Origin of the sequence: Acinetobacter calcoaceticus (assembly GCF_051947995.1) — a bacterium.
In the GTDB taxonomy this organism is placed as follows: domain Bacteria; phylum Pseudomonadota; class Gammaproteobacteria; order Pseudomonadales; family Moraxellaceae; genus Acinetobacter.
This window is the reverse complement of sequence record NZ_JBLVVH010000013.1, coordinates 1-57,671: the sequence shown is the minus strand read 5'-3', so window position 1 is coordinate 57,671 and position 57,671 is coordinate 1. Positions and strand designations below refer to the sequence as shown.

Sequence of the window (57,671 nt, the reverse complement as noted above, 5' to 3'; positions counted from 1 at the left end):
TTAATCTGGCGGGGAAACAGTTCCTGATAGGCATTAGGACTCAACCATTTTTGTAAGGGTTGAGAGGATTGTGTATAAAAACGATAGGTTGTGGTAAAGCGCATGGCTTCACGTCCATGGGTATAGGGTACGCTAGTGGGCGCATGCAGAAAGCTCACCGGCTGCTGGGCATTCTGGCTCAGTTGCGCGATTTTTAGCAATTGTGCGCGATTCAGTTGCGGGCTGGGAATTTGTCCGGCATTCAGGGCGATTATATTTTGCTGATTAAAGCGGTTTCTGAGCGCCTCCATTACAAAAGCATTGGTACCACTGGGGATGCCCAGCTTGACTTCAGGAATGGCATTCAGAATTTTCTTAAAAATAAATCCTTTGGGTTGGTTCAGATCTCCCCATTGGGTTAAGGTGATTAAGGTGTGATGTTCGTCCAGAGCAAACCATTCAAATTTACCTATGCCATAAGGAATGGGCGCATCAATCACCAGACTGGAAATACTATTGGGGTTAATCTGGTGCTGTATGGTGACATCTTCATTGAAGTTCAGCACAGGAATAGGTGTCGGAATCGAGACCCGATATTTCATCTGTACAATATTGCCTGAGTGTTCCAGGGCTTTGGCGGATTTCAAGGTCGGGAATAAACCGACATATTGATTAAAATCAGTTAAGGTTTTGCCCACCTGCTGGGCGTTGACGGGTACAATCATCGCAGCCGAATTGAAACTCACGCTGGGTTGAGGGTTGGTTTTTAAGGTGGGGAGTGCTGTTTTTGTGACAGGATGCCCATAGATAAAAATCGTGTTTTGGGTATAACTTGCCAGTATTTTGGGGTTGTTTTGAAATGGCTGTAAGGCACTGGGGATATTGTCATTCCACGACAATAGTTGAGCAAAACAACTTTGTGTTGTGCCTAGGAAAATACAAGAGATAAGTAGTCCATTCAAATAACGCATCACATTCCTTTGATTCTTATTCGTGATTTGGCGGGCATTAACACTCTGTGCTTGAGTGTATTCACGCCCATTATTAATAAGATTTTTTAGCGTTAAAAAATAGTCGTGTTGTGTAAAACTTCACCAGAAACTTGATTTGATTGGTTGAGCATATAAATATATATGCAGGCGATTTAAGAACAAAAGGCGATATTTTGCAGGACTTTAAAATCAAAGCGTCGGGATAAATTGATATAAAAAAGAATCATCAAGTCAGCTTAAATCTCAGATTTAAATTTTGTATCAAAACGCCAGAAAGGTGATTTACCTGTGAAGCATTTATGTTCTAATAGGTCAGTTTTTTTCAAATGTTAGAAATCAAAATGTCTGAACAACGTCCAACGGTCTCTGTGCGCTATTATCTGAATCTGGAAGAATCACAAGATGGTTTTGCTCTGGTCACTTTTGGTAAAAAGACTTTCAGCCGTTTTCTAACACCCGTGATTAGTATCGCGATTATCCTGTGGGGGATTTATTTAGGCTTCTCTGGAGTCGGGCGCTATTATGTGGCGTTGGGTGCGTTCTTTCTGCTGATGCAGGGCGTAATGCGCTACTGGTTATTGCCGATGTTATTCAAGCGCCAGTTTGTTCGTTACCAGTTCGGTAAAAGTGAGCAGGGGATTGATTTATATCAGGATTATTTTGAACTGTACGCAACAGGCAAAACCCAGAGAACTCAGTATACCGAGGTGCAATCTTTTGCAATTGGCAAACTGACCTATATGCTGGAACTGAAAAATCATACCGTGATTATTGTACCGAAACGTGCATTTGCAAATACTTCAGATCAAACCAAATTTGAAAATAGCTTTAAAAAGTAAATTTATCAGCGGTTCAAAGAACAAGGAACATTCATGAGTACACGTCCTTCAAAAATTGTGTGTGTCGGCCGAAATTATGCAGAACATGCCAAAGAGTTAGGCAACCCTATTCCTGATCGTGCGATCTTATTCATCAAGCCGCCGAGCAGTCTGAGTCCTTTATCAGAAGGAATCAGCTGGAATCAGGCTTTAGGTGAGTGTCACTATGAATGTGAAATCTGTTTGAAAATCACCCATCCTCTATCTCGGGAAACGGATCCGGTCAAAGCTTTGGAAGCCGTTGGTGCTGTGACCTTGGGGCTGGACTTAACCTTGCGTGATTTGCAAGGGGATTTAAAAGCCAAAGGCGAGCCATGGGAACGTGCCAAAGCCTTTGACGGAGCCTGTCTTCTGGCGGACTGGATCGAAGCGGATGAAATTGGCGACTTGCAGGAGCTGGAACTCATTTTCACCATTAATGGGGTTGAGCGTCAGCATGGATTTAGCAAAGACATGATTCGGGACATTGGTGCGTTACTGGTTGAGATCAATCAATGTTTTAGCCTGGAAGCAGGTGATGTCATCATGACCGGTACACCAGCAGGTGTCGGCGCTTTACGTGCCAATGATCAGTTGACTATGAAACTGATTACCCAGTCTGGTGAATATGACTGGGATAGCTTTGTGAAAGCACAATAAAAACAGCAAGATAAAAAGCGCTGCTCGATAAATAGCAGCGTTTTTTTATTGCAAGGCCTGATCTTTATACGCTATCCAAGCAAAGCTTAACTGCCTTGATAGAGCTTGCGGAACTGGTCAGGGGTGAAATGCATCCAGCGTTTAAACATATAAATAAAAGCGGAGGAGCTGGCATAACCCAAATCCAGCGCAATACTTTCAATGGTCTTACCCTGATTGAGCATCGACATGGCTTTCATGACTTTTAATCGCTGCCGCCATTCATGTAATGACATGCCCAATTCTTTCTGGCTATAGCGGGCCAATGTACGTTCGGTCATGTTGATCATGTGGGCGAGCTGTTCAAGGGTGCTGTTGTCTGCAGGAAACTCATGTAAATGGCTCAGAACCTTAGCCAGTGCCGGATGTTGCGTGGTGGGCAAATAGCTGCCGACCAGTTCAGCATGGGTCAGTGCGTCCAGTAAAACCTGAAGTAGGCGGATATATTCAGGATCGTGTTCTGAAAATGCGGTGTGACGAAGATGTTCCAGCAGTGCGGAAACCAGTGGTGCGGACAGTAAAATCCCGGCCTGTTGTGGCATGCGTTGACATAATGACTCATGGATATAAAGCGTACAATAGGTCACATCATTCCGGTTAATTCCGCTATGTTGCAGATGCGGCGGCAGCCAGATGCCATAAGGCGGCGGGGTAAGGTAATTGATCTGCTCAATATTGACTTCAAGCACCCCGTCAAAGGCATAAATAAACTCTCCCCAGGCATGCGCATGTTTAGGATAAAAAGTCTCTGCAGGCGCATCCCGAACCCGTAACCATAAAGGTGCCGGAATATCATTGTAGGTTGGAATGGCCTGAAAATCCTGAATCCGTTGTGCTGACTTTTTCATAAGATGAGAATTGCCCGAAAACACGCATGTCTTGTCAGATTTTCACTATATCATGAAAATCTGACAGCCTTATATTGGTGCTCAAATAATAGAATCGGGAGTGTGCGATGGATGAGCGCAAAGCATTAGATGCAACTGCATCGGGCCTGATGGTCGTACTGTGTATGATCTGGGGCTTACAACAAGTCATTTTAAAAATGGCAGCTCCCGATATTTCGCCCTTAATGCAGATTGCATTGCGGTCAGGTATGGCTGCAATTTTGTTATTGCCGTTGCTGTATCTGGATAAAGCCAGTCAGTTATTCAACCGCCAGAATCTCAAGGCAGGGGCACTGGTCGCTTTTTTATTTTCTTTGGAGTTCTTTCTGCTGGCGCAGGCCTTGCAATGGACGTCTGCATCTCATGCGGTAGTGCTGTTGTATACCGCTCCCATTTTTGTGGCTTTGGGGCTGCACTGGAAGCTGCCTTCCGAGCGTTTAAGTGTGTTGCAGTGGAGTGGTATTGCCCTTGCTTTTTTAGGAATCGTGGTCACTTTTATGAGAGCAAATCAGGGTGCTACCCAGCTAGAACAGCAGATGCTATGGGGTGACTTACTGGCTTTGGCAGGGGGGATTGCCTGGGCGGCAACCACGGTGACAGTGCGTTTATCTTCGTTGGCACAGGCTGCCGTTACCCAAACCCTGTTTTATCAACTGGCAGGCAGTTTTGTATTGCTGTTCGGTTTGGCGTTTTTTCTCGGACAAGCCACCATTCATTTTACCCCGCTGGTAATCGGCAGTCTGGCCTTTCATACCTTGATTGTATCCTTTGCCAGTTTCCTGGCCTGGTTCTGGTTATTACGCAATTATCTGGCCTCGCGACTGGGCGTGTTTTCCTTCCTTACGCCGTTATTTGGCATGGTCTTTGGCGTCTGCTTGCTGGGCGAAAAAATTGAACTGAATTTTGTGATGGGCTCAGCCTTGGTATTACTTGGCATTGTGGTGGTCAGTCTGCAAGGCTGGATCAGAAAATAAAAAAGGCCTCGAAAGAGGCCTTTGGATTATTTCTGTTCAAAGATGGTGGACAGCGGAATGGATAGCTTGGCAGCTAAATAATCATTACTTTCAATCAGGGATGGGCCGAGCCGTTCCATCCATTCATCATCCTGATGGATATGTTCGACATCGGGACGTAACGGTAATGGATAAGGCAGGGCGGTGAAGAAACTCCAGAAATCGACCTGCGCTAAATTACGTACCAGTACATATTCATCTTTATCCGTGCGCATAATCAGGTTCTGCTGTTCCAGTTGCAGGATATAAGCCGGTAGTCGACCTAATTCGCCACGTCCAATAATATTCAATAGCTCTTTCTCACTGACACTTTGTCCAATCTGCTGCTTCTTGTAAAACAGTTCCAGAATGTCGAGTAGCATCAGGATTGGATGGCGTTTCTGTTCTTTGCCAGAGTGAAAGGCGGTGAGGGCATAGCTGATTTCAACACCTAATAAAATGATATTCCAGGACAGATAAATCCAGAGCAGGAAGATCGGCACTGCGGCAAACGCACCATAGACGATTTCATAACTGGTGAAGTTACTCATCACCCAGCCAAAGAAACGTTTTAGGACTTCAAACACGGTTGCACTAAAACAGGCAGCAATAAAGGCCGAAAAGACCGGGACAATACGGTTCGGGATAGTCCAGTATAAAATGAAGAAGCCAACAATGGTCAGTAAAAACGAGATCAGCCAGAGCAGGAAGGCGCCATCCAGCTGATAGCCTGCAAAATTATTGCTGAGAATACTCATCGAAGCGACGGTTGAAGACAATACAAAAGCACTGCCTAACACAATTGGGCCCAGTGAAATAATGGTCCAGTAACGCATAAAACCGACCAGACCCGTACGAGTTTCCTTAACGCGCCAGATGCGGTTAAACACATTCTCGATCGAAGTCAGCATCAGCACGGTGGTAACAAACAGGAACAGCACACCTATGACGGTAAGATTGCTGGACTTCTCGGTAAATGCATTTAATGCCTTGTCAAAGGCAATGGTACTTTTGGGTAAAAAGTTACTGTAAATCAGTTGTTGTAACTGTTGCCGCGCAGGTTCTAAGGCTTTAATGGAGGAGATAATCACCAGAAAAACAGTCAACATGGGAACAACTGCAAATAGAGTGGTATAGGTTAAACCACCTGCTTGTTCCCGACAGCGATCCGCTTCAAAACGCCGTAACACAAACACAATAAATTGAAACCATGTTTTTTCTAAAAAAGGCAGTTTTTTTAGATAACGATGTAAGTTCATGGGTTCTATCCTAATTATTTTTAATAAAAATCCTGTGAAAACACAGGACTTGCAACAGCTTAAAATGTATAAAATGTCTTATAGTGTCCTTTTTAACAAAATTCTTGAAAGTGATGCAACCTTACGTTCTTGTTCTTTATTACAGTAAATATGGTTCAACCAAGCAAATGGCGCATCTGATTGCCGATGGCATTGAAGCTGCAGGTGTGACAGCGCGCATTCGAACCGTGCCGAATTTAGCCACCGTCGTCACTGAAGCGGCGCCTAGTATTCCAGCAGATGGCGACCTTTATTGCACTTTAGAAGATCTCAGCCATTGCTCCGGTTTGGCCTTGGGGTCACCAACGCGTTTTGGCAATATGGCCAGTGAGATGAAGTACTTTTGGGATCAAACCACCAGTTTATGGCTGAATGGCGCTTTGCATGATAAACCCGCCTGTGTCTTCACCTCTTCAGGTTCCATGCATGGCGGGCAGGAAAGTACGTTATTGACCATGCTGCCGCCATTATTTCATCATGGCATGATGATCTTGGGCTTGCCCAACTCAATTCCAGCCCTGTCGAATACCAAAACTGGTGGAACACCGTATGGCGCCAGCCATGTCAGCGGGCCTCGCCATGATCAAAGCCTGAGCCAAGATGAAAAGGTTTTGTGTGAAGCACAAGGCAAGCGTTTGGGCGAAGTCGTTAAGGCGTTGGCTGGAAAATTTTAAGTCTGGGACAGTCGATATTGTTGTCCGACTCGAACCAACTGCCAGAATTGTAGAGGATCGATTGGATAGGCAATCACGCTCTGATGTTCACTAAGGAGCGATATTTTATCGAGATTGCCTTGTGCTGATATCAACATGGCATAGACATAATCAAGCAGATCGATAGCACTGAAAACCTGTTTATAGGCATCTTGCAGTTCAGCATTTTGATTGGCAAAACACACCCGATGCGGCTCATCTTCATTAAGGAATGAAAGGCCAAGTGTTTTTTCTATTGCTGTCACAATCTCCCGATTTAATTGTAGAGGGGAGAGCGATAGAACGAGTTGGTGGGGTTTAAAACCTGCACGGTGATCTGGCATCACTTTGACCTGTTGCGATAGGGATAGCTTATAAAATCACTATACGCTTTTTATGGATGATGAATACAGCGTAAAAAAATGGGAGCTTTTGCTCCCATTTTTTTATTTCTTTAACTGCCAGTCATAGATGTTTCGACGATAGGCGTACCAGATCATCCACAGACCAATGATGATCATTGGGAAACTGAGGAGCTGGCCTTTGGTCATCCAGCCAAACAGGATAAAGCCCTGGTCTGCATCGGGTTGACGGAAGAATTCCATAAAGAAGCGGGCAACACCATATCCGGCCAGGAACAGTGCAGAAACAGCCATACGTGGACGTGGCTTGGAACTAAACCACCACAGCACGATAAACAGGATCAGTCCTTCACACATGGCTTGATAGATTTGTGAAGGATGGCGGACCAGACCTAATGGATCAGTTGGAAAAATCATCCCGAACGGATAGTTTGGATCTTGTACCTGACGACCGTAGAGTTCCCCGCCAATAAAGTTACCAAAACGTCCGAACATAAGGCCTGTCGGTACACATGGTGCAATAAAATCCAGGGTTTGAAACCAGGTTTTCTGGTACTTTTTGCACCAGAACAACATGGCAATCATGACACCTAGGAAACCGCCGTGGAAGCTCATGCCGCCAGTCCAGACCTGAAATAACCACAGTGGATTTTCCAGAAACTTACCGAATTCGTAAAACAGCACATAGCCGACACGTCCACCCAGCACAACACCCAGTGCACCGTAAAAGACCAGATCTGAAACCATATCGGCAGTCCAGCCATCACGTTGTTTAGCGCGGTACGATGCCAAACCCCAGGCACATAGAAAAGCCAAGAGATACATGAGTCCATACCAGTGCACCTTGACTGGTCCTAAGCTCAGCGCAACTGGATCAATATTTGGATAGGTCAGCATTGCTGTTCCTCAATTTAGAATTTGAAATTAAGTTTTGATCAGATTGTAGCGGAATGATGTGAAAAATGTTGTACATTCAATGTGTAAAGATGTGAGAACCAAATCAATGTGTATTGTCGCTTTCGCATGGCATGTACTGGATGAGATGCCATTATGTCTACTTTCAAATCGTGATGAATTCTATCATCGCCCTAGTGCAGCTTTACATCAGTGGCCCCTGAGTCCGATTGTGGCCGGGCAGGACTTACAGTCAGGTGGGACCTGGATGGGCGTGACTGCATCGGGTCGATGGGCCATCCTCACCAATTTCCGTAATGGCCGGGATCAGCAATCCTACACCACTTCACGTGGCCATCTGATCCAGTCTTTTCTGGAAAGTGAGCTGGCACCGATTCGTTTTGCACAGCAACTAGAACAGCAACAGCAGGATTATGCAGGCTTTAATCTGTTTGTTGGCGATCGGGAACAGGCCGTTTACATGAGTAACCGGGGTGAAGCGCCTCAGGTGCTGGCAAATGGGGTATATGTGGTATCGAATGGTTTAATGTCCGAAGATTGGCAAAAGACCCGACATTTACGCAAGCGCTTTACCCAGGAGTTTTTACCGATGCTGCAACAAGCACAAATGTCTGAGGCCGAGCTCAGACATGCGGCCTGGGATATTCTGGAGGATGAGCGCAAGGTCATTCCGGACCTGTTACCTGACACCGGCATCAGCAATGAGATGGAAGCCTTATTGTCTTCGACCTTTATCCAGAGTCCGGTATATGGTACACGCTGCTCAAACTTTTTAAGACTCAACTCAACACAATGGCAATGGCTGGAAAAATCCCAGCAAGGGCAACAGCAGGGACAGATTGTTGCATTGGAACTCGAGTTGCACCCATAAAAAATGCCGACATGAGGTCGGCATTTTCTTTTTGCAATGAAAGCTTGGATTTAAGCTTTTTTCTCAATTGATGGCGCAACTGGATCAGCAGTGATGTAGCCGACACTGGCACTATAGCCACCATTGTAGTTGGCTAAAACGGTTACTTTTAAGTCAGCAGGCAGTTTTGAGCTATCGCCTGCATGCTGGAAATTGCTCATGATATAGGTCCAGCCATTGACTGAATCAACCGCATGTAAACCGGTTGATTCTGCACCTGCTGGTGTCGAAAGAATTCGGTCTAAAGACTTGGTATCCACGTTATATGCCCACAGGAAGTTATTGGTATGGTTACCGCTATCTTCACCGATGAACAGGGTGCGTAAGGTCTCAGAGAATTTTAGGTTATCTGGACTGGCGATATTGTTTGGATCAGCCGTATTGCCCAGACTATCCACAGGAATATCCTTGCCCATCAATAGCATATGACTTTGATAAGGGGTCCATTCACTGTTGATGACACCATTTAAGTGGTCAACTTGGCTGCCTTTAAGGTCATGTGCAAGTACACCGCCTGCTTTCAGGGTGTTTTTAAATTTCACATTATGTTCAGCCACCCAGCCTGATTTGCCTTCAATCATGGAGTCCTGGATATTGGCCAGCGCAGAATAAGCCACTTTATCCTTGATGTTTACCGTGGTGCCTTCCATTTTGGTGAAGGCCATACTGCCGCCTTTGAGCGCCGCATAACGGTGTGTTTCAAGGAACGCTGCCGCCAGTTCGATTTCGGCTTTGCTGAAACCGTTATTGGCTTCTTTTAACTTGACCCACAAGGTTTTCTTATCTAATACAATCTGGGTATAACCGGTCAAATCTGCCGGGGCAGTGCTTAAGCTCTCCATAATATTTTCGGCTTTAATGCCACGAACATTGACCAGATCTTCAATGGTTTTACTGTTGGTATGACCCAGTTTGATCCATTTAATCGGTGCTGTAGAGGTTTCATTCAATTCAGCTGTGTATTTCGCAACGTATAGGCTGCCTGCAGAAAGATCTTTCTCTTTATCTGCAACAAACATAAAGAAACCGCCGTTGGTATAGTCATCGCCCATGATCACGGTGCGGTTATCTGGCATCACCTGAATCAGCTCGTGTGAAATACGGCCTAGGCAATAATGTTTAACTGCAGTACCGCGACCTTTACCATCCAGAATGATTTCCGGTAAATGGCCGTAGTTATAGACATTCGCCGTATTTTCATTGCCATACAGATTTTTACTATAGGCTTTCAAAGTTGCGAGACTGCTACCGATCTGATCAAAAGCATCCGGTTCATATTCTTCACTAGAAAGATGGGTATTCCAAGGTGAAAGGCTCGCACCACAGGTAATCCATAGACCGTGCACTTTGGACATATCGACATTGAAGTACTTTTTCAATGCCAGATGACCTGTTTTCTGATCCTGATCCAAAGTCAGTACCGCAATTGGAGAAGGTAATTGCCCATACATACTTTGTTGAGCCAGGTTTTGTGTGGTGTATTCGAACTGCACCACATGGAAGACAGGATTGTTGACGCCCGGTACTTGTGCGTCTTTCAGATGAATCATTGATGAACCATCTGGACAGTCAGAGAAGAATTGACGTTCCTGACCTGCCACCGAGGTATCCCGGATCGGTTTATTGTTGATGTCGTAATAACTACCGGCAATAATTTTTCCACCATCGATATTGTCGACTTGCATACCTGTGCGGAAAAACTCTTGATAACCCAGTTTATATTCGGTGGTGGTATTGTCTTCCCAAGTCACGGTCAGGCTAGACTTGACTGAAGTAGTGGCCATTTCTGCTGTGGTTGAGGGCGCTGCCATGGGGGTAAATTTGGCATTTTTAAACTTAACCAGTTTTGCTGGTGGCGTGACAACATTGTTATCGTTGTCATCATTACAACCCGTTAAAGCTGCAGCTGTACCCATTGCCCCCAATGGTAAAAATGGAACGCCAGCGAACCATTTTAAAATATCACGACGACTTGGCTGATTAGTATTGGCTGTCATAATAATTCCGTATCTATAATATAGGGTAAATAAATCCTGATCGATTCTATGAAGTGGAGATGACAGTTTTTTGACAGTTTGAAGGCAGTTTCAAGACAATTTAATTTTTATAAATAGCTAAAAAATATAAATTAAAAACAAAAAATCCCTGAAGCATGCTCAGGGATCTGATTCGGTTCACTTAAGCGGATGCTTTACGTTTTTCGAGTATTTTTCCAAACAATAAACCCAGTTCGAATAACATCCACATCGGTACCGCCAGCATAATCATCGACAAGGCGTCAGGTGGTGTTACAAACATGGCAACAAAGAAACAGCCGACCACAATGAAACGGCGTTTTTCAATCAGGCTCTGGGTACTCACCACACCAATTAAAATCAGAACCAGCGTAATGATGGGAATTTCGAAGGTAAAACCAAACACTAGAAACAGTTTTAAACAGAAACTTAGATAACTGTTGATATCGGTCATTGGGGCAACGGTTTCAGGTGAAACACTGATAAAGAAATGTAAAATTGCCGGCAAGGTAATAAAATAGGCAAAGGCCACACCCAGATAAAACAGCACGATACTGCCCAATAGCAGCGGAATAGCCAGATGGCGTTCCTTTTCATACAGGGCCGGTTTGATAAATGACCAGATCTGATAAATGATATAAGGCATGGCCAGCATGAATGCCACAAACAGATTCAGCTTGAATGGCGCCATGAATGTGGCGGTGACATCAGTCGCAATCATGGTTGAGCTGGCTGGTAGCTGTTGTCTTAACGGTTCTGAAAGCCATTGATAGGTCGTGTTTCTAAACGGCAATAAACAGAAGAACAGCAGAATCGTTACCCCAACAATCTTGAACAGATATTGACGGAGTACAATCAAATGCTGCATCACTGGCATTTGTTGCAGGGTTTCTTCAGGATTTACTGAGGTCGAAGGTAACTGGCTCATACGGCAATCTTTAATTCTGTATCAAACGGTTGAGTCGACAGACTCGGCTCAGGTTTGAAAGGTAATTGCTTGTGATATTCAAGACTGAACGGCAGTATCGCTTGCCGCGGACTCAACTTATAGATGATAGACGCTTTAGTCTCAGCTTTGACTTGTTCAGTCTCGGAAGGCGTTTGTGTATTTTTAAGCGCATCTAGCTGTTGTTGCATCCTGCGTTCAAGTTCTGTGATTTTATCAATTTCTTTTTGCATTTCTTCGCGGAACTCGGAAAGGCGAAGTTCGCGGTCAATTTCGTTCTGAATATTGTTGATAAACTTTTTAATTTTTCCATACCATTTGGCTACGAACCGGGCAGCTTCTGGTAATTTATCAGGACCGAGCACCAGCAATGCAATCACTGCAAAGCAAAAGATTTCGGTCATTCCCAAATTCAGCATAGTCGTGCTCGCTTAACTTTTTACCGAGCTTTCAGTATTTTTAACTTGAGCATCAATAGTGCGAGGTTCATTTAAAGAGGTCGCGGTTTCGTCTTCTTTCATGGATTTTTTGAAGTCTTTCACTGCGCCACCGACATCTTTACCCAGATTTTTAAGCTTTGATGTACCGAAAAGTAAAATCACCACGATTGCAAAAATCAGTACATGCCAAATTGATAAACCCGCCATAATTCTATTCCTGTAAAACTTTGGGTATATCTCAACAGTTTGGCATGACAGAGATGTGACATTTATATTGCAGTTTTAAGACAGTGCATTTATCCCATGCTAAATAGTGCTAGCATAAGCAGCCTATCAAGACATGATAAAAATAGATCGACATGACCTTCATTCTTCCAGTAAGTGCCTTTATGTTTGGGCTGTTGCTTGCTCAATTCAAAGTCGCAGAACAGGCGAAGAAAGTCCTATCTTCCTTATTGGCACGGCTTTTTATCCCGGCGGTGATCATCTACAACATGGTGTTTTATCAGGCAGGTAGCTTGGTCTTAATGGGATTTAGTTTTATTACATCGATTATTTTATTTTATGGTTTTTTCCATTTTTCGAAGGATCGCTTACAGGCGCTTTGTGTGAGTTATAGCAACATCGGCTGGTTGGGTTTTCCATTTGCTATCGCCTTATTTGGAGAGCAGGTTAGCGCAGCCATGATTGTGTTATATATTGGTGGTTCACTGTTTGGCAATATCTGGGCGGTGGCTGCGGTTTCAGACGGGCCGACGGATTACCTTGCAACATTGCAAAAAGTACTGAAATCACCCCCTGTATTGGCTTTACTGGCAGCCTTGGTTTTATGGCTGTTGGGAGGGCATCATTTGCAAGGCAATGCGCTGGTAGAAGGGGCGTATGAGATTGCCAAGTTTGGGATGAGCTTTGCCGGCATGTGCATTCTGGGAATGTGGCTGAGACATACTCGTGTACACGTGGCTGATTTGCTGCTGAGTACTCGAATCTTAATGTTCAAGCTATTCTGTGGCGTCATCATATGTACCATGACTTATTATTTTATCGCCATGCCGCAGATTGAATTTTTGATTCCAGTTCTGTTTTTCTTATTCTGTCTACCGCCCGCTGCCAATATTGTGGCATTGGAGACGCATTACCAGGGTACGGGCGTTTCAGCTCGCTATATTGCTGCAGGAACCATCGTCAGTTGTATTGTGATTGTGATCTATGGTCTATTGCTACATATTAAAAGTGCCCTCATATAGGAGAGCACTTTAGGGTTTTAAACCAGACTGGCTTTAAATAGCTGCATGGCTTGACCACGATGGCTGATCTTGTTTTTCTCAGCTTTACTGAGTTCAGCACTCGACACATTGAGTTCAGGTAGCCAAAATAAAGGGTCATAACCAAAGCCATTTTCGCCACGCGCTGCTGTTAGAATCTCACCTTTCCAGATACCTTGGAAAATTTGTGGCAGCGGGTCTTCTGCATGCGTGACCAGTGCGAGTACACACACAAACATCCCTTCAATCACTTCGCCGTCTTTACGAAAAGGTGCAAGATCAGCCAGCAACTTTTGATTGTTGGCAGCATCGTTACCATGTTCGCCTGCGTAGCGCGCAGAGTAGATGCCAGGCGCACCACCTAAAATCGGAACGCATAGCCCTGAGTCATCTGCTAGCGCAGGTTTACCCGAAAGCTTAGACGCATGACGTGCCTTGATAATGGCATTTTCAACAAAGCTGAGACCATCTTCGATGGCATCTTCAATATCCAGTTTGCCTTGAGGAATAATTTCAACAGGAAGGTTAAGCTGTTGAAAAAGATGCTCAAATTCGACTACTTTGCCTTTGTTGTTACTTGCAAGGACAAGGCTGCCTTGGTTGAGCCAGGATTGGGTAGACATATCCGTTTTCAGATCAGAAAAAATTAAAGAGGATTTTAGGCAAATTTTATGAAAATAGATACTTGATACATACAGGTATGTCTATTTTGTGAAATTTGTTATGCTTAGACTCGAAAGAATAAGAATAGAGGGTAAATGATGAGTCCGACCTTTTTACATGAATTGGCTATAGAGCAATTGCAGCAAATGTCTCAGGAAGATATTGAGCAGACTTTAAGGGCTGAACAACTCTATTGGGAGAATAAGCCACAGGCGCTTCATTATCTTGCTGTAAATGGTGCTAAAACAAAAAATGGTGGTTTAGTTAGTGCTTCTTATCATCATTATAAAATTGCAGAGATGTCGATTGCTCGTGTGGGCGATGACGTTATTTATAAGGATGGTACAACTTCTAAAATCATTTCAGGTGCAGGTCAAGCATGCGTACTTGATGGCGTGCCAGTTGCTTTGGTGGGGAGCCCTTTAGAAAATGGTGATGAGATTATTGATAGTCCAAATACATCCGTTGCGATACGTATTTTTAAAGATCAGCCAAAAATTGATCAATTTCTAAGTTCTGATACCTCTCTAAAGGACTAAATTATGGCAAAAGGTTTTGCAATTCATAATGCATTTACAGATCACGGTGGCATGATTCCAGCAACCCAAATGATGAGTTCTCAGCAGGGAAATTTATTTGTAAGGGCGGGAGATGGGCATTTTTGCCCTAAATGTAGATGCTGGTCTACAGTAATAAAAAGCCATGATCATGTCATTTTTGATGGTAAACCTGTCGCTTACGTTGGTGATAAGCTAACGTGTGGTGCAACCATCATGCCTCAACAAACACATGTTGTTGGGAGTAGTGGTCATTCTTATACGCAATCACAAGAAAAAACAAATGAAAATAAATTCATTTCTTCAACTCAAAAAGAAATAAAAGAAATTTTTTGGAGTTATGGGGATGATTTCATAAAATTGGAGACAGAGTCTCGACATTTTGTAGATATGAATTTGCATGTCAAAACGATAAATTACTCTGAGGGAGAGATCGTTGAAATTACTTTAAAGTACGATGATGGAGATTTTATTTTTGATAACTTAAAAGAAATGAAAGTTCAGGGACCAGTAAATGCTAATGGTGAGGTTGTTCTGAAAAACGTATTCAAAAATAAGAAATTAAATTTAAAATAGGATAATAGTGTATGGCTCAGTTAACCGCCTCTGCAGGAAATAGCGCTTCAAAAATTAAAGTAAATAGGCCGGCATGGAATGATATGTTTTCTAGCTATCCTAAAGAAAATATAACCAGTAGTAATTTCTATCCTATGGTATCTCAAAGATTTGCTCAATTAGCAAGAGAGAATCCTAGGGACTGGGAAAATACATGTGCTGCTCGTATGTCTTACGCATTAAATCGATCTGGTATCCGTTTGCCTCAAGCACCAGCAGGAGGAAATTTAGTTGGAGAGGACAAATTTAATTATTGGTTAAGAGTTAAAGATTTAAAGACATTCATGTTTAACAGATTTAAAAGCCCAGATATATCTTATACTCCTATAAAGGTTAATGCTATCCAATCGGCTCAAGCTAAAGAGCGAATTACTGGTGTTCAAACTAATATTTTACAAAAAATCAAAGGTAAAAAGGGAATTGTTGTGTTCGATGTAACGGGTTGGGGTAATGCATCAGGGCATTTTACGCTTTGGGATGGTAGAAATTTACTGTATGTGGGGCCTAGTGATCATAATGTTCCATCTTCTATGGAATATTATTTTTGGTTTATGAGGGAAATGCCTTATTTTGATAAGGGGTTTAAGGTAAAGGTAGTTCAAACGACGAAAATATCATTTTGGGAGTTAAAGTAAATGAAAGTAATAAGTCTTCTGTTGATTGTATTTTTGAGTTCTTTTTTTAAAGTAGAGGCGAACTCAGTTCAACTAAACCCAAATGATTTTGCTTTGAAAGTTTGTCTAGATGATAATTATGAGAAAATTAAAGCCTATCAAAGAGAAAATTTAAGGGACTATTCTTCATTTAATGTGGGGACACCTGAACAACAACTTGCTCTTTCAGACTTTGTTAAATCGAATACAAAATATTTTTATAAAGAAAATTTACCAATTTATGTTGAGTCTAGCTCAGAAAAAAGTAATGCTATTTTCCAAAAGTGTATGGAGTTTTATAAATCTGATAAATTAAAAAGATTTATAAAGATAAATTATAAATTAAATTAGTTAAGTTTTTGATTTTAATATGGATATAGTTGATTTTGGTATCTATGATGAATGCTATTTGGAATTTTATCTTCACATCTAAACAATAAATTTTTGTGTATACAACTATGAAGATAATTTTTTTTGTATTTTGCATTGCAGGGCTGATTGCTTGTACACCTAAAAACTATTATTTAAAACCAGAGGTTTATGGGCAAGTTTTTGATATTAAAACAAAAAATCCCATTTCTAGTAGAGAAGGATATATCGGGTATAGCCTTAACGATGATACAAGTATTAAAACAGATGAGCATGGTCGATTTAAGATTACCCCTAAGGCCGAGTCTTATTATTTTTTTAGGCCGAAACTAAAAAAAATGTCCGCTAGCGCCCCACAAATTTATGTTTTTTTTGAAGATTATGAGCCTAGAATAGTGGATTATTCAAATGGAAAATCTCTTGAAGATATTAAAGAGAATCCTGGGGCGAGAATTTTGGAAAAGGTAGATGTTGGTATTATCTATTTAGAACCAGAAAAGTAAAAGAACTTTGATCGAAGCGTTTAACAGGCAACTAAAAATTAGATCTAAATAAAAAACCGACTCTTATAAGTCGGTTTTTATATCACTCAATCGATCTAAACAAGATTATTGCGCTTGAATCCATTTATCAGCACGGTCACGTGCAGTACGAATCTGGTCTTGGGTCAAGTTTGCAGCCAACGCCGTTTTCTTACCTTCAGAAAGTTTGATCACTTTGGTATCGAGCATGCCATCACGGGTTGAAAGCTCATACCACTGATAAGCACCCATATAGTTTTTCTTTTGCTCTTCCATCATGGCAAGATTAAAGCTGGCACGATTATCGCCATTGCTGGCTGCTTTCTCAAAATATTTACGAGCCAAAGCTTCGTCTTTCTTGGTGCCGATACCATCGGCATACATACGGCCCACATTCAATTGTGCTGCAGATAAACCTTGGTCCGCAGCAGCCTTGAATAAGGTAAATGCCTGTTTCTCATCTTTAGCCACGTCTTTACCATACTGGTAACGGGTCGCTAAATAAAATTGTGCCCCCGCCTGACCAGATTTGGCTGCGCTTTGTAATCCACCGATGTCCATCACTGAATAACGCGCTGCCTGTGTTGCGACCGATTGTGGTTGGGCAACATAGTCAGCGTGCGCTTGTATACTGATCAGACCAAATAAAAATGTGCTGATTAATGTCTTTTTCATAGAGCGCTCACTCGATAAATTGCGACTTCACCAAATAGGTTCGGCATATGCTTGCTGAGCATACTACCTTGTTGGTCACCATTAACGGCAAGTCGATTAATAATTTTAATCCGGTTCTCGGCACATAAGGCTTCAAAGTCACGGAAAGTACATAAATGAATATTCGGGGTGTTATACCACATATAAGGTAAAGCTTCCGAAACAGGCATTTTCCCTTTTAATGCAAGAAAAGAACGCGTCTTCCAATGCGCAAAGTTTGGAAAAGTAATAATTGCCTGTTTGCCGACACGCACCATATCACGGAGTAATACATCGGGTGCATCTACAGCTTGCAAAGCTTGTGCCATAACCACAGAGTCAAAAGACTGGTCGGCAAAGCGGCTTAAACCGAGGTTCAAGTCCTGTTGGATAATATTTAACCCCCGACTGATGGCAATTGCAATCTTTTCTTGATCAATTTCTAACCCATAGGCACGAATATTATGCTGTTTGCTCATGTGAGCCAGCAATTCACCATCACCACAGCCTAAGTCTAACACGCTAGAGTTCGGGTTAATCCATTTTTCGGCAAGTTGTTGATCTATACGCATCAGTGCTGCTCCTGTCGTGTCGATTGCAACTGTTGTTCTCCACCTAAAAATGCCCGTAGTGTTTTTACATAGAGGGGAATAGGGAACAAGAATGAGTCGTGACCTTGCTCGGCATCAATATCTAGGTAGCTGACAGGCTTATGATTATCAATCAAGGCATCCACCAGTTCCTGTGAACGGCTCGGACTAAAACGCCAGTCCGTGGTAAATGAAATCACCAGAAACTGGCATTTTGGCTTACTCATGGCCTTTGTTAAAGAGTGCTCATATTCACGGGAAGGGTCAAAATAATCCAGTGCCTTGGTCATAATCAAGTAAGTATTTGCATCGAAATTACGACTAAATTGTTCGCCTTGGTAACGCAAATAGCTTTCAACCTGAAATTCGACATCGAAACCATACATAAATTTGCCTGACTTGAGGTCACGGCCAAATTTCTGCTTCATGGCTTCTTCAGATAAGTAGGTAATATGCCCAACCATACGTGCCAGAATCAGGCCGCGTTTCGGATAGCTGTCATTTTCCAGATAGCGGCCATGATGGAAGTCTGGATCAGACAGAATTGATTGGCGTGCCACCTCGTTAAAGGCAATATTTTGAGCCGAGAGTTTAGGGGCGCTGGCTATCACGGCACATTTTTTGAGGCGATCCGGATAATCTAGAGACCATTGCAAGGCTTGCATGCCGCCTAAAGATCCACCAATAATGGAATACCAGACGTCGACACCAAGTCGGTCGGACAGCATCGCTTGGGTTTTGACCCAGTCCCGTACGGTGACCAGTGGAAAGTCTGGACCATAAGGGCGATTTTCATTTTCTGGATTCGGTGAGGTTGGGCCGGTAGAGCCGCTACAGCCCCCGATATTATTTAATGAAACAACAAAGAAATGATCGGTATCAATTGCTTTTCCTGGTCCAATACAGCTGTCCCACCAACCTGCTTTTTTATCATCCTCATGATGATAGCCGGCAGCGTGATGATGTCCTGAGAGTGCATGACAAATCAGAATGGCATTGGATTTATCTGCATTGAGTGTTCCATAGGTTTCAACCATTAAATCAAAACGTGGCAATATGCGACCACATTCAAGCTCTAGCGGTTGTTCAAATTGAAACTTTTGTGGAGTGACTAAACCCACTGAATCCGATGGAAAAGACACTGGAATGATTCGCCCTATAATAAATCATTAATAATAAAAGGATACCAATTCAGGTATCCTTTCAAAAGTCATTTTTTCTGATATTACAACTCAGCTTTACTGACGATTATGTGATATTTCACTGATCTACACGGCTGCGGCAGCCACTTGGTCGGTGGTCAACACACCTTGCTCGATCAAGCGGTTGGTACATGCAATAATAGCTTCAATTGATGAGGTCACGATGTTGTCATGTACGCCAGCACCGAATGCACTCTTACCTGTACCTTTCACCTGAAGCTCAATCAAGGCAAGGGCTTTGGCATTGGCACCTGAACTGATGCTGCGCTCTTCGTAGTTCACCACGTCAATCGGTAACTGTAAAGCATTTAACATGGCCGAGATCGGGCCATTGCCTTCACCGCGTAGGCGTTGAATTTCGCCGTCAATTTCAACGTCTAATTCAATGATTTGTGTACCATTAATATCCGACAATTGATAATGTTTGGTATGATAATGACTGTTTTTTACATCCACATAGGTTTTTTCAAATAAAGACCAGATTTCATGGGCGCTGATTTCAGTACCATTTTCATCGGTATGTTGCTGTACGATCTGGCTGAATTCGATTTGAACACGACGTGGCAAGGCAACGTTGTAATTCGATTCTAACAAGTAAGCAATACCGCCTTTACCAGATTGGCTATTCACACGGATCACCGCATCATAGTCACGACCTAAATCTTTAGGATCGATTGGTAAATACGGCATATCCCAAATTTCTTCGTTTTTCTGGAATTCGAAGCCTTTCTTAATCGCATCCTGATGTGAACCAGAGAACGCGGTAAAGACTAAATCACCGGCATATGGATGACGAGGATGCACAGGTAAACCCGTACATTCTTCGACCGTTGCAATTACTTCATTGATATTGGAGAAGTCCAAGTTCGGTGCAACACCCTGGGTATACATGTTCAAGGCAATTGCCGCAACGTCAACGTTACCGGTACGTTCGCCATTCCCAAACACACAGCCTTCAACGCGGTCAGCACCCGCCATAATTGCCAATTCAGAGGCTGCGATACCACAACCACGGTCATTGTGACAGTGAACCGAGATAATCACACCATCACGACGTGCCAAGTTGCGGTGCATCCATTCGATTTGATCGGCATAGACATTCGGCGTCGACACTTCCACAGTTGCAGGCAAGTTCAAGATGACTTTATTGGTTGGTGAAGCTTCCCAGATTTCAGTTACCGCGTCACAGACATCTTTGGCGACTTCTAATTCGGTTGCAGAGAAACATTCTGGGCTGTACTGGAAAATCCATTCTGTTGCAGGATATTGTGCCGCATATTCTTTCACTTTGGTTGCCGCGTTAATGGCAAGTTGTTTTGAACCATTGGCATCGACATTCAAGACTTTCTTGCGGAAAGTCGGCGAGTTTGAGTTGTAGATATGCACGATGGCACGTTCTGCACCGACCAATGCTTCAAAAGTACGTTCAATCAAGTGATCACGCGCTTGCACCAATACTTCGATATAAACATCATCCGGAATCAAATTTTCTTCGATTAACATACGGGTGAAGTCGAAGTCGATTTGTGAAGCAGAAGGGAAGCCGATTTCAATATGTTTAAAGCCAATCTTGACCAACATGTGGAACATTTTTAATTTTTGTTCCATGTTCATTGGTTCAAAAATTGCCTGATTACCGTCACGAAGGTCAGTGCTCATCCAGATTGGCGCTTGATTGATTTCTTTATTTGGCCACTGGCGATCGGGTAAATCGACGCGCTGGTACATACGGCGGTATTTTTTGCTTGGGTCAGCCAACATCATGAGATAACTCCTTGTCGTAGCATGGTTGCTGAGTCAAATAAAAGGCAACGTGCTACAAATATATATGGTGTCTATAAGAATTAATTTAAAGCGAATCTGGGGATCGAGAGCCTAAAAATGTAGGCAAAAATTTATACGCGCGCGAGGCGCAGCATCAGGAGAAGAGCAGCAAGATGTGTTGTATGAGACGGGTGGGTAAAGCCGCGATTTGTTTTCATCGTCTACCATTCGTATGGGTTATTTAATTTTGCAGTTATATTAATCATCTAACTGGGATCAGTCTAGGCGAAAATACAGACGGCTGCAAAGGTCTATAAAACATTTTAAAGACAATGAATGGAAAATATTTCCCTGTTTTTTGCACTATTTTAATTTTAATGGGGAAAATTTCCCGTAATTTTATGAATTAGAGATAAAAAAATTAATTTTATCTCTAAGCTTTGAAAAGTATGCGAATTAGAGTTCAGACCACATCCGGATCAGGTTATGGTAAATATTGGTGAGTTTCATCACTTCTGGATAAGCATCGCCATGAGTTTTACGCAATTCACGGATGCTTTCATCTAGTGTAAACAAGAGGTGGCGCTTACTATCGTCCCGAACCAGACTTTGGACCCAGAAGAATGAAGCGAAACGGGTGCCAGAGTTAATACTACTGACTTCATGCAAACTGGTTGATGGATAAAGCACCACATCACCGGCAGGGAGTTTAATCTCATGGTAGCCATAGGTATCCTCGACCACCAGTTCTCCACCTTCATATTCTTCTGGTTCGCTTAAGAACAGGGTGCAGGATAAATCGGTGCGGATTTGCTCGGATGTACCACGAATCAGGCGAATCGAGTTGTCGACATGGAAGCCAAAGCTTTCAGATTCATCATAACGATTGAACAGGGGCGGAATGATTTTATGCGGTAATGCCGCAGCCTGAAACAGTGGATGTTGCCAGATCGCTTTGATCACAATATCACTAAGCGCATGGGTCAGGGGATCTTGTTCTGAGAGCTGCTGATTTTGTTTCACTGAAGCAGAGAGGGTCCCCGCAGTCACTTTTCCACCCACCCAATTTGCATCTGCCATTAACTGGCGGAATTCTGCAACTTGTTGTTTGCTTAATACATTGGGAATATGATGGATCACGCTGAACACCTTTTGAATATTTATTGCATTTGTAAAAATAGCCTCATGACGAGGCTATTTTATATGAACTCAGTTGAATGCCATAAAGTTATTATGGCGCTATTACTTAGTATTTAAAATTAACAGCAAGTACCGCGTTACGACCATTACCTTCAAATGCATAATGTGCAGCATGTGCGCTGGTAAAGTAACGTTTATCGCCAATGTTATTCACGTTAAGTTGTAAATTCACATTTTTGTTTACATCGTATTTTGCCATTGCATTGTAGATGGTATAAGTTGGCAAGAATTTCGGTGCTGTTGTGTTTACAAACACTTGATCACGATATTCTGCGCCCGCACCTAGTGTTAAGTTCGGTAATACTTTATATGTTGACCATAAAGTTGCACTGTTTTTCGCAACGAATGGAAGTGGTTTACCTTCTTGCGCGACTGCGTTATAAGCTGCCTTAGTGATTTCGCTGTCCAGATAGCTATAACCTGCAGCAATATCCCATTTATTGGTAATTTTGCCGTTTAAGCTCACTTCAAATCCATCTACTTTACTTTCACCTGCATTGGTGGTTGTGGTTGGATCAATTTGAATACGGGTATTTTGCTTTTCAGTACGGAAAATAGCTGCAGTTAGATTTGCACGTTCATTAAACAGGTCCCATTTGGTTCCGATTTCAAAAGTCCGTGCTTCTTCAGGCTTCAGGTTATTCACAATATCTGTCGTACCGAGCGCATTATCACTGCTATCACCTTCTGCTAAAACTCCGACTGGGTTTGCAGAGGTGGCAAAACTTGCATAGATACTACCAGCTTCAGTTGGCTTAAACACTAAACCGGCCTGATAAGTAAAGAAGTCAGCATCGCTTTCGTATTTAGTACCTTTAGAAATATCAACGACAGAGGTATAAGCTCTATTCGCATCTGTTTTGTAAACATCTTTATTGTATTTCTTCTCGGTATCAAATTTGTCCCAACGAACACCTAGGTTAAGTAACCATTGTGGATTAAATTCAATACTGTCTAGAGCATAAACAGAGACAGTACGGCTACGTGTTGTTGACTGACCTTTGATGCTGCCCAAACTGTCAGTAAAGCGACCATTGCCCGGATTATTTAAACCAGTACACCAGCCATTTGACGTAGCGGAAGCTGTGTCACAACCACTGACATTCGAAGCCAGAATAGTTGAAGTTGTTTGGCCAGCCGCATTGGTAAAGGTATGCATGCCCTGATCGGTATTTTGATAGCTCCACTCAGTACCTACATTAAATGAATGTTTAAATGCACCAGTGTTGAACTTGCCTCTTAAAGAAAGCTGATCGCTATACGCATCGGTATCCAGAATACGGCTTAAAGCACGGCGAGCAATTGTACCGCGGTAAATATTGCCATTTGAGTCATCCGCATTGGTATAGACATAGTCCGACTTTGATTTGTTATAAGTCATTACATTTGATAAGGTCAGATCTTCATTGAAATCATGTTCCAACTTGAAGGTACCAATGTGATTTTCACGTTTGTCAAAATCACGATCTTTCCAGCCATAATAGGTGCCAGCTTTGACGCTCACTGGGCGACCATCACCTGGATTAAGCGTTACGCCCGCAGGAGCGCGTGTTGGATTATTAAATGGAATACCAGCATCTGGTTCATCATTACTACGTAAATAGTAATAGCTGAATGTACCGCGTGTTGCTGTATCTAAGCCAAAAGCGAGGCTTGATGCGAGACCTGCACGAGCAAATTCTGCACCATTGTGTTGACCCGGTTTTTCATTTTCATGGCCCATCACCACAACACGACCTGCGATACCATTGCCGAAATCTTTATTGGCATCCAGCTGGATATGGCGATAGTTATCGGTACCCCCCTGAATGCTGCCCTGATATACATCACCTTGATGGGCCACTTTCGGGATCAGATTAATGCTACCACCCACACTGCCGCCTCCACCGAGGGCAGAAGAAGAACCTTTAATGACTTCGACCTGTTCAATCGCAAACATGTCGCGGCTTTGTGAGGTGGTGTTACGTACGCCATCTACATAAATTGATGATTGACCACTATAACCGCGAATATAGGGCATATCTGTAAATGGCGTACCACCTTCACCCGCACCTAAAGTAATCCCTGGTTCGTAACGAAGCGCCTCAAGTAAGGTATTTGAGTTGGTATCTTTAATTAGTTTTTGGGAAAGGATAGAGACGGTTTTTGGTGTGTCTTTAAGGGGTGCAACAAATTTTGCATTTGCAGAGTTATCTACCTTGAGGCTCTGTTCTTGTTCTGCATGCGCATGAATAGTTGGGAGTTGAACGGGTTGTTCTTGTGCAATCGCAGGTACTGCAATGACCGAAAGGGATGATGCAATTGCAGAAGAGACAAGTTTCTTCCGTGATTTGATAAACGACATGAGACACGCCTAAACAGTATAAAAATTCATGCAAAGAATAATCATTCTTATTTCTATATGCATTTGTTTGAAATTGATTTTTCCAATTCCTTAAGCTTTTAATTATGGAAATACGAATAAAGTTTTGTTCTTAAATGTAGTTAATTTGTTGATTTTTTTCTTTAATCTGGAAAAGCGATTATGCATTAAGAGTTAATTTTTTATTTAGATTTAATTATTTTTTTCATTCGAATGAAGTGAATTCTGTTTTTTCAATAGCCACTCAATATGAAAGCTTTTGAATATCAGCTTGTTATTTTTAATGGAAAAGTGAAGATGATCTGAACCTTGGGCCCTAAACAAGATGCTCAAGGTTTAAAAGTGAAGACAATAGAAATTTTAAAGTTGAATTTAAACTCTGAGTATAAAAAATTGTCAAAGCGATGACTTTAAAAAGCATGGTATGAGCGGGGGACAAGTGTAAAAAAACCTGCATGAGCAGGTTTTTTATATAGTGATGTATAGATTACTTAGAAGTCGTAGGATACAGATAACCAGTAGTTACGGCCTGCCAGATAAGTCCCAGACATGCCTGAACTAATTTGCATATAGTCATAATAAGAAGCCGGATTACCATTGGCATCAATATATGAACCATTGCTGCTAAAGTCTTTGTCGAGCAAGTTGTTCACTGAACCATTGAAACGCAATTGATCATTTACACGATAACTTGCACCTAAATTAAATAAGTTATAACCCTTTAATTTATTGTTAGTTGCATTATAAATAATAGCGGCATCACCTGCGGTTTGCTCTGTATTGTAGCGCTTACGGTCTGACTTATATTCATGTTGTAACCATACATCAAATGCATCATTGATGTGCCAGGTTGAGGTCATATTAAATGCATTTTTAGGAACATTACTTAGATAAGAACCTTTGTTCTTACCTTTGGTAATTTCTGATTCCATATAGGTGTATGCAGCTTTAATGTCCCATTCAGGAATAATGCTGTATTTCAGACTGAGTTCAACACCTTTGGTTTCAGCTTCATCTGCATTGATTTTTTGTGCAAATGTACCCTGATTAATATGTGATCCATAGCTCACACAACCGGGTTGATTTGGATTTTTTTCAGAGAAACAGTTCAGTAATTCAGGTCCATCAGTAATCAGGTTCTTAATCTTATTAAAGAATGCTGTGGTGGTGAGGTCTAAATTGCCGTTGTTATAGTTGAAGCCAAGTTCATAGTTGGTTGATTCTTCTGGTTTTAAGTTAGGAGAGCCAACATTAAATGTACCGCCTTGATTTCCTACGCTAATAACACCATTGTGAAGGTCTTTTGCAGAAGGGGCCTTATAACCTGTGCTGACACCACCTTTAATTGTAAGTTCGTCATTTGCATTCCAAACGAGGTAAGCGCGCGGGCTAAATTGCCCCCCGAAACCTGAGTGATCTTCATAACGACCACCGAGCGTAAAGCCAAGGTTATCTAGGATGCGCCATTCATCTTCAGCATAAACAGAGAACGAGTCTTTTTTGAATGTTGCACCAAGACCAGCAATATCATCTGCAATTTTTGCTTCTTTATATTCAGCACCGACAGTAAGTTTGTGATCTGCAATTGGCATAACCACGTGTGTGTCGGCAACAAAATCCGTATTTTTTAAGGTGCGGTCCTGACCTGCTGCTGCATTCCCAGGGAAAGTGTTTCTTGGAATGGTACGGCCAATTGTTTCGGTTTTAGTCTGGCTGACATAAGAGTTCCATTGACCAAAACTATAGTCACCATGGTGACCTGCAGCAATCTGGTCCCGTTTGAATTCCAGCTCGTCTTTATAGCCATTGGCTCGTGCTGGTGTATCCAGTGTACCTAAACGGTTATCGTCATTTTTATAAGTTTGACTTGAGTGAAAACCATCTACCCAGAAGCTATTCTGATCATCCAATTTAAATGATAATTTTCCACCGACATCATAAATATCTGCTTCACTTGGACGTGGATCACGACCTGAAGTGCCTGGAACCCGTTCTGACTTTTGGCGATCTAAATAAGAACCACGTAACTGGAGGCCTAGCTTGTCCTGAATAATTGGACCATTCACCACGACGCTAGTTTTCCATGAGTCGGCTTCGCCGCCATGTTCCATCACATTGCCGCTCAGCGTGACATTACCATTCCATTCATCACTAATTTTCTTGGTAATAATATTAATGACACCACCCATTGCCTCAGAACCATAGCGCGTTGCCATTGGTCCACGAATGACTTCAATCCGTTCAATTGAAGCGAGTGGGGGTAAAAAGCCATTTGCTGATTCTCCAAAACCGTTTGGTGTTACATCCGAAGAAGTGGTTTGGCGGCGACCATCAATCAGAATCAGGCTGTATTCATTGCCTAAGCCACGCATTTTAATATTTAAGCCAGAGGTTTTTCCAATCCCATCACGGATGTCGATGCCAGGGACATCTGAAAGTAGATCTGCAATGCTGGTTGCATTTTTCTTTTCAATATCTTCTTTAGTGACAACGCTAATTGAGGCTGGTGCATTTTTAATATCTTGTTCGAAACCAGAAGCGGAAACCACAATGGTAGCAAGCTGGTGTGTATTGGTGTTTTCAGGTGTTGTTGTGGTGTCTGCAAAAGCCGAAGTGGTCATTACCCCAAGTAATGCAAAAGAAAGCGGGGATAAATTAAATTTACTCATAACTAGAGTTCCAAAGCTGGACGAGAAAAATAGAAAAATGCTCAAAATCAGTGCGAATTATAGTGATAATATTTATCATTAACAACAAAAAGTAACATTCTATTTAAGATTCATTTAAGAAAACTATGATTTTGCCTGAAATTGGAAATATATTTGCTTTTTTAGCATCCGATTTTGTATATCCTGAAAGTTGTCATATAATGTGGCACTTTAAAAATTGTTACTACTAACTATATATCGAGGAAGCCATGCAAGTAACGACTGAAGCGGTTTCGGGCGTTGCCCGTCGTTTAAATGTTTCTGTACCGACGAGCCGTGTTAACGAGCAGTTTGAAGCTCGCTTAAAACGCACTGCCAAAACTGTGAAGATCAACGGCTTCCGTCCAGGTAAAGTGCCTTTAAATGTTGTCCGCCGTGAATATGGTGCGGGCATTTATCAAGAAGTTGTGAATGACGTCATTCGTGACACCGTATTCGAAGCAATTCAACAAGAAAAAATCAATGCAGTGGGTATGCCAAACATTGAGAAAGTTGAAAACAAAGATGATGCTTTAGTTTTTGAAGCAACTGTTGAAGTTTACCCAGAAGTGGAAGTGAAATCTTTCGCTGATTTGGAAGTCGAACGTAAATCATCAGAAATCAACGATAAAGACGTTGACGTGATGATCGAAAACTTGCAAAAACAACGTCAAACTTGGGCTGTAACCAAAGGTATGGCGAAGAAAGACATGCAAGTGACTTTCGACTTCGAAGGTACTGTTGATGGTGAGAAGTTTGAAGGCGGCGCTGCTGAAGACTTTAAACTTGTACTTGGTTCAGGTCGTATGATCCCAGGTTTCGAAGACGGTATCGTTGGTATGAAAGCTGGCGAAGAGAAAGTAATTGACGTGACTTTCCCAGAAGATTACCAAGCTGAAAACTTGGCGGGTAAAGCGGCTCAATTCAAAATCACTGTGAAGCAAGTTGAAAAACCTAAACTTCCAGAAATCGATGCTGAATTCTTAAAAATCTTTGGTTTAACTGAAGAAGAAGGCTTAGACAAGTTAAAAGCTGACGTTCGTAAGAATATGGAACGTGAAGTTCGCAACGGTCTTCGTAACCAAGTTAAACAAGCGGCATTTGATGCGCTTGTGGCTGCGAACGAAATCGAAGTTCCAGCGTCTATGGTTGCTCAAGAAATTGACCGTCAACGTCAACAAATGATCCAGCAATTCACTCAACAGTTTGGTGCTCAAGGTGCAGGCGCATTTGACAGCAGCATGCTTCCAGATGAATTGTTCAAAGAACAAGCTGAAAAATCAGTGAAGCTTGGCGTATTGGTAAGCAAAGTATTGGCTGATGCTAAACTTGAAGTTGACCAATCACGTGTTGATGCTTACATCGATGACATGGCTTCTTCTTATGAAGATCCAACTGAAGTGGTTGAATACTTCAAAAATGACAAACAACAACGCGCTCAAATTGAAGCTGTTGTGTTAGAAGATCAAGTGGTTGATCACATCTTGGCTGCTGCTAAAGTAAAAGATGTTGCGATTAGCTACGAAGACTTATTGAAAGAACAACAAGCTCGTCGTGGCTAATCTTTCAAAAGTTGATTAAAGAAAAAAGGCGCTTAATGCGCCTTTTTTCTTTAGCATTAAGTTATATATTCGGTAAATCGTTAAAGAAATGAATTGAGCAGTTAAGGCTCTAATTTCGTTCTATTCTCTCGTATGCGAAATACTGGAGAGCAGGGCTGGCAGAATTCGAAAATTTCTATCCTCGAAAGTATTGCTGCAAGTGCTTAAAACCCTATGTTATGAAAGTGTTAATTTCTCGAAAAATTACCAGATTTTAGTCTAAATAATCGAATATTTCAGATTGAACCTTTTGCAATTTCATCGATTATCCCTCATATTGTTGGCATAGATCGGGTCACAATAATTTAGGAATAAGTAAACATATGTATGTTCCAACAATTGAAAATGCTTTAGTTCCTGTTGTCGTTGAACAATCCTCTCGTGGTGAGCGTTCATTCGATATTTTTTCACGTCTATTACGTGAGCGTGTTATTTTCTTAACGGGTGAAGTTGAAGATAACATGGCGAACTTAATCGTTGCGCAGATGTTATTTCTTGAAGCAGAAAATCCAGAAAAAGACATCCACCTTTATATCAACTCACCAGGTGGCTCAGTCACTGCGGGTATGGCGATTTATGACACCATGCAGTTTATTAAACCTGATGTTGTCACTTACTGCATGGGTCAAGCTGCATCAATGGGTGCATTCTTGTTAAATGCGGGCGCGAAAGGGAAACGCTACTGTCTGGAAAATGCACGTGTCATGATTCACCAGCCACTCGGTGGTTTCCGTGGTCAGGCCTCTGATATCGAAATTCATGCGCGTGAAATTCTGTTTATCAAAGAACGTTTAAACCGCCTGATGGCTGAACATAGTGGTCAGGATTATGAAACGGTTGCGCGTGACACAGATCGTGACAATTTCATGACTGCACAAGCAGCCAAAGAATATGGTTTAGTAGATGAAGTGCTAAGCAAACGTCCCTGATTTAGGACCTAAGTTTAAGATTTAAGTTGTGGAGTAAATATGTCCGAACATCCTCAAGGACAAAAACATTGTTCATTTTGTGGTAAGACGCAATCTGAAGTTGGAAAATTGATTGCTGGTGAGGACGCATATATTTGTAATGAGTGTGTGGATGTCTGCTTGGATCTGGTACAAACCAGTCAACAAGTTGAAGCTGGCGATTGGGCAACTAAAGCTTTGCCGAAACCACACGAAATACGTGCTGCCTTGGACCAATATGTCATTGGGCAAGATGTTGCCAAAAAAACCTTATCTGTTGCCGTCTATAACCACTATAAACGTTTGAAAGTGGGCCAGTCGACTCATGGGCATCAGGATATTGAAATTGCGAAAAGTAATATTTTGCTGATCGGCCCTACAGGTTCAGGTAAAACATTACTGGCGCAAACGCTGGCACGTTTACTTGATGTACCTTTTGCGATGGCAGATGCAACCACCTTAACCGAAGCCGGTTATGTGGGTGAAGATGTTGAAAACATCGTGCAGAAGTTATTGCAAAAAGCCGATTACGATGTAGAGAAAGCGCAGAAAGGCATTATCTATATTGATGAGATTGATAAGATTACGCGTAAATCTGAAAATCCTTCAATTACCCGTGATGTGTCTGGCGAAGGCGTACAACAAGCATTATTAAAAATGATTGAAGGTACGGTTGCTTCTATTCCGCCACAAGGTGGTCGTAAGCATCCACAGCAGGAATTCATCCAGATTGATACTGCCAATATCCTGTTTATTTGTGGTGGTGCATTCTCTGGTCTGGAGAAAATCGTACAGCAACGTCAAGAGAAGGGCGGGATTGGTTTTACCGCGGATGTGAAGAATAAAGATGACAGTAAAAAAGTCTCTGAATTGTTCCGTCAGGTTGAAGCAACGGATCTGGTTAAATTCGGTTTGATTCCTGAATTTATTGGTCGTTTGCCCGTGATTGCCACTTTAGAAGAGTTGGATGAAGAAGCATTGATGCAGATTCTGACAGAGCCTAAAAATGCATTGACGCGTCAATACCAGTACCTGTTCACGATGGAAGATGTCGATCTGGTCTTTGATGAGTCTGCATTACGTGCTGTTGCGAAGAAAGCGCTGGATCGTAATACTGGTGCACGTGGTCTGCGTTCAATTCTGGAAAATGTCTTGCTTGAAACCATGTATGACTTACCAAGTCGTACTGATGTAGGCACGGTTATTGTAGATGAAGCGGTGATTAATGGTACGGCGAAGCCAACCTTTAAACCGGAACGTCTACCACAGACAGGTACACCCGAACTGATTGAAAAGAAGGATTTGAAGGTGGTCGATTCTAAATCGGCTTAATTCTCGTCCATCTGAAAAAGCATGAAAGGCTTGGCTTTTCATGCTTTTTTTATTTGCAATTGGGCAACGAGGTGTTAATCTTAAAATTGAAAAAAATCCGCATAGTTTTGCGTTGTTAAAAATAAATTCAAGAAAACGCCTTGAGGGATGTCATGCGTTATTTAATAGTGTCATTATGTTGTGCAGGGGTGCTCGCTGGCTGTCAAAGCCATAAAGCTGTTGAAGAAAAACCAACCGCACTGACTGCAACATTACCCCCTGTGGATACAGAAAAAGAACCAGGTTTATTTGATCAATATCATGTCGGCGGCTTTAGTGTGGGCGGCTGGGTCAATCAGAAATTAGGGCAGTATTTCGCGCCGGTTAAACCGCAAAATGAACAAGCGGCAGTGGTCTATTTATATCGTCCTGATACGCGTTGGAATCGTCAGGAAATTGCTGCGGCCAATTTATTCATTAATGGACACCGTATCCCAAGTCTATTGCATAATCACTATTACTGGCTTGAGCTACCCGCAGGTACCTATCGTCTGAGTGTGAGTCGACCATTGGCTGGACTCCATTTCCAAAAGCCGAAATATCTGGACTTTACCGTCGATGCTGCTCAGACCTATTTCATTAAGTATGACGAAGAAAATAAAATTTCCCGTAGTGAACATACGGGACCATTTATGATCATGCCCGATAAAGTGGCACATCAGGAAATCGCCTTTACCCGACTAAAATCATCCAGTTATAACTTTGTGGCACAGGATGCTTCAGGCAAGGTGCGTTCTAAGCCACAAGAGTTAAAACCGGCCAAGTATAATGCAAAGTCTGAAGTGCATCTGGTCAAACCGTTTAAGTTGTGGAATCCGTTGACCTGGTAATCATGACAGTGACAAGACCGTTTATTCTTCCTGAATTAACGGTTTAATAATCGTCAGGAACTGAGCTTTAAGCTGTGAACTTTGTTGGGGATCGCTCAAGGTTTTTTGACTGATATTATTCATGTATTGAAAAACATGAGTGGTGATTTGTAGGGTTTTCTGGTTAATCGACTGGCCTTCCGGTGTCTTTAAAAATTTTAAATAGGCTTGGACTTCTTCTTCACTAAGCGAATCGATGTAGATTTTTTCAATCGCCTGAATGGTTTCAGGCCGGGCAAACATTTTTGCGCTGGTTTCTTTGAGCAGTTGACTCAGTTCCAGCACCGCAAGATGCTCTTGCGTGGTGGTAAGTTCATCTTTGCCTAGCACCCGTAACAGGATATTTTCAGCTTCAAGATCCAGTGTGGGCTGCATTTCATCCAGTGAGGTATTTAGGACATGTTCAAGATCACTGAGTTTGATCAGCTCTTTGATCGATTTGCTTTGTGCAGGAGATGCAAAGCTATGCTGGATATTGCCAAGTAAACTCAGACCAAGCAGCATGCTGAGTAAATATTTATTCATTTGCATTTCCTTATTCTTCTCATCTTTATAATCTAACAGAAGCTTTAGGCAAAAAAATAGCCGAATACGATGATTCGGCTATGATTATTGTATGAGTATTATTTATGACGCAGCGGCATCAACCACTGGAATCTTGCCAATTTTAGCTTGCCAGATTTTTGGTGCAGTGGCATGGATTGAAGTACCATTCACATCAACCGCAACAGAGACCGGCATATCTTCAACCACGAACTTGTAGATTGCTTCCATACCTAAATCAGCAAAGGCAACGACTTCAGCTTCACGGACTGCTTTAGACACAAGGTAAGCAGCGCCACCAACAGCCATCAAATAAGTTGCCTGATTGTCTTTGATTGCTTCAATTGCAGCTGGACCACGATCCGCTTTACCGATCATGCCGAACAAGCCAGTTGCTTCTAACACTTGACGGGTAAACTTGTCCATACGGGTTGCTGTTGTAGGGCCAGCAGGACCAACTACTTCATCGCCAACTGGATCGACTGGACCCACGTAGTAAATGAATTTACCTTTTAGATCGACTGGAAGCTCTTCGCCATTGTTGAGCATGTCGACCATGCGCTTATGAGCAGCATCACGACCGGTATAAATCGTACCGTTCAACAATAATGTATCACCTGGCTTCCAGGCATTCATTTCTTCTTGCGTAATGGTATCAAGGTTGACACGCTTCGATTGAGACGAATCCCAAGTCACAGCAGGGTAGTCTTCAAGTTTTGGTGCCTGAATATGTGCGACACCTGTACCGTCTAACTGGAAGTGCGCGTGACGAGTTGCAGCACAGTTCGGAATCATACCGACTGGCTTACCTGCTGCGTGGCATGGGTAATCCTTGATTTTAATATCAAGCACTGTGGTTAAACCACCAAGACCTTGTGCACCAATACCTAATGCATTCACTTTCTCGAAGATCTCGATACGGAGTTCTTCCATCTTGTTTTGTGGACCACGACGAAGTAATTCGTCCATGTTGATTTCTTCCATGAGTGCTTCTTTTGCAAGCATCATGGCTTTTTCGGCAGTACCACCGATACCGATACCGAGCATACCTGGTGGACACCAGCCTGCACCCATGGTTGGAACAGTTTTAAGTACCCAGTCCACGATTGAATCAGACGGATTCAACATCGCGAGTTTAGATTTGTTTTCTGAACCGCCACCTTTTGCAGCCACGGTAATATCGACTTTATTCCCAGGTACGAGTTTATAGTGGATGACAGCAGGGGTATTGTCTTTGGTATTCTTGCGACCAAAAGCCGGATCTGCTAAAACTGAAGCACGTAGTACGTTTGAGTTCTCTAGGTAACCTTGGCGTACGCCTTCGTTGACTGCATCATCCAGACTCATGGTTAAATCAAATTTAACGTCCAGGCCAACTTCAAGGAAAACGTTAACAATCCCTGTATCCTGACAGATTGGTCGGTGACCTTCAGCGCACATACGTGAGTTGATGAGGATCTGTGCAATAGCATCTTTTGCAGCTTTGTTTTCTTCACGATCATAGGCACGGCTCATCGCTTGGATGAAGTCTTGCGGGTGATAGTAAGAAATAAACTGCAGGGCATCCTTGATTGATGTAATCAAGTCATCTTGTTTGATGATCGTTGTCATATCAAATTTCTCTTGAGCGGGCGATTAGCTGGCGGGCTAAATTATATGACAAAAAGGAATGATTGTGGGAGTTTTAGCTCAGATTTGGCGAAAGGTCTAACAATGAAAAACAGAACGTAAGAATATATCAGGAGAAATTTCTGTTTTAGTTTTTTCTGATTTGCGAGGGCGAATAACCAAACTGCTTTTTAAAACGATTGCTAAAATGGCTACTGGAGCTAAAGCCATATTGGGTGGCAATTTCAGTCAAATTCAGACTGCTGCTGTGTAATGCCTGATGTGCCAGTTCAAGACGACGTTGCATCACATACTGATGCGGAGGCATCTGCATTGACTGTTTGAACATATGGGCAAAATGATACTCGCTGAGTTGTGCTTGCTGAGCCAGATCCGATAAGGTCAGACTCAAATGGAGATGTTGATCAATCCATTCCAGTAACTGTTTAAGCACATAAGGCGAGAGACCACCTTTGACTTCAGGCGCTTGCCATTGGGCATGACTGTAATTTTTGATCAGATGATTCAGTAATAGCGTGGTTGCGGTACTCATCTGCAAATGGTTTTCACGTTCTTGCCAGGCACCATTCAGTAAAAAATGCCGATAGAGCATGGAAATTTGCGGGTCCGCCACAAAAATCTGCGGATTAAGGATGATCTGGCTGGGTTCGCGATCCCAGACTTGTTCTGCCACGCGTTGTAAATGTTGTTCGGTATAGTACAAATGTACAAATGTCAGTGGATCACGCAGATCCCAGGTCGATTCAAAATCCTGTGGCATCAGACACATCCGATCAGGTCCACCCCCATTGTGCCAGCCTTGCGCCGTCTTTTGATAGCTTTCATAACCCCCTTGAACATACATGCTTAAGGTATGGTGATTACTACAGACACTGACACGATCCTGATTGTTTTGCCACATGGCCAACTGCATACCCGAACCCAGTTCTACCGAGTCGAGCAATTGCGCTTTATATTGCTGTAATTGATCTAGAATCTGATATTTCATCTTCTATACGCAGTGCCAAATATGATCCAGTTAAGTGTAGAACGTTCAGCCAGTTTTGTCATCTGGTCAAAAAGTCTATAGAAAAACGCAAATTCATGATAAGCACCGCAAGATTGTGCAAGAACCCGGGCCATCAAATCTCGCAAAATAATCGTCCTAGTGATTAAGTTGGGTTTAAAAGAGATGAATGCGCTGTTATATGCTTTGGTGGTGGTGATTTGGGGAACCACATGGATTGCCATTACCTTGCAACAACAAAGTGGAATTTCAGCCAATGTTGCGGTGTTCTGGCGTTTCTTTATCTCAGCACTGATCTTATTTGGTTTTATTGCGATCAGCCGGAAATTGCAAAAGCTGGCAGCTAAAGATCACTTATTCTGTATGTTACAGGCCTGCTGTATTTTCGGCTTTAACTTTGTCTGTTTCTACTATGCGGTGCAATATATCAGTAGTGGTTTAGAAGCGGTCATTTTCTCGATGGCGGTGATTTTCAATACCATTAATGCCCGATTATTTTTTTCTCAGCAGGTTTCTTCACGCTTTTATCCTGCCGCCTTACTTGGTGTGCTGGGGATTATTGCCTTGTTCTGGCATGACGTGGTAGGCACCACTTTAAATCGCAATACCCTGATCGGTATCGGGCTATGTATCCTAGGCACCTATGGTTTCTCTTTGGGGAATATGATCAGTACCCGACATCAGAAACATGGGCTGGATATTTTTACCACCAATGCCTATGCCATGTTGTATGGTTCATTATTGATGGCTTTGATCTCATGGTTTAAACAGGACAATTTTTTCCCAAGCATGTCCTTTAGTGCGGTCAGTGCGTTGCTGTATTTAGCAATCTTTGGCTCGGTGATTGGCTTTACTGCCTATTTCTTTCTGGTGGGGCGTATTGGTGCAGGCAAGGCGGCGTATAGTACTTTGCTGTTTCCTTTGGTGGCTTTGGTCATCTCGACGGTATGGGAAGGTTATCACTGGCAAATGAATGCAGTCATCGGGGTGATTTTGATTCTATGCGGTAATGCGATTTTCTTTGTGAAGGGGCCGCAGTTCAAAAGAATTGGGGTTTCAAAACGTGCTTAATTAAAACATCTACAATAAAAAAAAGCCATCTACTCTTTATTGGTGTAGATGGCTTTTTTTATGACTCTATAATCAATTTAATCTTGCTGTTTGGCCTGAATCGCGGTCAAGGCAATGGTAAATACAATATCATCTACCAATGCACCACGGGACAAGTCATTCACGGGTTTGTTCAGGCCTTGCAACATTGGACCGACACTGACTACATTCGCTGCACGTTGTACCGCTTTATAGGTGGTATTGCCTGTATTCAGGTCCGGGAAGATAAACACGTTGGCACGTCCCGCCACTTGAGAATCAGGCGCTTTCTGGCGACCGACGCTTTCGACTGAAGCAGCATCGTATTGCAATGGTCCGTCAATCAATAAATCCGGGCGACGCTGTTGTGCAATTTTGGTGGCTTCAGCCACTTTTTCGACATCAGCCCCTGTGCCGGAAGTTCCTGTCGAATAGCTGATCATGGCAATACGCGGATCAAGACCGAAAGCTTTAGCAGAATCTGCTGACTGAATGGCAATTTCAGCCAGCTGTTCGGCATTTGGATCCGGGTTAATGGCACAGTCACCATAGACATAGACTTCATCTGGCAACAGCATAAAGAAGATTGAGGACACCAGTGAATAGTTTGGTGCTGTCTTGATCAACTGAAATGCAGGGCGCACGGTATTCGCGGTAGTATGAATTGCACCAGAAACCAGACCGTCAACTTGATCCAGCGCCAGCATCATGGTGCCAAGCACCACGGTATCTTGCAACTGTGCTTTGGCCTGTAAGGCATCCAGCTTGCCTTTACGCAGTTCCACCATCGGTTCAATATATTGATCACGAATAGTATCCGGATCAATAATTTCTAAGTCATTTGGCAGTTGAATGCCGCGTGCCTTCGCTACTTCCGCCACTGATTCTGGTTTTGCCAATAACACACATTGCGCAATACCACGTGTCTGGCAAATTACTGCGGCCTGTACGGTACGAGGTTCATCACCCTCAGGTAATACAATCCGTTTCTTGGCCGAAATCGATTTCTGTACCAGTTCATAGCGGAAAGCAGACGGTGACAGGCGAGGGTGAAGATTGTTCTGGGTATGTTGATCAAGCCAGTGATTATCAATATGGCTGGACACAAAACGCGTCACTTGTTCGGCACGTTCAGTATCATCAATTGGAATTTCATTGCCAAAACGATGCAGCAGTTGCGCCGTTTCCAAAGTGTCTAAAGGCGTGTGCAAAATAGGCAAGCCTTGTTTAATCGCACTTTGGCAAAATTCGAGTACATTGCTTGCAGGCGCAGCTTGCTCGGTTAACACCAGACCAGCCAACGGTGTGCCATTACTACTGGCAAGACTAGCCGCTAACAGGGCATCGGTGCGTTGTGAGGCGCTAATAATCAGTTCACCCGCAACAAACTTATGTAACTCAGATTCGATATTGGATGCAATTAAACTAGTATGCAGAATGCGACGTTGTTTGGCTTCACCTTGATGTAACCAGGTTCCTTTAATCACAGGAGCAATATCCAGACTACGCGGCACACTCAGAATATTACTGAATGGTACCAGTCCAATAATCGGTAGGTCATTTGTGCCCATATAACGATTATAACGTTGCAGTTCCAGAGCAAAGGCTTCGATGTGCTGGTCTAGGCGTAAGCTTGGGTCCAGCGTTACTGGAATTTCTGCGGTGCCTTCAGGAAGTCCTTTGGTGCGCATAAACAGCACGCCAGTGGTACGCGCCGATGCGGCGCCGCCAAACTGGCGTAAATGGGCATCAACTTTTTCCGCTGTTTTACGGGCATCCGCCAGATCAGCCGTACTGACCAGAACCACTTGGGCATCCAGTGCTTGCGCGAGTGCTGCATTGATTTCGCTGGCAAAATGATCTTGCCCATTCGGCACGAGCCCTTCAACAATAATCACATCATGATTGGCGGCAATCTGGCGATGCAGTGCTACAGCTTCTTCCAGCAATTCATCGGTTTCGCCCAAGGCAATCAGTTGGGTCAGCTTTTCATAGCTAATCGGTTCAACCGAAGGATGTTGAAATAGATGGTGGTATAGGGTGGTGGTGCGATCTACAGGCGCATCGGCAATCTGTGAAAATGGCTTGAGGAAACCCGCATTGATCCCTTTACAGTCCAGCGCATAAATCATGCCGAGACAGGCAGAGGTTAAACCAACACCTTCCCCGGTAGGGATGAGTAAAATCGTATTCATACTGACTTGGTCACTCTTTTATATTTCTGAATAAATTAAGCGTTTGGCTCAATCACTTGACGGGTTTCTTTGGCAATACGGCCTTCTTCATCGGTTGGAATGACCCAGATCTGTGGGCCCGTGCCATTATCAATACGACCTTCGCTACCGCGTGCCAAAGCATCATTTTTCTCTTTGCTAAATTGCAGACCAAAATGAGATAAATAGCCCAAGGTTTTTTCACGGACATAGGCTGAGTTTTCGCCAATACCGCCGGTGAAGACTAAACCATCCAGACGTGGCAGGCCACAACTTAAAGCAGATAAAGATTTGGCCAGACGATAGCAGAACACTTCAATCGCAAGCGTTGCATCTTCATGTCCATTTTCAGAGGCTTCTACCAAGGTGCGCATGTCATTGGATAAGCCCGATAAGCCCAATAAACCGCTTTCTTTATTGAGCATGCTGTCAATTTTCTGGATGTCCCAGCCCAGATTGCTGGCCAGGAACAGATGCAGACTTGGATCGACATCGCCGCTGCGGGTACCCATGACTACGCCTTCAAGCGGGGTCATACCCATAGAGGTATCGACACTATGCCCATTCCATACGGCACAGGTTGAGCTACCGTTACCTAAATGGGCACTGAGCCAGCCACCCTGATTCTTGGTGCCCGCCAGTTCGCTGGCACGTTCAGTGACATAGGCATGGCTGGTGCCGTGGAAGCCATAACGGCGCACTTGATGTTCGGTATATAAATATTGTGGCAGTGCATAACGGTAAGCGTGTTCAGGCATGGTTTGATGGAACGCGGTATCAAAGACAGCAACCTGTGGCAGTTGCGGGAATAAGCGCATGGTAGCTTCAATCCCGATGAGGTGTGCCGGATTGTGTAGTGGTGCAAGCGGTGTCGCGGCTTCAATACGTTCAACGAGTTCAGGTGTAAGCAGTTCTGCTTTGGTGATATTGCCACCGTGTACCACACGGTGTCCAATTGCTTGCGGATTGTAGTTGGCTAAACGCGCCAACAAGGTTTCCAGTGCTTTGGCATGATCTGCGTAAGGAATTGAAAGTTCTAATGGCTCGCCACCCAGAGTGATCCCTTTGATACGGGCATCAGCTGCGCCCAGATTTTCTGCCAAACCGTAAATACGATCTTCACGGCGTTCCGAGATGAGTGCGTATTTGATTGATGATGAACCACAGTTAATTACTAATACAGATATAGCCACGTTTGAACACCTAACAGATTGTAAATTTTATGATGAACACTTTGATCTTGCTGCAATGCATAAGGCAGTGGAATCAAGCGCAATGTTTTAACATGGGATGTCATCTTGGCGAAGATAGACTTTAGCCTATACAACCCGTTTATAAATCAACCTCATCAGTATAGGCTGGAAATAACACACGCTTTTAATTGATCTGTAGGTTTTATCATTATTTTTGTATGTGAGTATATAAAAACACGATAAAGATCAATTAAATGGCCTTTATCGTGTTGCTGTGTTGCAATAGGCGTTTCTATTATTGGCGGATTTGACCGTCGCCAAACACAATCCATTTTTGAGAGGTTAAACCTTCTAGGCCAACTGGGCCACGGGCATGGATTTTATCGGTCGAAATCCCGATTTCTGCACCTAAGCCATATTCAAAACCATCGGCGAAGCGTGTAGACGCATTGATCATGACTGAGCTTGAATCAACACGCGCCAAGAACTCACGGGCTAGACTAAAGTTTTCGGTGATGATGGCATCGGTATGGTGTGAACCATACTTATTGATATGCTCAATCGCTTCATCCATACCAGTCACCACTTTGACAGCAAGAATCGGTCCGAGATATTCGGTATACCAGTCTTCCTCAGTGGCTGTTTTTACAGATACACCTAGGATACGTTGGGTTTCCGCACAGCCGCGTAGTTCAACCTGCTTTTCAGCATACAGCTCAGCAATACGCGGTAAGAACTCTTCCGCAATCGCTTCATCAACCAGTAAGGTTTCCATGGCATTACACACGCCATAGCGATGGGTTTTGGCATTCAGGGCGATCGGCAAGGCCTTTTGCAAGTCGGCCTGGGCTTCAACAAATACATGGCAATTGCCATCTAAATGTTTAATCACAGGAATACGGGCTTCATTGCTGATGCGTTCAATCAGGCTTTTACCACCACGCGGCACGATCACATCGACAAACTCGGTCATGGTAATCAGATGACCAACCGCGGCGCGATCTGGGGTATCAATCACCTGTACGGCATGTTCAGGCAAGCCTGAAACCTGTAAACCATGCTGGATTGCAGTGGCAATGGCCTTGTTAGACTCGAGCGCCTCTGAGCCACCACGTAAAATAATCGCGTTGCCAGATTTCAACGCCAGTGATGCAGCTTCAAGGGTCACATTCGGTCTTGATTCGTAAATCATCCCGATCACGCCTAAAGGCACACGCATTTTACCCAACTGGATCCCCGATGGACGGTAAGCCAGGTCAGTAATTTCCCCAATCGGGTCCACCAGACCAATGACATCTTTTAAACCTTGCAGCATGCCTTTAAAGCGTGCCGGAGTAAGCTCTAGACGATCCAGCAGGGCGCTGTCCAGTTGACGCTGGCGACCATTGTCCATATCAATTTGATTAGCCGCTAAAATCTGGGCCTGATTATTTTCCAAAGCGGTATAGATCGCAGACAAGGCATGATTTTTTAAATGCGTTGAGGCACTGGTTAACATACGAGATGCCTGACGTGCCTGAGCACCGACCTGTTGCATATAATTTTGAATAGAGTCTTGCATAGCAGTTTGATATTTGCATGTATTTATAAAGATAGTAACAGTCAAAGGCTGAACAATGAATAGGCGAAACTGACAATTCAACAAATTATAAAACGTTAATTGGCGCAAAATTTTTTATTTTAGTGCGATGAAGATATTGAATCTAAAGCCAAGACTACATATTTTGCAAAAGATTATTCATTTAAACAAGATGAGTGGTTAAGGAAATGATTGCGTATAAAACGTGCATACGTATAGAATGAAAAAGTATAGGATAAATGTAATACAAATTTTATAAATTTGTTAACTTGCAAGAGCAAATCGCTGAAAATGAGATGCTTGCAACAGAAAAATAAACAAGGATGGAGGAAGGACATGAATTCCATTATCCAAATGGACTCGGATATAAATCATACCTACACAGGCTTTGGTTTTTTCGACATTTACAATAAAAACAGTTTTAAGCAGCCAGCGCGTACCACGTGGATTGATGGCTGGAAAATTGAATATATGGCCATTGCAGATCCTAAAACGATCTATAACACGCCGATTGTAATTGTTGGGGGCGCATTTCAGAACTTTAACTCTTATAAGTATTGTGTGGAGCAACTCTTTGAGAGTGGGCCTGTGATTTTAATCGATTTACCATCAATGGGTGCGAATCAGCAGATTCGTAATGTTGATACCGGTGAATCTGCTGGAATTCTGGAATTGCCTGATTTATCAAAAATGCTCGGCCAGTGGCTGGATATCGTTGGAATTGATAAGGTTTCAATGATGGGGATGTCATTGGGATCGGTGGTGGCTTCTTCATTTGCCGATCAACGTCCAGAGCTGATTGACCGCATGGTGTTGATGGGAGTGATGCAGAAGACCCGTAAAAGCTGGCGTATGCTGCTGGAAGAGTCTTTGCATTTAATGCGTGAAGACCGTATGGAAGAGTTTGGTCAGGCGGTGATTCTCTATCTTGTCAATCATGCCAAACTGGACAAGACACGCATGTCACCTACGGCAAAGCGTCTGTTTTTTAGACAAATGGCTGAGTTTAGTGCCACAGAGCGTGAGCGTTATGAAATTAACTGCAACCGTTTATTGCGTTTGAGTGATGTGCCGGTTCCGCAATGTAAGACCTTGGTTGCAGCGGGGCAATATGACAGCTTTACCTTACCGCATGAAAATGCCGATTTTGCCTTGCAATGTCAGGACATGCAGTTTGCCCTGATTGCCAATGCAGATCATGTACCGCAATTGCAACGCCGTAAAGAAACCATGAATCTGTTTACCACCTTTTTAAAAGGGGAATCTATCGATAATCTGGATGGCATCATACCGATGAACCGTGAGCAGATGCAGCAGATTGAACGTCGTGGTGAAGAACGGATCGCAGTGCTACAACCCGAAAGTAAACTGACCCATCGTCATTTGGATACTGAGGCAGCGGTGAGCATTGTGGATATCACCTTCTTTGGTGTGTACCTAAAACTTCATCAACTGGATCTGCTTGACTATATCCGTCAGCATCCACGTGATTTGGCCTTACATCTGGTCGATGAAGAAGGCGAGTTTAAAATTGAATGTTTAATCTTTGATGCAACTGAGCAAGGACTGCGCATCTTGTTTAAACATGGCAGTTTTGATATCGCAGAGCGTTTGACCCGTTTCATTCAACGCCAGAAGCCCGCTAAATAACGTGTATTCCGGAATTAAAAAAGTGGCAATTTGCCACTTTCTTTTTGGCTGATGTTATTGATTGCTCGCCTGAATCATCCAGACCAAGTCTCCTAAATGTTGCTCTTTATTTTCTAACGCGGTGTGCTCAAAAAATTGCTTCGGTTGTAGGACATCAACCTGATGAAAACCGGCTTTCTGAAAAAAGTGTTCGACTTCAGCAGGGGTTTTAAAATGAAAACTAAAGGCACTGCGAGACATCCATTTCAGCAAGCGGCTACTATTCCAGATAATTGTTGCCAGTTTATTTTGGGTCGGTTCTGGGTAGATATCGGTTAAATAGTGCAATGTTTGAAAGTCTTGACCATAGGTAGCAATCGCTTGAATGAGTTGTTGTAACAATGGTTTTTCAAAGTAGTTGATCAACCCTTCACTAATGACCACCAGTGGACGTTTCGGATCAAAGATTTCGAATGCTGAAGCAAATGCTTCCGTAAACAGGTCTACCGATAATACAGCATCGCTATGACTTTCAATTTGCTGCAATGCCGCCTGTTTGGTGGCCGCCATATCCGGTAAATCCAGTTCACGATAGCTGATTTCAGGGTAATGTTGTCTAAACCACCAGCCACGTGGTGATAAGCCACAGGCAATTTCTAGCACTTGTAGATCAGGATGTTGTTCAATCAGTTTTTTTAAATGGCTATCCAACATGCTGTGGCGTTGTTTTAAGGTGGTACGCATGCTGCCACCGACATATTTTTCCGCCCAGCTTTCGATGGGATGGACTAAGGCGGCGAGTGTTTTGCCTTTTTTTGTTGCCAGCGCCGGATGTGAGATCCCCATTTGATACCAGATATAGCCTGTGTAGTGTGCAGTAAATGAAATATGGCGGTGTTTTGAAAGTTGTTGTGTCATCTGTCCTAGACTCTATTTTCCTGATTCTTATTTTTAACGATATCTATAACGGTGTCTTGCCGAGTTCTCATCTGATAACAGGATAAGCTTTCAGCTGGAGTTACTTTGGTTTTGCCCAAAGTAACCAAAGGCATTGTCATCCGCAAAACCTGTTCACTCCTTGCATGTGATTAATTTCAAAAAGGTAGACATAACATCTATCTTTTTGATATCACGCAGGTTGCGGATGACTTTACCGAGTATCTTATATCGGCAAAAACCTCTTTTTGATGTGAGCTAAGTTAAAACGAATTCTTAAATTCTTCAATGACTTTTCTGACGTTGTGCCAGTTTTCATTGTCTAACGTTAAGGTAGTACCGATTTGGATATTTGGAATCTTACCGCGCATCCGTTCTAGGCGTTGCTGGTTTGGTAAAGGCAGTGACTGGATACCTTCCAATGCATTACATGCAGCGGCGCGGTCATTACACACCAGCCCCATATCACAGCCTGCATTTAACGCGGCTTGAATACGTGCATCTGCACCACCAGCAACACAGGCAGCTTGCATACTCAAGTCGTCCGAGAAAAGTACGCCGTCAAATTTAAGTTGTTGACGTAAGATTTGTTGTAACCAGAATGGTGAGAAACCTGCCGGATTTGGATCAACTTGATCATAGATCACATGCGCAGGCATCAAGGCATCCAGCTGAGGCATTAGCTTGATAAAGCTTTGCATATCTTTGTCATAGATTTCCTGATATGAACGGCTGTCGATTGCTGCGGCAACATGTGAGTCGGCTTTGACTGAACCATGCCCTGGGAAATGTTTACCTGTTGTCGCCATGCCTGCTTTTTTCATACCGCGCATAAAGGCATCGGCAAGTGGGACGATGTCCTGCATATTTTTGGCGAAGCCGCGATCACCAATCACATCACTGACATCATTCAGGTCTAGAACGGGCGCAAAGCTGAAATCAATACCGACCGCCAATACTTCCGTTGCCATAAGCCAGCCGCATTGTTCAGCCAGCTCAACTGCCTGTTCAGGATGAGTGAGATAACGCTCGCCTAAGCGTCCCATAGCGGGTAACAAGGTAAAGCCTTGTCTTAAACGCTGTACACGTCCACCTTCCTGATCGACAGCAATCAGAATCTCTGGACGGACCTGACGCATATGATCGGTTAAAGCACGAACTTGTTGAGGGGATTCAATGTTGCGTGCAAATAAAATCATGCCACCGACTTGCGGAGCTTGTAATAGTTCAATATCTTCTTGAGTAAGTTCTGTGCCAGCAATATCTAGCATCAATGCGCCGATCATAAGGATTCCGTTTGAATTTTGATGAAAAAAACGATAGCTAAATTGTGCAATGATTTGCTACATTTTGTCAGTACAGAATATGATAAAACTACATGATATTGATGATAAGTGCTTATTGGTCATTTATTTATGACGACTAATCAGTACTGCAAGTTGGTAACGTATCGAATGAAATGTGTTCATATTGACAGTATCAGCGTGTAATAATTGCCATATCCAAGGAAGTACCAAAATTTTATGAAACTTCAAATGATAGCGTGTGCAGTTGCAATTGCGACTGGTGGTTTATTTTTCTCTCACACCATGAATGAGGCGTTTGCGGCGACAGAAACACCAGTGGTTTCAACCGTTATCAAGCCATCACAAGAACAAGCGCTCGTGTCACGTCAGCTCGCAACCTTGGTTGATCGCCAGCATTATTTGAATATGCGTTTAGATGCAACGACGTCGAACCGTATTCTGGATATGTATCTCGATAGTCTTGATCCAGATCATTCATTATTTTTAAGCGGTGAAGTTGCAGACTATAAGAATAAGTACGGTTCCACTTTTGGCAGTTCATTAAAAGCCGGCAATTTAACCGGGCCATTTGCTATTCATGCACAATATCGTGACCGTTTGAAACAGTTCTATGAGTTTATGTTGGCCGAATTGAAGAAGCCGCAGAACCTGAATCAGAAAGATGTCTATCTGGAAACCGACCGTGAAAAAGCGCCTTATTTCCAGACGGCTGCTGAACAACAGGCGCATTGGCAGAAAATGCTGGTGTCACAACTGATCAATCTGACCATTAGCAAAGAAGAGGAACAGGCAAAGCAAAAAGCGTTAAAGGCAGATCCATCGCTTGCCAATGGTCAGGATTTGACCGGTCCGGAAGATTTAACCCCGGTTCAGACTTTAACCAAGCGCTATACCCGTCAGTTAGAGCGTATTGGTCGGGTCAAGAGTGATGATGTCCTCGATAAAACCCTCAATGCCATGATGGCGACTTACGATCCGCATAGTAACTATTATCCGCCAATTGATGCGATGGAGTTGAATCGTCAAACCACCTTGCAGCTTGAGGGGATTGGGGTTTCGATCCGACCAGAACGCGGCAATGAAGATTACACCAAGATTGAGACCATCGTTGAGGGTGGTCCGGCAAGTAAATCAGGCCAGGTGAAATCAGGCGACCGCATCATTGGTGTCGCTCAAGATGGCGATAAAATGGTGGATGTGATCGGCTGGCCGAGCTCGGAAATTGTGGGCTTGATTCGTGGTAAACGTGGCACCAAGGTGGTGGTTCGCTTATTAGGTGCAGGGGCACCGATGAGTCAGGCACGTAATGTCACTTTAATGCGTGACATTATTCAGGAAGAAGATGCCGGTGTTCGTTCGCGTACGGTTGAAATCACTCGTGATGGTAAAAAACACCTATTTGGCGTGCTTGAAATTCCATCATTCTATTTTGATTATCGCTCACGTCGTGCGGGAACCGAGTACCGTTCGGTTTCTGAAGATACAGCCAAAGCATTGGAATCACTCAAAGCTCAAAAAGTTGAGGGTATCTTGGTTGACTTGCGGAATGACCCGGGTGGCTCTTTAGAAGAAGTGGCACGTATGCTGGGGCAGGTAATCAAGTCAGGGCCAGTGGTCCAGATCCGTGATGGCAACGGCAATGTCAATGTCTTTGAAGATACCGATGGCGGCGAACAGCTTTATGCTGGGCCAATGGCAGTATTGGTTAACTTGGCATCGGCTTCTGCAAGTGAGATTTATTCGGCTGCGATTCAGGATTATGAGCGAGGCATTATCATTGGTAGTACCACTACAGGTAAGGGAACAGCTCAGGTTCAACTGGATTCACTTGCTTATGGCCAGGCAACGCTGACCCAACGTAAGTTCTACCGTATTACGGGGGGGAGTACGCAAAATAAAGGTGTGGTACCAGATATCAAACTGGTGGATATCTACAATGAAGAGTTTGGTGAACGTAAGGCTAAAAATGCCTTGAAATGGGATACCATTCCAACCGCGCCATTCAAGCGCGAAGGTTCAGTTCAACCTTATATTGCCAAGTTAACTGAATCATCTCAGCAACGTGTTGCAGCAGATTCACAGTTCAAGTATCTCGAAGCGCGTAAAGCGATTGCCAAGAAAACCTCTGATCAGAAAAAAGTGGTGCTGGATATCAACCAGCGCCGTGCTGAATTGATTGATCTGGAAAAACAGACCTTGAATGCTGAAAACCAGCGTCGTGCGGCGACGGGTCAGGCACCTTATGCAAACTGGGAAAGTTATCAGGCTTCGATTGATGCTCTGGTTGAATCACGTGCCAAAATGAAAGCACATTTGCGTCCACCGCTTCCTGAGGAAGAAACCTTCATCACCGAAGCGGCAAATGTACTTTTAGATTATGCCAAGCTACAAAATCGTTAAGTTGATATGGTTTTAAATAAAAAGCCCTGTTTGATACAGGGCTTTTTATTGCTGTTTTGATGCTTCTAAATTTTAAATAGAATAAGCGTCCTTTTCTATTGTTCATTATAAAGACGCTTTGGGCTTAAATAACAGAGCAGTGCCGCTGCATGATTCGAGTAATATTTTCTACCTGTTTTAGACACAAGCGCTACTCAGTGCGTATCCAGATCTGATTGCGGCCCAGCGCAGAAATCCCCAGATAACCCCGTAAATGCAGACGTTTACCGTTGGCACTGAGTTTGGCTTTCATGCTGTAAATCTTGCCTGTATTCGGGTCCAGAATACGTCCACTGGTATAGTTAAGACCTTCACTATGTTTCAAGCCTGTCAACACATCCAGTCCGATAATCGGTTTATTGCTATAGGGCGCAGGGCAATCCACACAGATTTCCTTAGGTACATAACCTGTCCGTGGGGTAATTTTCACAACTTTACCTGTATAGGTGCCATTGGCCTCTTGGCGAATTTCAACGATCCCTTTGGGTGCACCTGTTTTATCATCGATACTTTGCCAGAGTCCGGTGATGTCTTGGGCAAAGCCGAAGCTGCTGATCATGGTTAAAAATAAAATACTGATTAAGCTTTTACTCATTATTAAAAATCCGTTTAACACGCGTTTTTATTATGTAGGATATCTAATAAGCGATTCAATCATTATTTTACATTTGTATATTAATATTTGAAAATTCAATGGTTTTTAATTTTTTGATCAAAAAAGCCTCTCCATTTTAAAATAATGAAGAGGCTTTTTAAATTTATTTAAATACACGTCGGGCCGCTTGATGCTCCCTACAAATATTTACTCTGCCCGAATCCAGATCTGATTCCGGCCTAATGCAGAAACACCCAAATAACCGCGTAAATGCAGACGTTTACCGTTGGCACTGAGTTTGGCTTTCATACTATAAATTTTACCTGTATTCGGATCGAGAATCCGGCCATGGGTATAATTCGAACCATCGCTGTATTTTAAGCCGGTGACCACATCCAGACCGACAATCGGTTTGTTGGTATAGGGTGCAGGACAATCTACACAGGTTTCTTTAGGCGTATAGCCCGTACGTGGTGTTATTTTTACAACTTTTCCGGCATAGGTGCCATTCGATTCTTTACGAATTTCCACTAGTGCCTTCGGTGCTCCGGTTTTGTCATCAATACTTTGCCAGAGCCCCGTAATATCCTCTGCAAAAGTAAAACTGCTGATTGCAGTCAAGCATAACGCCCCGATTAATTTTTTCCCCATTATTAAAAATCCTTTTAATATTCAAGCATTCATTATGAAGGATTTTTGACAACCAGTTCAACCTTTAACTGATATTTGTGGCAAATTTTAAGATAAAGATAAAATAAAAGTCGGTAGCCAAATGGCCGTAAATACGCCATTTACTGCCATACCAAAGGCGGCATAACGTCCTGTGACTGGACCGCGTTGCCATGCTTGTGCTGTACCGATTGCATGTGCTGCCAGACCTAAGGCCAGGCCCGAAGCACGTTCGTCATGAATATGTTTTAAGATCAATGGTGAGAATGCAGCCCCAATCACACCGGATAGAATCACAATCAGGGTCACCATCATTAAAGGGGCATGTAGCAGGGTTGCAATGTTCAGCGCAATTGGCGTGGTCACAGCACGGGTTGCGAATGCCATAATGGTTGGTTCTGACATGTGCAGAAGATATGCCAAGCCCATCGGTAAAGCAACCGCACTGATACTTGCGAAACACAAAATGCCGATCATGGATTTAAGCGGCAAGTCATCATAACGCATTGCAGCCAGAGGAATCGCCAAAGCCACGGTGACGTAGCCGAGCAAGTGATTGAAAATATTGTTCACATGATCCATATACTGCTGATAGGGAATACCGAAAAGGGCCAAGAATGCGATGACAATAAACATGCCAAAAACAATCAGGGGGACCTGTGGAAATTTCTGATTTAGTGGTTTGGCAAGCAGATAACTCACGAAGGTAATCATGAAGCCATAGATAACCATAGACATCGATCCGCTCCTTATAACCAACGCTTCGCCATTTTGGCATAGACCCATAATGGCAATAATGTACTGAATGTTAAAATAAATAGAAAGGCAGGAATTTCCTTGCCCATATGCACCAGCATGATTAACGAACCGGCACAGATGGGTAAAAAGGCAAACGCACTTTCTTTCAAGATTTTATTGTTGGTATCAATCAGACGATTGGAGATTTTTTTAAAGCGTCTCCAGATTAATAAGGTGATTAACAGACTAATCAGTCCGACCAGATTGCCCAGTTCGGGATGACCAAAAGCCGTTGTGATCGCGACAGCTCCTTCACGATAGCCAATAATTAATAAAATCGTGCCAAACCAAGCTGTCCAATCAATATTCTTCATTTTATTTGTTACTCTCGTTAATCTAAACGATGGCTGATCGCAATTAGGATGAGGGAGGATCGATCTCAAATTCTTCCAAAGGTCGCTGGAATAGGGAAGCTTTTTTTCCCAGTATTTCGTCTAATGGCAAATGAGCCTGTTTAATGAGTTGTTCCAGCTTATGTGGTGCAATACAGACCGACAGATGTAAATTGCCATGATCATCATAATGTTCAGACTGAATGACATTCAGGGTATATAATTGGGTACGTAATTTCCCATAAGCAGGTTTTAACACTAAATCAAAATCTTGTAACTGGCCCAACAGACATTGTTGTACCGCTTGCGCAAGCAGCTCCAAGCCTTGTCCTGAATGTGCTGAAACATAGACCCGATCAGGCAGATCTTCTGATTTATAAATAATTTTAGGTGCATCACCGCTCAGGTCAATTTTATTGTAAACATGCAAGATGGGAGCATCGGCACCAATTTCTTTGAGAACAGATTCAACCGCTTCAATTTGCTCTGGCATATTCGGACTGCTGCTATCAATCACATGCAGGAGTAAGGTGGCCTCTAGGGTTTCTTCCAAGGTTGCTTTAAATGATTCAACCAGATCATGCTGCAGATTTCTGACAAAGCCGACGGTATCTGCCAGTACCACCGTGCCAATACCGTCCCAGTCTAAACGGCGCAAGGTCGGATCGAGCGTGGCAAACAGTTGATCTGCGGCATAGACATCACTTTTTGCCAGAAGATTAAATAAGGTTGATTTTCCCGCATTGGTATAACCCACCAGTGAAATGGTCGGGATCGCAGCTTTTTGTCTTGCGGCACGACCTTGCAGGCGGGTTTGTTGCACCTTGACCAGTTTATCCTTGAGCTGGGTAATCCGCACCCGAATTAAACGACGGTCGGTTTCAAGTTGTGATTCACCGGGTCCACGCAGGCCGATCCCGCCTTTTTGCTGTTCCAGATTGCCGGTAAAGCCACGGATCAGGCGCGTGGATAAATGTTTGAGTTGGGCCAGTTCGACCTGTAATTTACCTTCATGGGTCCGCGCGCGTAAGGCGAAAATGTCCAGAATTAATCCCGTGCGGTCAATCACACGACATTTCAAGATCCGTTCCAGGTTACGTTCTTGGGCGGGTGACAGTGAATGGTCAAAAATAACCAGTTCAGCTTCGAGACTTTGCACCAGTTCTGCGATTTCATCGACTTTGCCTGAACCAATGAAAAATTTCGGGTCAGGTTTATTACGCTGCACAGAAAGATGTTCAAGGATTTCAGCACCAGCGGATTGAGCGAGCAATCGAAACTCTTCAGCATCAAGATCATCGAGGAGCTGAACAGACACACTGACTAAAATTGCCCGTTCACCGCTTTGACGCTGCTCAAAATTTTCCACGCGACTATGTAATCCTTATTTTTAAAGTCTTATTCTAGAATAAACTTCAAGCAAAGGGCAAAGCCTTACACGATTTATATGACATTACGACGTAAAAGCTCAATGAAACCGACCAGTGTGCCCATATATAGAATTGACCAGCCAAGGAACATTCTCAGCGCATAGCCATAAGGAACTGGGGTTTGGTTTGCTGATGTTGTGCTTTGCGGATTCATCACATCACCTTTTAATCAATAAATTCGATTTATTTATGTTAATTGATCTAATAAACCTTTTAAAATTGAAAAAAATTATGCTCGCATTCGTTTTTTATGATGCAGATAACTTCTATAAGTCGATATCGGCATGATATAACTGGATGAATTCAATGCACATGTGCATCTATGCGTACGGTTTTAATGATTTATGACTCAAGAAGTAACAGCGGTAAATAAAACCCCATTAAATTTAATCTCTAAATTGAGTTTGTATAGTAAAAAATTAGCCTCAGGCCTGGAAACAATAGGTGAAGGCTTTTATCTGATTTACCGTCATGGTCTATATAAAGATCCCAATAATCCAGTAAATACCCGATACGTACAGTACTTCTGTCGCCGTTTATGCGAAGTGTTCAATATCGAAGTTGAAGTCCACGGGACCATTCCGCGTGAACCTGCGCTTTGGGTCAGCAACCATATTTCATGGCTGGACGTTGCGGTACTGGGGTCGGGTGCACGAATTTTCTTCTTGGCCAAAGCTGAAGTTGAAAGATGGCCGATTCTGGGAAAACTGGCAAAAGGCGGCGGAACTTTATTTATCAAACGTGGATCAGGTGATTCGATCCGTATCCGTGAACAGATTACAGAATTCTTAAAACAGGATATTCCGGTTCTGTTCTTCCCGGAAGCGACCACAACAGATGGACGTAAAGTCAAAAAGGTGCATGGCCGTTTATTGGGGGCGGCCATTGAGGCACAACGTCCGGTACAGGTCTGTGTGATTTGCTATGTCAACCAGAACGGAGAACTTGATCTGGTGGCGCCGTTTATTGGTGAAATGACCTTTGCAGAACATGTGCAGCGTGTCTTGGAAATGCCGAAAGTTACCGCACATCTGATGACTTTACCTGCGATTTCAGTCGAAGGACATACTGTAGATAGTCTGACCAAAGAAGTTGACCGGCAGATGCGTGCAGGCTTGGCCAAATTACAGCAGAAGGTGTTGACGGTATTGCCAGAAACGGCCGAGACTACATAAAGCCTTCAATGGGCAGCCATGAAATGATTTTTACGCCTGCTTTTTGCCACCATTTCATTTTAGGTTCTTTGGTATAAATCAATGGACCTCTTGGCGTTTCCCTCTGCCAGGTAATTTTCTTATTGGCATCTAATACTAAACGATAAGCATAGGTTTTCAGGTTTTGGTCCATGGTGGCATGGACAGCTTGCGCTAATGGAGGACTATTGAGTAATACCCCGATTTCGGTATTTAAATAGGCAGAACGGGGGTCAAAATTAAAGGAACCAATAAATACCTGTTTCTCATCTAGTGCCATCAATTTGGCATGCAGACTGGAACGACTGAGTCCTTTAAGATTGACTTTGGCTTTTTTGGCTAAATCTTCGGTATGTTTATCTAAATCATTTTTATCCAATGCGGGTAGAAACTCATAAAGCTGTACCCCATTTTCCAGCAGTTCCTGACGATATTTTCCATAAAATGCATGCACCACCGCCACGTCATTGGCTTTAAAGGAGTTGGTGAGTACTCTGACCTTGACACCCTCTTGTGCCAACTCACTTAAAATTTTTGCGCCTTTCTTTTCCGGAACAAAATAAGCAGAAATCAAATCAATATTTTTTTCAGGCTGTTCCAGATGATTGATCAGCTGGAAATTCAGGTGCTCTTCTTTTTTGGCTTTGGATTTAATTTTATCAGGGGAGTCCTTCACCACCTCGGCCTTGACCCATTCCAGAGAAATATCCCGATTCATGAGTGAATCAATGGCTTGGGAGCGGCTGGTCAGGTCGACATAATTCTGTACCGTAATCCGTTTATAGTGCTCATCCAGTTGCTGCTTTAAACTTCCATAGCTCAGTCGATGCGATTTCGGATTGACAATTTCCCTGACATCGTAGGCATATTCATGATTCCAGTAATCATCAAACGATTTGGAAATATCATTGACGGCTGTGCCGAACAGCATCACGTCCACATCTGAAAACTGATAATTATCACTGACATTATAATATTGGTTGGTCATGTTGCGACCGCCAATCAAGGCCACCTGATGATCGGCAATAAAACTCTTGTTATGCATCCGGCGGTTAATGCGTTTCAGGTCGAGTACCATATCCAGCGCACGGTATTTGCGGAACCGGTACGGGTTAAATAGTTTAATTTCTATATTGGGATGTTGGGCCAGTGCCAGAAAAATACCTTCAGTCCGTTTGGCATTATTATCATCAATCAGTAATCTGACTTTTACCCCACGATCGGCGGCACGAATTAAAGCGTGTAGAGCCAAAGCCCCAACTTTGTCGTTATCCCAGATATAGTATTGTAAATCGAGGGTTTTCTCTGCTTTATCAATCAAACGAAGACGTGCTGCCAGGGCCTCTAGCGGTTCATATAACACGTGATAGCCAGTCAGATCGGGGTGTTGTTCTTGTAAAGGCCGAATAACCTGAGCTAAAGAGGTTTGGGTGGTATCAATCTGGGCGACAGTTTGAATGACGGGTTCGAGCTTATGCTTGGGTAGCGTGCTACAACCTGTCACAGTTAACGCAATGGCGCAATAAATCGCAAGCATATTTTTATTGTAAGCGGTTGTACTTATCTTTGTATGTTTGCCATTTAAATGAGAAAATTGCGTCATAATCGTTACTGATTAAAAGTTGGGCTCGAGTATACCATTTCATCGAAAAAGATAAATATAAGATGAGACGTATGTCCCTAAAGTGAAGTTAATGAGGGCTGTAATGTCGGATTCAGATACTATTATTTTTGGTTTTTACCTTATTTTTGCTGTTTTGGCATTATGGGCATTGATTCAGGCCTGGGTCCATCAGGCACGTACAGAAACTATTCATCCCTTTAAAGCCTTTGTACATTTGCTGGCTTTTTATCTTTCCTATCTACTGGTTCCGCTTTGGTTCTTTAGTGTTTATGCAGGGTGGGTAGGCTTTTATAGCCTGCATCAGGCCGGTTTTATCTTCTTGTTAAGTAGTGTGCTGATTTATGCACGCTTTATTGAGCCGCATCAGATTCATATCAAACGTCATCAATATCGTCTTAATCCCAAACGCGAGTTTACTCGTCCGGTCAAAGTCGCGTTGGTTGCCGATATGCATGTTGGCCTCTTTTCAGGGCACGAACGTCAGTTAAAAACCATTGTGAAAAAATTGAATCATGAAAAACCTGATCTGGTGGTGGTGGCAGGGGACTGGACCTATGAGCCGGAAAACCGTTTGGTACATGAGCTGGAAGTGCTCAAGCAAATTAAGGCACCAGTCTACTCTGTGCCTGGCAATCACGACGAACAATATCCAGGCCCCCCTATTCAGGCCCTGTTGAGTAAAGCTTTAGAGCAGAATAATGTAATTGATATAGAAGGAAAGATTGTCGATTTTGATGAGTTTCGTCTTATTGGTATCGGCGACTTGTGGGCCGGGAAGGCAAATATGCGTTTTATGCCTGACTTGCCTCAAGACAAGCCTTGGCTGATTTTGTCGCATAATCCGGACACGGTGGATATGGTACCTGCATTACCGACGCGACCCCTGATGTTATCGGGCCATACACATGGCGGGCAGATCGAATTGCCGTGGATTACCAACTATATTATGAAGCGGGTATCTATTCTGGGACATAAAAAAGGTTTTTACACGCATGAGCATGCGGATGTATTTGTGACGGTGGGAACCGGTATGGTGGGTGTACCATTTCGATTTAGAGTACCACCCACAGTGGATATTATTGAATTGATCTAAATAAAAAAGCCGACTGAATTGAGTCGGCTTTTTTATGATTGCAATACCTTAAGGAATGATAATTACATTCACGCGACGATTGCTGGCACGGTTTTCATCCGAAGTATTCGGTACAAACGGTTGATTTGAACCACGGCCGAGTACGGTTAAATTATTGGGTTTGAAACCCTGCTCGATGAAAATAGTAGAAACGCTTTGAGCACGTTCTTCTGAAAGTTTCTGGTTATATTCAGGATTGCCGATATTATCGGTATGGCCGACAATTTTTAATTTTTGCAGGTCATACTTATTCAGCTGTGTGGCTAGACGTACAATCTCTTGCTGATGTTCTGGCTTGATATCGACCTTATTAAAATCAAATAGCAAACGTTCTGGTAAGCCGAGACTCCAGCCTTCATCCGTTAATACGAACCCCTCTTTTTTTAACATCTTGACCTGACGATATTTCAACGGGCCAAAACTCAAACATCCAGCCAATGTTAGGCAGAGTAACGCAATAAATGAAATTTTAATGGTGTGTGCGCGCATAACATGTCCTAAATTTCTGGTTTATAAAGAAACCAATGTGGATTTAAACTTTTAGCTTTATACATGGCTTGATCCGCTTGCATAATCAAATCCTCAGGATTCTCTGCAAACTGAGAAAAGGCAATCCCTAAGCTAAAACCAAAATGAATCATTTCACCATTGAAATCTAAAGGTTCCTTGCAACTTGCCAGTAAACCTTCAGCGATGGCCTGTAAGTGATCCGCATGATGGATAGAATGCAGGATAATAGCAAACTCATCCCCACCCAAACGGGCAATAAAATCTTCATGGCGGACAGAAAGTTTTAAACGGTCGCCCATTTCTTTTAGAACAGCATCACCGGCCAAATGTCCATACTGATCATTGATCATCTTGAAATTATTATTGTCGATAAATAATAAGGCAGAATTGTGACGATATTGCGGGTTCTCAAAAATATCGAATAGCTCTTGATAGAAATAATGACGGTTTGGCAGGCTGGTCAGTTGATCGTGATGGGCCTGAAAAGAAAGTTGGCGATTTTCTTTTTGCAGATGCGTATGCCAAATCTGAATTTCTTCTAACAGTTCGTTAAATACCGCATTTAAATTCTGGAATTCTTTAATATGATTGGTGGGAAAACGTAGATTATAGGCTTTCTGATCACTGACCAGCTGGGCAATATGTGTCAGCGGTTTAATCGCCTGCATAATTTGACGATAAGTAATGTTTACTGACCATAATAAGGCAATCACAATAAAGAACATCGAAATTGCCAAACCGATAATAATGGTTTTCAGGAAATGCAAAATATTTTCTGAGCTTCCGTATAGCACCAGCTCCCCAACTTTTTTCTTATGGTGCACAATCATTAACTTGACGGGATCATGTAAAAACCAGCGATCCATCAGATCCTGCATCATGGAAGTATGGGCTATTTTTTTGGTACTTTCGGCAAGAAGCTGATGTTGGGGATCATATACATGGATCGTTCGAATGGCATGCTCACGCGTATAGTCATCCAGAATCTGATCAATGGCACCTTTATCCCTAAACACCACTGCTGGCTGAATCCGTTCAAGCACGGTCTGGCTCAAAAGCTGTAAATTCTGTTTGGCATAAGTTTCCATGGTAAACATGGAAATTGTGGCAAAAGTAAAAGAACAAATCACGAAAGTAATCGCAAAAATTGCAAACTGCGATTTACGGAATAATGCATGTAAGGAAGTGGACTGATATAAATTGGAAATCATCTGCACTTACTCCGCATTCTTCGCCAAGAGCAAAACTCGTGGATCGATATGAACTTTGGAATAACTCAATGCTTCCAGATTGACCTTAAAGGTTGAGTTGGTTCTTTTATTATATAAACAGAAAATACTCCCGATTTCACACGCAGGATTATTGGTACTTAAAGAAAGTAATGAGCGCGATGGATAAGACTGAATCAGGTTTTGCTGTTGTTGTGGAGATGTAGTGGTGAAATAAGCCACATGACATTCTGTTTTAGCAAAATCTCTGGCACTCACTGCCTGCACTTGATAATCGTAAGCAAGCTGACGGATATTTGACTGAAACTGGCTGGCTGCCTCTGTATTGTCAATGACACAGATAGAAGGACGGGTCGTATTCGACCATTTACTATAACTTAATATTGATAATGCTAGCTCATAGAAGTTATGCGTGGAAATGGCATAGCAAAGCGGGCTCACAGTAAATAAAACTGCAAGCAAGATAGATCGAGCTTTGATATTCAAAAACCGTATTTTCAATCAGAAGTGCCAAAAAGTGTGAAGCAAGAGACATATTCTACTGGACTTAATTGTTTAAAAAAAGTTCTTAATCACTCAGAAAAGGCAATAAAAGTAACTATTCAGTTCAAAAAATACGCGTTCGACAAAATAATTTAAATAAAAATAGAAAAGGGTGTTGCAACTGATCTGAAATGCTGTAG

55 protein-coding genes (1 of these 55 running past the window's edge) are annotated in these 57,671 nt (G+C 42.9%); 20 read left to right on the top strand and 35 right to left on the bottom strand.

Annotated elements, in window-relative coordinates:
* Positions 1-950, bottom strand: the 5' portion of a protein-coding gene (locus ACNQO6_RS17285; RefSeq protein ID WP_440209770.1) for an SRPBCC family protein. It extends 349 nt beyond the left edge of the window; the window shows 950 of its 1,299 coding nt (coding positions 1-950); its start codon is at positions 948-950; its stop codon lies beyond the left edge, outside the window.
* A gap of 362 nt (positions 951-1,312) precedes the next feature.
* On the opposite strand from ACNQO6_RS17285, the gene ACNQO6_RS17280 reads away from it, so the two are divergent.
* Together ACNQO6_RS17280 and ACNQO6_RS17275 are read left to right on the top strand one after the other, a co-directional pair.
* Positions 1,313-1,810, top strand: coding sequence for a YcxB family protein (locus ACNQO6_RS17280; RefSeq protein ID WP_262476502.1), 498 nt, complete (start codon positions 1,313-1,315; stop codon positions 1,808-1,810).
* A gap of 33 nt (positions 1,811-1,843) precedes the next feature.
* Positions 1,844-2,488, top strand: coding sequence for a fumarylacetoacetate hydrolase family protein (locus ACNQO6_RS17275; protein WP_440209769.1), 645 nt, complete (start codon positions 1,844-1,846; stop codon positions 2,486-2,488).
* Positions 2,489-2,574: 86 nt separating this feature from the next.
* Here the strand turns inward: ACNQO6_RS17275 and ACNQO6_RS17270 are convergent, their stop codons facing one another.
* Positions 2,575-3,375 carry an AraC family transcriptional regulator gene (locus tag ACNQO6_RS17270; RefSeq protein WP_032868687.1) on the bottom strand — a complete coding sequence of 267 codons (801 nt, stop codon included), beginning with the start codon at positions 3,373-3,375 and terminating at the stop codon, positions 2,575-2,577.
* A gap of 107 nt (positions 3,376-3,482) precedes the next feature.
* On the opposite strand from ACNQO6_RS17270, the gene ACNQO6_RS17265 reads away from it, so the two are divergent.
* The gene (locus ACNQO6_RS17265; RefSeq protein ID WP_440209768.1) at positions 3,483-4,388 is read left to right on the top strand and encodes a DMT family transporter; all 906 of its coding nucleotides are present in this window, start codon (positions 3,483-3,485) and stop codon (positions 4,386-4,388) included.
* Between the two features lie 26 nt (positions 4,389-4,414).
* On the opposite strand, the gene ACNQO6_RS17260 is transcribed toward ACNQO6_RS17265, so the two are convergent.
* Complete coding sequence (locus ACNQO6_RS17260; protein WP_440209767.1) at positions 4,415-5,665, bottom strand: YihY family inner membrane protein; 1,251 nt, start codon at positions 5,663-5,665, stop codon at positions 4,415-4,417.
* Positions 5,666-5,778: 113 nt separating this feature from the next.
* Between ACNQO6_RS17260 and wrbA the strand changes: the two genes are divergently transcribed.
* Positions 5,779-6,378, top strand: a complete 600-nt coding sequence (gene wrbA, locus ACNQO6_RS17255; protein WP_005227358.1) for an NAD(P)H:quinone oxidoreductase — start codon at positions 5,779-5,781, stop codon at positions 6,376-6,378.
* On the opposite strand, the gene ACNQO6_RS17250 is transcribed toward wrbA, so the two are convergent.
* Together ACNQO6_RS17250 and lgt are read right to left on the bottom strand one after the other, a co-directional pair.
* Entirely contained in the window at positions 6,375-6,740 is a 366-nt protein-coding gene (locus ACNQO6_RS17250) for a hypothetical protein (protein ID WP_440209766.1), read from the bottom strand. The genes wrbA and ACNQO6_RS17250 overlap by 4 nt on opposite strands.
* Positions 6,741-6,842: 102 nt before the next feature.
* A complete protein-coding gene (gene lgt, locus ACNQO6_RS17245; protein WP_199973233.1) occupies positions 6,843-7,655 on the bottom strand; it encodes a prolipoprotein diacylglyceryl transferase in 813 nt (270 codons plus the stop codon).
* 106 nt (positions 7,656-7,761) lie between these two features.
* Between lgt and ACNQO6_RS17240 the strand changes: the two genes are divergently transcribed.
* Positions 7,762-8,544, top strand: a complete 783-nt coding sequence (locus ACNQO6_RS17240; protein WP_440209773.1) for an NRDE family protein — start codon at positions 7,762-7,764, stop codon at positions 8,542-8,544.
* 50 nt (positions 8,545-8,594) lie between these two features.
* Here ACNQO6_RS17240 and ACNQO6_RS17235 read toward each other — a convergent pair whose 3' ends face one another.
* The 4 genes from ACNQO6_RS17235 to tatA form a co-directional block, all read right to left on the bottom strand.
* Positions 8,595-10,580 carry a PhoX family protein gene (locus ACNQO6_RS17235; RefSeq protein WP_440209765.1) on the bottom strand — a complete coding sequence of 662 codons (1,986 nt, stop codon included), beginning with the start codon at positions 10,578-10,580 and terminating at the stop codon, positions 8,595-8,597.
* 181 nt (positions 10,581-10,761) lie between these two features.
* On the bottom strand, positions 10,762-11,526 hold the full coding sequence (gene tatC, locus ACNQO6_RS17230) for a twin-arginine translocase subunit TatC (protein WP_005283090.1): 765 nt from the start codon (positions 11,524-11,526) through the stop codon (positions 10,762-10,764).
* A complete protein-coding gene (tatB, locus tag ACNQO6_RS17225) occupies positions 11,523-11,963 on the bottom strand; it encodes a Sec-independent protein translocase protein TatB (protein ID WP_343579538.1) in 441 nt (146 codons plus the stop codon). The genes tatC and tatB overlap by 4 nt, the downstream gene beginning before the upstream one ends.
* 12 nt (positions 11,964-11,975) lie before the next feature.
* Positions 11,976-12,191: a Sec-independent protein translocase subunit TatA gene (gene tatA / locus ACNQO6_RS17220; protein ID WP_416650835.1), complete on the bottom strand. Its 216-nt coding sequence runs from the start codon at positions 12,189-12,191 to the stop codon at positions 11,976-11,978.
* Between the two features lie 152 nt (positions 12,192-12,343).
* On the opposite strand from tatA, the gene ACNQO6_RS17215 reads away from it, so the two are divergent.
* Positions 12,344-13,231, top strand: coding sequence for a permease (locus ACNQO6_RS17215; RefSeq protein WP_440209764.1), 888 nt, complete (start codon positions 12,344-12,346; stop codon positions 13,229-13,231).
* 17 nt (positions 13,232-13,248) lie between these two features.
* Here ACNQO6_RS17215 and rdgB read toward each other — a convergent pair whose 3' ends face one another.
* Positions 13,249-13,872 (bottom strand): RdgB/HAM1 family non-canonical purine NTP pyrophosphatase, encoded by a 624-nt coding sequence (gene rdgB / locus ACNQO6_RS17210; protein WP_199950378.1) that lies wholly within the window; start codon positions 13,870-13,872, stop codon positions 13,249-13,251.
* Between the two features lie 135 nt (positions 13,873-14,007).
* Here rdgB and ACNQO6_RS17205 point away from each other — a divergent pair, with 135 nt between their 5' ends.
* The 5 genes from ACNQO6_RS17205 (at position 14,008) to ACNQO6_RS17185 (ending at position 16,609) form a co-directional block, all read left to right on the top strand.
* Positions 14,008-14,451: a PAAR domain-containing protein gene (locus tag ACNQO6_RS17205; RefSeq protein WP_440209763.1), complete on the top strand. Its 444-nt coding sequence runs from the start codon at positions 14,008-14,010 to the stop codon at positions 14,449-14,451.
* Positions 14,452-14,454: 3 nt separating this feature from the next.
* A complete protein-coding gene (locus tag ACNQO6_RS17200; RefSeq protein WP_396514933.1) occupies positions 14,455-15,045 on the top strand; it encodes a PAAR domain-containing protein in 591 nt (196 codons plus the stop codon).
* A gap of 11 nt (positions 15,046-15,056) precedes the next feature.
* Positions 15,057-15,719, top strand: a complete 663-nt coding sequence (locus ACNQO6_RS17195) for a type VI secretion system amidase effector protein Tae4 (protein WP_324622658.1) — start codon at positions 15,057-15,059, stop codon at positions 15,717-15,719.
* Positions 15,720-16,088, top strand: coding sequence for a hypothetical protein (locus ACNQO6_RS17190; RefSeq protein ID WP_440209762.1), 369 nt, complete (start codon positions 15,720-15,722; stop codon positions 16,086-16,088).
* A 107-nt stretch (positions 16,089-16,195) separates the two neighbouring features.
* Positions 16,196-16,609 (top strand): hypothetical protein, encoded by a 414-nt coding sequence (locus tag ACNQO6_RS17185; protein WP_440209761.1) that lies wholly within the window; start codon positions 16,196-16,198, stop codon positions 16,607-16,609.
* Between the two features lie 105 nt (positions 16,610-16,714).
* On the opposite strand, the gene ACNQO6_RS17180 is transcribed toward ACNQO6_RS17185, so the two are convergent.
* The 7 genes from ACNQO6_RS17180 to ACNQO6_RS17150 all read right to left on the bottom strand — a co-directional run bounded on the left by ACNQO6_RS17180 (position 16,715) and on the right by ACNQO6_RS17150 (position 27,107).
* Positions 16,715-17,302 (bottom strand): tetratricopeptide repeat protein, encoded by a 588-nt coding sequence (locus tag ACNQO6_RS17180; RefSeq protein ID WP_005227336.1) that lies wholly within the window; start codon positions 17,300-17,302, stop codon positions 16,715-16,717.
* Positions 17,299-17,892, bottom strand: coding sequence for a methionine biosynthesis protein MetW (gene metW, locus ACNQO6_RS17175; protein ID WP_004775800.1), 594 nt, complete (start codon positions 17,890-17,892; stop codon positions 17,299-17,301). Before metW ends, ACNQO6_RS17180 begins: the two co-directional genes overlap by 4 nt.
* The gene (metX, locus tag ACNQO6_RS17170; protein ID WP_440209760.1) at positions 17,892-19,052 is read right to left on the bottom strand and encodes a homoserine O-succinyltransferase MetX; all 1,161 of its coding nucleotides are present in this window, start codon (positions 19,050-19,052) and stop codon (positions 17,892-17,894) included. The genes metW and metX overlap by 1 nt, the downstream gene beginning before the upstream one ends.
* A 126-nt stretch (positions 19,053-19,178) precedes the next feature.
* Complete coding sequence (gene leuA / locus ACNQO6_RS17165) at positions 19,179-20,876, bottom strand: 2-isopropylmalate synthase (protein ID WP_440209759.1); 1,698 nt, start codon at positions 20,874-20,876, stop codon at positions 19,179-19,181.
* 456 nt (positions 20,877-21,332) lie between these two features.
* Entirely contained in the window at positions 21,333-22,016 is a 684-nt protein-coding gene (locus ACNQO6_RS17160) for a Fe2+-dependent dioxygenase (protein ID WP_005227330.1), read from the bottom strand.
* A gap of 106 nt (positions 22,017-22,122) precedes the next feature.
* Positions 22,123-24,420, bottom strand: coding sequence for a TonB-dependent receptor (locus ACNQO6_RS17155; RefSeq protein ID WP_440209758.1), 2,298 nt, complete (start codon positions 24,418-24,420; stop codon positions 22,123-22,125).
* Between the two features lie 509 nt (positions 24,421-24,929).
* A complete protein-coding gene (locus ACNQO6_RS17150; protein ID WP_440209757.1) occupies positions 24,930-27,107 on the bottom strand; it encodes a TonB-dependent receptor domain-containing protein in 2,178 nt (725 codons plus the stop codon).
* 248 nt (positions 27,108-27,355) lie between these two features.
* Between ACNQO6_RS17150 and tig the strand changes: the two genes are divergently transcribed.
* The 4 genes from tig (at position 27,356) to ACNQO6_RS17130 (ending at position 31,874) form a co-directional block, all read left to right on the top strand.
* Positions 27,356-28,687 (top strand): trigger factor, encoded by a 1,332-nt coding sequence (gene tig / locus ACNQO6_RS17145; protein ID WP_343579531.1) that lies wholly within the window; start codon positions 27,356-27,358, stop codon positions 28,685-28,687.
* Positions 28,688-29,049: 362 nt separating this feature from the next.
* Positions 29,050-29,655, top strand: a complete 606-nt coding sequence (clpP, locus tag ACNQO6_RS17140; protein WP_004775790.1) for an ATP-dependent Clp endopeptidase proteolytic subunit ClpP — start codon at positions 29,050-29,052, stop codon at positions 29,653-29,655.
* A gap of 39 nt (positions 29,656-29,694) precedes the next feature.
* Positions 29,695-31,005, top strand: a complete 1,311-nt coding sequence (clpX, locus tag ACNQO6_RS17135) for an ATP-dependent Clp protease ATP-binding subunit ClpX (protein ID WP_004775788.1) — start codon at positions 29,695-29,697, stop codon at positions 31,003-31,005.
* Between the two features lie 152 nt (positions 31,006-31,157).
* On the top strand, positions 31,158-31,874 hold the full coding sequence (locus ACNQO6_RS17130; RefSeq protein WP_440209756.1) for a DUF2846 domain-containing protein: 717 nt from the start codon (positions 31,158-31,160) through the stop codon (positions 31,872-31,874).
* Positions 31,875-31,895: 21 nt separating this feature from the next.
* Here the strand turns inward: ACNQO6_RS17130 and ACNQO6_RS17125 are convergent, their stop codons facing one another.
* From ACNQO6_RS17125 to ACNQO6_RS17115, 3 genes are all read right to left on the bottom strand, one after another.
* Positions 31,896-32,438, bottom strand: coding sequence for a DUF2059 domain-containing protein (locus tag ACNQO6_RS17125; protein ID WP_440209755.1), 543 nt, complete (start codon positions 32,436-32,438; stop codon positions 31,896-31,898).
* 102 nt (positions 32,439-32,540) lie between these two features.
* Positions 32,541-34,067, bottom strand: a complete 1,527-nt coding sequence (locus tag ACNQO6_RS17120) for a fumarate hydratase (RefSeq protein WP_005283132.1) — start codon at positions 34,065-34,067, stop codon at positions 32,541-32,543.
* Between the two features lie 145 nt (positions 34,068-34,212).
* Positions 34,213-35,073 (bottom strand): AraC family transcriptional regulator, encoded by an 861-nt coding sequence (locus ACNQO6_RS17115; RefSeq protein ID WP_199973224.1) that lies wholly within the window; start codon positions 35,071-35,073, stop codon positions 34,213-34,215.
* 183 nt (positions 35,074-35,256) lie between these two features.
* Here ACNQO6_RS17115 and ACNQO6_RS17110 point away from each other — a divergent pair, with 183 nt between their 5' ends.
* Positions 35,257-36,162 (top strand): DMT family transporter, encoded by a 906-nt coding sequence (locus ACNQO6_RS17110; protein ID WP_440209754.1) that lies wholly within the window; start codon positions 35,257-35,259, stop codon positions 36,160-36,162.
* Positions 36,163-36,239: 77 nt separating this feature from the next.
* Here the strand turns inward: ACNQO6_RS17110 and pta are convergent, their stop codons facing one another.
* The 3 genes from pta to ACNQO6_RS17095 form a co-directional block, all read right to left on the bottom strand.
* On the bottom strand, positions 36,240-38,375 hold the full coding sequence (pta, locus tag ACNQO6_RS17105; protein ID WP_440209753.1) for a phosphate acetyltransferase: 2,136 nt from the start codon (positions 38,373-38,375) through the stop codon (positions 36,240-36,242).
* Between the two features lie 35 nt (positions 38,376-38,410).
* The gene (locus ACNQO6_RS17100; RefSeq protein ID WP_440209752.1) at positions 38,411-39,586 is read right to left on the bottom strand and encodes an acetate/propionate family kinase; all 1,176 of its coding nucleotides are present in this window, start codon (positions 39,584-39,586) and stop codon (positions 38,411-38,413) included.
* 295 nt (positions 39,587-39,881) lie between these two features.
* Complete coding sequence (locus ACNQO6_RS17095; RefSeq protein ID WP_440209751.1) at positions 39,882-41,147, bottom strand: glutamate-5-semialdehyde dehydrogenase; 1,266 nt, start codon at positions 41,145-41,147, stop codon at positions 39,882-39,884.
* Between the two features lie 354 nt (positions 41,148-41,501).
* Here ACNQO6_RS17095 and ACNQO6_RS17090 point away from each other — a divergent pair, with 354 nt between their 5' ends.
* Positions 41,502-42,815 carry an alpha/beta fold hydrolase gene (locus ACNQO6_RS17090; RefSeq protein WP_440209750.1) on the top strand — a complete coding sequence of 438 codons (1,314 nt, stop codon included), beginning with the start codon at positions 41,502-41,504 and terminating at the stop codon, positions 42,813-42,815.
* A 54-nt stretch (positions 42,816-42,869) separates the two neighbouring features.
* Here ACNQO6_RS17090 and ACNQO6_RS17085 read toward each other — a convergent pair whose 3' ends face one another.
* Together ACNQO6_RS17085 and nagZ are read right to left on the bottom strand one after the other, a co-directional pair.
* The gene (locus tag ACNQO6_RS17085) at positions 42,870-43,712 is read right to left on the bottom strand and encodes a class I SAM-dependent methyltransferase (RefSeq protein WP_440209749.1); all 843 of its coding nucleotides are present in this window, start codon (positions 43,710-43,712) and stop codon (positions 42,870-42,872) included.
* Between the two features lie 281 nt (positions 43,713-43,993).
* On the bottom strand, positions 43,994-45,016 hold the full coding sequence (gene nagZ, locus ACNQO6_RS17080) for a beta-N-acetylhexosaminidase (protein WP_440209748.1): 1,023 nt from the start codon (positions 45,014-45,016) through the stop codon (positions 43,994-43,996).
* A gap of 237 nt (positions 45,017-45,253) precedes the next feature.
* Between nagZ and ACNQO6_RS17075 the strand changes: the two genes are divergently transcribed.
* Positions 45,254-47,437, top strand: a complete 2,184-nt coding sequence (locus ACNQO6_RS17075; RefSeq protein ID WP_440209747.1) for a carboxy terminal-processing peptidase — start codon at positions 45,254-45,256, stop codon at positions 47,435-47,437.
* A gap of 190 nt (positions 47,438-47,627) precedes the next feature.
* On the opposite strand, the gene ACNQO6_RS17070 is transcribed toward ACNQO6_RS17075, so the two are convergent.
* From ACNQO6_RS17070 to ACNQO6_RS17045, 6 genes are all read right to left on the bottom strand, one after another.
* The gene (locus ACNQO6_RS17070; protein ID WP_376746246.1) at positions 47,628-48,071 is read right to left on the bottom strand and encodes a DUF2147 domain-containing protein; all 444 of its coding nucleotides are present in this window, start codon (positions 48,069-48,071) and stop codon (positions 47,628-47,630) included.
* Positions 48,072-48,278: 207 nt separating this feature from the next.
* Positions 48,279-48,722, bottom strand: coding sequence for a DUF2147 domain-containing protein (locus ACNQO6_RS17065; RefSeq protein WP_005227299.1), 444 nt, complete (start codon positions 48,720-48,722; stop codon positions 48,279-48,281).
* An 87-nt stretch (positions 48,723-48,809) separates the two neighbouring features.
* A complete protein-coding gene (locus ACNQO6_RS17060) occupies positions 48,810-49,478 on the bottom strand; it encodes an LrgB family protein (RefSeq protein WP_343580981.1) in 669 nt (222 codons plus the stop codon).
* Positions 49,479-49,489: 11 nt separating this feature from the next.
* Positions 49,490-49,852, bottom strand: coding sequence for a hypothetical protein (locus ACNQO6_RS17055; protein ID WP_312050670.1), 363 nt, complete (start codon positions 49,850-49,852; stop codon positions 49,490-49,492).
* Between the two features lie 43 nt (positions 49,853-49,895).
* Positions 49,896-51,239 carry a ribosome rescue GTPase HflX gene (gene hflX, locus ACNQO6_RS17050; RefSeq protein WP_440209746.1) on the bottom strand — a complete coding sequence of 448 codons (1,344 nt, stop codon included), beginning with the start codon at positions 51,237-51,239 and terminating at the stop codon, positions 49,896-49,898.
* A 74-nt stretch (positions 51,240-51,313) separates the two neighbouring features.
* Complete coding sequence (locus ACNQO6_RS17045; RefSeq protein WP_440209745.1) at positions 51,314-51,454, bottom strand: hypothetical protein; 141 nt, start codon at positions 51,452-51,454, stop codon at positions 51,314-51,316.
* 190 nt (positions 51,455-51,644) lie between these two features.
* Here ACNQO6_RS17045 and ACNQO6_RS17040 point away from each other — a divergent pair, with 190 nt between their 5' ends.
* Positions 51,645-52,475 (top strand): lysophospholipid acyltransferase family protein, encoded by an 831-nt coding sequence (locus tag ACNQO6_RS17040; protein WP_032876530.1) that lies wholly within the window; start codon positions 51,645-51,647, stop codon positions 52,473-52,475.
* Here ACNQO6_RS17040 and ACNQO6_RS17035 read toward each other — a convergent pair.
* Positions 52,468-54,030 (bottom strand): phospholipase D family protein, encoded by a 1,563-nt coding sequence (locus tag ACNQO6_RS17035; RefSeq protein WP_440209772.1) that lies wholly within the window; start codon positions 54,028-54,030, stop codon positions 52,468-52,470. The two genes, ACNQO6_RS17040 and ACNQO6_RS17035, sit on opposite strands and share 8 nt — an antisense overlap.
* Before the next feature lie 169 nt (positions 54,031-54,199).
* Between ACNQO6_RS17035 and ACNQO6_RS17030 the strand changes: the two genes are divergently transcribed.
* The gene (locus ACNQO6_RS17030) at positions 54,200-55,210 is read left to right on the top strand and encodes a metallophosphoesterase (RefSeq protein ID WP_440209744.1); all 1,011 of its coding nucleotides are present in this window, start codon (positions 54,200-54,202) and stop codon (positions 55,208-55,210) included.
* 48 nt (positions 55,211-55,258) lie between these two features.
* Here the strand turns inward: ACNQO6_RS17030 and ACNQO6_RS17025 are convergent, their stop codons facing one another.
* Genes ACNQO6_RS17025 through ACNQO6_RS17015 form a run of 3 tightly spaced genes read right to left on the bottom strand, consistent with a single transcriptional unit; the run spans position 55,259 to position 57,450 of the window.
* Entirely contained in the window at positions 55,259-55,738 is a 480-nt protein-coding gene (locus tag ACNQO6_RS17025) for an OmpA family protein (RefSeq protein WP_440209743.1), read from the bottom strand.
* An 8-nt stretch (positions 55,739-55,746) separates the two neighbouring features.
* Positions 55,747-56,970 (bottom strand): diguanylate cyclase domain-containing protein, encoded by a 1,224-nt coding sequence (locus ACNQO6_RS17020; protein WP_440209742.1) that lies wholly within the window; start codon positions 56,968-56,970, stop codon positions 55,747-55,749.
* Positions 56,971-56,976: 6 nt separating this feature from the next.
* The gene (locus tag ACNQO6_RS17015) at positions 56,977-57,450 is read right to left on the bottom strand and encodes a YfiR family protein (protein ID WP_343580990.1); all 474 of its coding nucleotides are present in this window, start codon (positions 57,448-57,450) and stop codon (positions 56,977-56,979) included.
* Positions 57,451-57,671: the final 221 nt, after the last annotated feature.

Coding starts and splice junctions, on each gene's coding strand:
- ACNQO6_RS17280 (WP_262476502.1), top strand. CDS start 1,313: ATGTCTGAACAACGTCCAACGGTCTCTGTGCGCTATTATCTGAATCTG.
- ACNQO6_RS17275 (WP_440209769.1), top strand. CDS start 1,844: ATGAGTACACGTCCTTCAAAAATTGTGTGTGTCGGCCGAAATTATGCA.
- ACNQO6_RS17270 (WP_032868687.1), bottom strand. CDS start 3,375: ATGAAAAAGTCAGCACAACGGATTCAGGATTTTCAGGCCATTCCAACC.
- ACNQO6_RS17265 (WP_440209768.1), top strand. CDS start 3,483: ATGGATGAGCGCAAAGCATTAGATGCAACTGCATCGGGCCTGATGGTC.
- ACNQO6_RS17260 (WP_440209767.1), bottom strand. CDS start 5,665: ATGAACTTACATCGTTATCTAAAAAAACTGCCTTTTTTAGAAAAAACA.
- wrbA (WP_005227358.1), top strand. CDS start 5,779: ATGCAACCTTACGTTCTTGTTCTTTATTACAGTAAATATGGTTCAACC.
- ACNQO6_RS17250 (WP_440209766.1), bottom strand. CDS start 6,740: ATGCCAGATCACCGTGCAGGTTTTAAACCCCACCAACTCGTTCTATCG.
- lgt (WP_199973233.1), bottom strand. CDS start 7,655: ATGCTGACCTATCCAAATATTGATCCAGTTGCGCTGAGCTTAGGACCA.
- ACNQO6_RS17240 (WP_440209773.1), top strand. CDS start 7,762: ATGTGTATTGTCGCTTTCGCATGGCATGTACTGGATGAGATGCCATTA.
- ACNQO6_RS17235 (WP_440209765.1), bottom strand. CDS start 10,580: ATGACAGCCAATACTAATCAGCCAAGTCGTCGTGATATTTTAAAATGG.
- tatC (WP_005283090.1), bottom strand. CDS start 11,526: ATGAGCCAGTTACCTTCGACCTCAGTAAATCCTGAAGAAACCCTGCAA.
- tatB (WP_343579538.1), bottom strand. CDS start 11,963: ATGCTGAATTTGGGAATGACCGAAATCTTTTGCTTTGCAGTGATTGCA.
- tatA (WP_416650835.1), bottom strand. CDS start 12,191: ATGGCGGGTTTATCAATTTGGCATGTACTGATTTTTGCAATCGTGGTG.
- ACNQO6_RS17215 (WP_440209764.1), top strand. CDS start 12,344: ATGACCTTCATTCTTCCAGTAAGTGCCTTTATGTTTGGGCTGTTGCTT.
- rdgB (WP_199950378.1), bottom strand. CDS start 13,872: ATGTCTACCCAATCCTGGCTCAACCAAGGCAGCCTTGTCCTTGCAAGT.
- ACNQO6_RS17205 (WP_440209763.1), top strand. CDS start 14,008: ATGATGAGTCCGACCTTTTTACATGAATTGGCTATAGAGCAATTGCAG.
- ACNQO6_RS17200 (WP_396514933.1), top strand. CDS start 14,455: ATGGCAAAAGGTTTTGCAATTCATAATGCATTTACAGATCACGGTGGC.
- ACNQO6_RS17195 (WP_324622658.1), top strand. CDS start 15,057: ATGGCTCAGTTAACCGCCTCTGCAGGAAATAGCGCTTCAAAAATTAAA.
- ACNQO6_RS17190 (WP_440209762.1), top strand. CDS start 15,720: ATGAAAGTAATAAGTCTTCTGTTGATTGTATTTTTGAGTTCTTTTTTT.
- ACNQO6_RS17185 (WP_440209761.1), top strand. CDS start 16,196: ATGAAGATAATTTTTTTTGTATTTTGCATTGCAGGGCTGATTGCTTGT.
- ACNQO6_RS17180 (WP_005227336.1), bottom strand. CDS start 17,302: ATGAAAAAGACATTAATCAGCACATTTTTATTTGGTCTGATCAGTATA.
- metW (WP_004775800.1), bottom strand. CDS start 17,892: ATGCGTATAGATCAACAACTTGCCGAAAAATGGATTAACCCGAACTCT.
- leuA (WP_440209759.1), bottom strand. CDS start 20,876: ATGATGTTGGCTGACCCAAGCAAAAAATACCGCCGTATGTACCAGCGC.
- ACNQO6_RS17155 (WP_440209758.1), bottom strand. CDS start 24,420: ATGTCGTTTATCAAATCACGGAAGAAACTTGTCTCTTCTGCAATTGCA.
- ACNQO6_RS17150 (WP_440209757.1), bottom strand. CDS start 27,107: ATGAGTAAATTTAATTTATCCCCGCTTTCTTTTGCATTACTTGGGGTA.
- tig (WP_343579531.1), top strand. CDS start 27,356: ATGCAAGTAACGACTGAAGCGGTTTCGGGCGTTGCCCGTCGTTTAAAT.
- clpP (WP_004775790.1), top strand. CDS start 29,050: ATGTATGTTCCAACAATTGAAAATGCTTTAGTTCCTGTTGTCGTTGAA.
- clpX (WP_004775788.1), top strand. CDS start 29,695: ATGTCCGAACATCCTCAAGGACAAAAACATTGTTCATTTTGTGGTAAG.
- ACNQO6_RS17130 (WP_440209756.1), top strand. CDS start 31,158: ATGCGTTATTTAATAGTGTCATTATGTTGTGCAGGGGTGCTCGCTGGC.
- ACNQO6_RS17125 (WP_440209755.1), bottom strand. CDS start 32,438: ATGAATAAATATTTACTCAGCATGCTGCTTGGTCTGAGTTTACTTGGC.
- ACNQO6_RS17120 (WP_005283132.1), bottom strand. CDS start 34,067: ATGACAACGATCATCAAACAAGATGACTTGATTACATCAATCAAGGAT.
- ACNQO6_RS17115 (WP_199973224.1), bottom strand. CDS start 35,073: ATGAAATATCAGATTCTAGATCAATTACAGCAATATAAAGCGCAATTG.
- ACNQO6_RS17110 (WP_440209754.1), top strand. CDS start 35,257: ATGAATGCGCTGTTATATGCTTTGGTGGTGGTGATTTGGGGAACCACA.
- pta (WP_440209753.1), bottom strand. CDS start 38,375: ATGAATACGATTTTACTCATCCCTACCGGGGAAGGTGTTGGTTTAACC.
- ACNQO6_RS17095 (WP_440209751.1), bottom strand. CDS start 41,147: ATGCAAGACTCTATTCAAAATTATATGCAACAGGTCGGTGCTCAGGCA.
- ACNQO6_RS17090 (WP_440209750.1), top strand. CDS start 41,502: ATGAATTCCATTATCCAAATGGACTCGGATATAAATCATACCTACACA.
- ACNQO6_RS17085 (WP_440209749.1), bottom strand. CDS start 43,712: ATGACACAACAACTTTCAAAACACCGCCATATTTCATTTACTGCACAC.
- nagZ (WP_440209748.1), bottom strand. CDS start 45,016: ATGATCGGCGCATTGATGCTAGATATTGCTGGCACAGAACTTACTCAA.
- ACNQO6_RS17075 (WP_440209747.1), top strand. CDS start 45,254: ATGAAACTTCAAATGATAGCGTGTGCAGTTGCAATTGCGACTGGTGGT.
- ACNQO6_RS17070 (WP_376746246.1), bottom strand. CDS start 48,071: ATGAGTAAAAGCTTAATCAGTATTTTATTTTTAACCATGATCAGCAGC.
- ACNQO6_RS17065 (WP_005227299.1), bottom strand. CDS start 48,722: ATGGGGAAAAAATTAATCGGGGCGTTATGCTTGACTGCAATCAGCAGT.
- ACNQO6_RS17060 (WP_343580981.1), bottom strand. CDS start 49,478: ATGTCTATGGTTATCTATGGCTTCATGATTACCTTCGTGAGTTATCTG.
- ACNQO6_RS17055 (WP_312050670.1), bottom strand. CDS start 49,852: ATGAAGAATATTGATTGGACAGCTTGGTTTGGCACGATTTTATTAATT.
- ACNQO6_RS17045 (WP_440209745.1), bottom strand. CDS start 51,454: ATGAATCCGCAAAGCACAACATCAGCAAACCAAACCCCAGTTCCTTAT.
- ACNQO6_RS17040 (WP_032876530.1), top strand. CDS start 51,645: ATGACTCAAGAAGTAACAGCGGTAAATAAAACCCCATTAAATTTAATC.
- ACNQO6_RS17035 (WP_440209772.1), bottom strand. CDS start 54,030: ATGCTTGCGATTTATTGCGCCATTGCGTTAACTGTGACAGGTTGTAGC.
- ACNQO6_RS17030 (WP_440209744.1), top strand. CDS start 54,200: ATGTCGGATTCAGATACTATTATTTTTGGTTTTTACCTTATTTTTGCT.
- ACNQO6_RS17025 (WP_440209743.1), bottom strand. CDS start 55,738: ATGCGCGCACACACCATTAAAATTTCATTTATTGCGTTACTCTGCCTA.
- ACNQO6_RS17020 (WP_440209742.1), bottom strand. CDS start 56,970: ATGATTTCCAATTTATATCAGTCCACTTCCTTACATGCATTATTCCGT.